This is a genomic window from Streptomyces sp. NPDC028314, from assembly GCF_055565795.1.
The window spans coordinates 285,333-343,003 of the sequence record NZ_JBVHTP010000005.1 but is presented as its reverse complement, the minus strand read 5'-3'; the positions used below and the strand labels follow the sequence as shown (position 1 = coordinate 343,003).

Below are 57,671 nucleotides of genomic sequence, written 5' to 3'. Positions count from 1 at the left end.
TGCCGGGGGCGGCGGAGCGGGACGTCACGGGGCCGCGCCCGTGGCCAGGGCGATGGCCAGCGGGGTGCGCTCGTAGAGGACCTGGTGGCCGTGGCGGGACGGGATCAGCAGGCCCGCCGCCCGGAGGGTCTTGAGGTGGGCCGACACCGTCGACGGGGCCAGGGACAGCCGGTGGGCCAGGGCCGTGGTGGAGGCGGGCTCCTCCAGGGCGCAGAGGACGTCGGCCCGGGCCCGGCCCAGCAGGCGGGCCAGGGCCTGCGGGGCCGGTCCCGGCGAGGCCGTCCACAGGGCGCCGATGCCCCGCGCCGGGTACACCAGCGTCGGCTGCCACGGCGGGTCGTAGCCCCCGACCACCTCCGGCCACACGAACGCGCTCGGCATCAGCAGCAGGCCCTGCCCGTCGAGGCGGCGGTCGTGGTGGTTGCGGCGGTCGATGGTCAAGGTGTTCCCGGACCACCGCAGCTCGGGGTGGAGGCCGTCGAACAGCGCCTCCAGCCCGCCCGCCGCCAGCCGCCGGGAGTGGAAGAGGATGTCCGCCTCCAGCAGGGCCCGCAGCCGGGGCCAGTGCGGGGCGACCAGGGCCGTCCAGGCCCGCTCCATCAGGTCCGCCAGCTCCCGCACCGCCCGCTCCGGATCGGCCAGCATCCGCCGGCCGGTCTCGCTCTCCAGCGCCCCCGGGGTGCAGGCCAGGGAGCGGCGCAGATCCTCGCGCGCGGCCTGCGGGTCGGCGGCCCGCACCCGGGCCAGCTCCTCCTCGAAGGTGACCGACGGGCCGGACGGCGGCGGGCTGAGGAAGTCCGGATTGTGCCCGGCGCGCGGCATCAGCAGCCACAGCGGCCGCAGGTCCAGCCCGTCCGCCGCCGCGCGGATCCGGCGCAGCCACGGCAGGTGGTACGCCTGCCGGTTCGTGTACAGCAGGACCCGTACCGCCTCCTGGGTCTCCCAGCGCGGCGAGATCGAGAACCGGCAGCGCAGCAGGTCCGCCGGGCCGAAGCGGTAGTGGAACGGCACCGGCGCCCCCTCGGTCGATTCGGCCGGGAACGAATCCCTGCCCCCGCAGCCCAGGCTCGGCCAGGGTGGCCGACATGGCAACCGTCCACCACCCCGACGCCCCGGCCGGCGCCGGCTACCGCGCCGTCTTCCGGGTCCGGGAGTTCCGCAGCGTCTTCGCCGCCCACCTGATGTCGGTGCTCGGCGTCGTCGTCGCCGAGATCTCCCTGACCGTCCTCGTCTACCGCCTCACCGGCTCCCCGCTGATGAGCGCGCTCACCTTCGCCCTCGGCTTCCTCCCGTACGCCCTCGGCGGCACCCTGCTCGCCGGGACCGCCGACCGGTACCCCGCCCGGCGGGTCCTCGTCACGTGCGACCTCGTCTGCGCCGCCTGCGCGGCGGCCATGGTCCTGCCCTGGACCCCGGTCGCGGCACTGCTCGTACTGCGCTGCGCCATGTCCTTCGTCGCGCCGCTGTTCCAGGGCGCCCGCAGCGCCTCGCTCGCGGACATCCTCGGACCCGGCGACACCTTCGTCCTCGGGAGGTCGCTGCTGCGGATGGTCGCGCAGAGCGCGCAGCTCATCGGGTTCGGCCTCGGCGGCCTGCTGCTCACCGTCCTCGCCCCGCGCGGGGCCATCGCCCTCACCGCGGCCGGCTTCCTGGGCTCCGCGCTCCTGCTGCGCCTCGGCACCGCCTCCCGGCCGGCCCGCGCGGGCACCCGTACCGCCCCGCTCGCGGGCCTGCGGGCCGTCTTCGGGGACCGCCGGACGCGGGCGCTGACGCTGCTGTTCTGGCTGCCGCCGGTCTTCGTCGTCGTCCCCGAGGCGCTGCTCGCCCCGTACGCGGACGGCATCGGCGCCGGTACCGCCGCCCTCGGGCTGCTGATGTGCGCGCTGCCCGTCGGCACCATCGCGGGGGAGCTCTGGGCGGGCTCCGTCCTCACCGCCCGAACGCGTTCGCGGATCGTGGCCCCGCTCGCGTCCGTCGGCCTGCTGCCGCTCCTCGTCTACGCGTTCCGGCCGGGCGTGCCCCTCGCCCTGGGGGCGCTGCTGCTCGCGGGGCTGGCGCACGCCTACACGCTCGGCCTCGACCGGATGTACGTCGACGCCGTCCCCGGGGAACTGCGCGGCCGGGCGATGACCCTGCTCAGCACGGGGCTGATGACCCTCCAGGGCGTCGGCATGGCGCTGGCCGGGCTGGCCGCCGAGTTCCTGCCGGTGCACGCCGTCGTCACCTGGTCGGGTGTGCTCGGAACCGCCGTCGTCCTCGTCCTGCTGGCCGAAACGCGCGCCTGCGGGATCCTGGCCGAGGGGCCGAGGAATGAGACGGGGCTGACCGCCAAATGACCGCCCGGTAGGGTCTGGTGGATGCCCAAGCCGCTCAGCCTTCCCTTCGACCCCATCGCCCGCGCCGACGAACTCTGGCAGCAGCGCTGGGGTCCGGTGCCCTCGATGGCAGCCATCACCTCGATCATGCGGGCGCACCAGATCCTCCTCGGTGAGGTCGACGCCGTGGTGAAGCCGTACGGGCTGACCTTCGCGCGGTACGAGGCGCTCGTGCTGCTCACCTTCTCGCAGGCCGGTGAGCTGACGATGTCGAAGATCGGCGAGCGGCTGATGGTCCACCCGACCTCGGTGACGAACACGGTCGACCGGCTGGTCAGGTCGGGCCTGGTGGCCAAGCGGCCCAACCCGAACGACGGGCGCGGCACGCTCGCGTCGATCACCGAGAAGGGGCGCGAGGTCGTCGAGGCGGCGACGGAGGCCCTGATGGGGATCGACTTCGGTCTCGGCGCCTACGACGCGGAGGAGTGCGGGGAGATCTTCGCCCTGCTGAGGCCCCTGCGGGTGTCCGCCGGGGACTTCGAGGAGAAGTAGCCGCCGTCACAGGGCCCCCGTCAAGGTCGAGCAAAACGGACGGTTAGGCTCGGGGCATGAAGAAGAGCGTGCTGACCCGGTACCGGGTGATGGCCTTTGCCACTGCCGTGATGCTGCTGGTGCTGTGCACCTGCATGGTGTTCAAGTACGGCTTCGACAAGGGCGCGGACCTGACCTTCGTGGTCTCCCAGGCCCACGGCGTGCTCTTCATGATCTACCTGGTCTTCGCCTTCGACCTGAGCTCCAAGGCCAGGTGGTCCTTCGGCAAGATGCTCTGGGTCATGATCAGCGGAACCATCCCGCTGGCCGCCTTCTTCGTCGAGCGCAAGGTCCGCGCCGAGATCGAGCCGCTGGTCGACGGCGCTCTCGCCACCGCGAAGGCCTAGCCTCTCGCCGGTGCGCGGCTCGCGTCGCCCCTGAGCGGGACCACCCCCGGGAGACTTCCCGGGGGTTTGCCATCGACATTTACTAGGACGTCCTAGTAAATTCATGGGTATGGACGCTGACGCCATCGAGGAGGGCCGCCGTCGCTGGCAGGCCCGGTACGACAAGGCCCGCAAGCGCGAGGCCGATTTCACGACGCTCTCCGGAGATGACGTCGACCCCGTCTACGGGCCCCGGCCCGGCGACTCGTACGAGGGATTCGAGCGCATCGGCTGGCCGGGGGAGTACCCCTACACCCGCGGTCTGCACGCCACCGGCTACCGCGGCCGGACCTGGACGATCCGGCAGTTCGCCGGCTTCGGCAACGCCGAGCAGACCAACGAGCGCTACAAGATGATCCTGGCCGCCGGCGGCGGCGGGCTCTCCGTGGCCTTCGACATGCCGACCCTGATGGGACGGGACTCCGACGACCCCCGCGCCCTCGGCGAGGTCGGGCACTGCGGGGTCGCCATCGACTCCGCCGCCGACATGGAGGTCCTGTTCAAGGACATCCCCCTCGGCGACGTGACCACCTCGATGACCATCTCCGGGCCCGCCGTGCCCGCCTTCTGCATGTACCTGGTCGCCGCCGAGCGGCAGGGAGTGGACCCCGCCGTGCTCAACGGCACGCTCCAGACCGACATCTTCAAGGAGTACATCGCCCAGAAGGAGTGGCTCTTCGAACCCGAGCCGCACCTTCGCCTCATCGGCGACCTCATGGAGTACTGCGCGAACGGCATCCCGGCGTACAAGCCGCTGTCCGTCTCCGGCTACCACATCCGCGAGGCCGGAGCCACGGCCGCGCAGGAGCTCGCGTACACCCTGGCGGACGGTTTCGGCTACGTGGAGCTGGGCCTCTCCCGGGGCCTGGACGTGGACCACTTCGCGTCCGGGCTGTCCTTCTTCTTCGACGCGCACCTCGACTTCTTCGAGGAGATCGCGAAGTTCCGCGCCGCCCGCCGGATCTGGGCCCGCTGGATGAAGGAGGTGTACGGGGCGAAGACCGACAAGGCGATGTGGCTGCGCTTCCACACCCAGACCGCCGGCGTCTCCCTCACCGCCCAGCAGCCGTACAACAACGTCGTACGGACCGCCGTGGAAGCCCTCGCGGCCGTCCTCGGCGGCACCAACTCCCTGCACACCAACGCCCTCGACGAGACCCTCGCCCTGCCGAGCGAGCAGGCGGCCGAGATCGCCCTGCGCACCCAGCAGGTGCTGATGGAGGAGACCGGCGTCGCCAACGTGGCCGACCCGCTGGGCGGTTCCTGGTACGTCGAGCAGCTCACCGACCGCATCGAGGCCGACGCCGAGAAGATCTTCGACCAGATCAAGGAGCGGGGGCTGCGCGCCCACCCGGACGGGCAGCACCCGATCGGGCCGATCACCTCGGGCATCCTGCGCGGCATCGAGGACGGCTGGTTCACCGGGGAGATCGCCGAGTCGGCCTTCCAGTACCAGCGGTCCCTGGAGAAGGGCGACAAGCGCGTCGTCGGCGTCAACGTCCACCACGGATCGGTCACGGGCGACCTGGAGATCCTCCGGGTCAGCCACGAGGTCGAGCGCGTACAGGTCCAGGAACTGGCCGCACGCAAGGAGCGGCGCGACGACGCCAAGGTGAAGGCCTCGCTGGACGCCATGCTCGCGGCCGCCCGGGACGGGGTGAACATGATCCCCGCGATGCTGGACGCGGTGCGCGCCGAGGCCACGATGGGCGAGATCTGCAACGTCCTGCGCGACGAGTGGGGCACGTACACGGAGCCGCCCGGCTTCTGATCCACCGGATGACGGCCGGTCACGGCGCCCCCGCGGGCGCCGTGACCGGCCTTTCCCGTCCGTGCGTCAGGAACCGGAGGCGGCCTGGGCGGGCGCCGATCCCTGGAGACCGTGCATCAGCAGGGCCGTGAAGGTGGCCACCCAGAGCTCGTCCACCGGCTCGGAGCTCACCAGCGCCCGGTGCACCACCGTGCCCGCGATCACGTCGAAGATCAGGTCCGTGGTGTGGCCGGCGAGGGACTCGTCCTCCTCGTACGGCAGTTCGCCGCGCGCCTGGGCGCGTTCGCGGCCCAGTACGACGAGACGTTTCTGCCGGTCGACGATCGCCGACCGGATCCGGTCCCGCAGCGCCTCGTCCCGGGTGGACTCGGCGACCACCGCCATCAGGGCCGTACGGGCCTCCGGCCGCCGCAGGAGTTCCGCGAACTGCAGGACCACGTACTCGATGTCGGCTTCCAGCGAGCCCCGGTCGGGAAGTTCGAGGGAGTCGAAGAGCTCCGCGACCGCGTCGACGACCAGCTCGTTCTTGCCCGCCCAGCGCCGGTACAGGGTGGTCTTCGCGACGCCCGCCCGGGCCGAGACGTCCCCCATCGTCAGCTTCGACCAGCCCAGCTCGACCAGCGCGTCCCGCGTCGCGGCGAGGATCGCCGTGTCCGCCGCCGCGCTGCGGGGGCGGCCGGTGCGGCCGTGGGGGGAGGTGGTGCCGGAGCCGGGGTTGCGCATGGCGGTGACCATACCCGCCGGTAGGGGAACCGCCGGGGCCCCGATCGCTGTGGTTCAGATCACGGGGCGCCGAAGGCCGCGGGGAGTTACGCTACGGCTCGTAGCGTAAGAGCGACAACCACGCGAAGGCTACTGGCGCCAGGTGGGGACCCGGCGCCGACCAGCACCACAGGCACCAGCCGACCAGCACCACGGGGAACACACGCACCACAGGCCACACGGACCGGGCCGGTGCGAGAATTCATCACGCGATCTTGTCCGATCTTTTTCGTCGGCGCGCGCACACGGGGGAGGATGTACGCATGCAGCCCAGAAACATGTCCATGAGCGGCGTCGTCGACCTCGCCGCTGTGAAGGCGGCCGGCGACGCCAAGGCGAAGGCGGAGCAGGCGCGTGCCGAGGCGGCCCGCCAGGGGGGCGGCGCGGGTCCCGCGTCCGCCGCCGCCGTATCGCCGTCCGAGCTCGTCATCGACGTAGACGAGGCCGGATTCGACCGTGATGTCATCCAGCTCTCCGACCAGGTTCCGGTCGTCCTCGACTTCTGGGCCGAGTGGTGCGAGCCGTGCAAGCAGCTCAGCCCGCTCCTGGAGCGGCTGACCGTCGAGGCGAACGGCCGCCTCGTCCTGGCGAAGATCGACGTCGACGCCAACCAGATGCTGATGCAGCAGTTCGGCATCCAGGGCATCCCGGCCGTCTTCGCCGTGGTCGCCGGCCAGGTGCTGCCGCTGTTCCAGGGCGTGGTGCCCGAGCAGCAGATCCGCGAGACCCTGGCCCAGCTGGTCCAGGTCGCCGAGGAGCGCTTCGGCCTCATCGGCATCCAGGTCGACCCGGACGCCGAGCGGGCCCCGGCCGAGGCCGCCGAGCCCGTCGGCCCGCACGACGCGCTGCTGGAGGCGGCCGTCGTCGCGCTGGACGCCGGGGACCTGGGCGGCGCGGTGCAGGCGTACAAGAACGTACTGGCCGACGACCCGGGCAACACCGAGGCGAAGCTGGGCCTGGCCCAGGCGGAGCTCCTGGTCCGGGTGAGCGACATGAACCCGCAGGCGGTGCGTACCGCGGCCGCCGAGAACCCGAAGGACCCGGCGGCGCAGATCGCGGCGGCCGACCTCGACCTGGTGGGCGGGCACGTGGAGGACGCCTTCGGGCGCCTGGTGGATACCGTGCGGGTGACGTTCGGTGACGACCGGGACACGGTTCGGCTGAGGCTGCTGGAGCTGTTCGAGGTCATCGGCGCGGACGACCCGCGGGTGTCGGCGGCCCGTACGGCGCTCGCGCGGGTGCTCTTCTAGGCCCGGGTCCGGGGGCGTCCCCGGAAGCCGGTGGACCGCCGGCGATTTGTTGACACGTAGATAAACAGCAGCCGCGCTTTACCAAAACTTGGCAATCGCGGCTGCTGTTACTCGCAGTAAGCCGAGCCCCGTGAACTGTCCGGTTGGTTCGGCCTTCTCCTCCTTTGTCGTGGCCCTCGGTTACACCCTGTGTGGCCGCCCGACAACAGTGGGCCTCACCCCGGTTATCCAGCCGTTACCCGCCAGTAACGAACCCCCTTGTGCCCCGGCCGTGAATGGACCACGATCGGCCACGCTCGGTCCTTCCCGCAGAGCCGCTCATCCGGAGCCGCGGTGGAGGGTCCCCACCGAGCCGGCCGGTGGCAGTGGCACCGGCCGTGGGACAGGGGGGTCTCTGCCGCACCGGCAGGGCCTGTCCTCCAGGTTGCGCGAACGCGTGGCCCAGTGGTTGTCGCTCGGGGGTGAACGCCTGTGTACGGACGCGGCCTCGCCGCGGCTCGGCCACTCGCGCTCCTTCCCGAGGACGTAGCACTTCTCCCATCCCAGGACGGGTACGGCCCGGACCGGAGATGTACGTCCGAGAAGGAGGAACAAAATGAGTTCTCAGGTTCGTGGCGGGACCAGATGGAAGCGCTTCGCGCTCGTCATGGTGCCGAGCATCGCGGCCACGGCCGCGGTCGGTGTGGGTCTGGCGCAGGGTGCCCTCGCGGCGTCCTTCAGCGTCTCCGGCCAGGACTTCAAGGTCTCGGCCGACAAGCTCGACGGTGACAACCTCATCCAGTACGGCGGTCTCGCCGAGGGTCACGACCTCAAGGGCAACGCTGCCAAGCACCCGGTCACCATCTCCGGGTTCAGCCACGCCGAGATCACCAACATGTGCCAGTCGCTGGTGACGCCGACGCCGCTGGGCAACGTCACCCTGCAGCTGCGGACGGGCCACAAGGGCCGTCCGGCCGTCGCCGACAACATCTACCTCGATGTTGCCGAGCTCGACGCCGACGCCGAGTTCAAGAACCTCGACATCGGTGTCGCCGTGGGCGACGCGAGCCACAAGACCAAGCCGCAGGCCGGTACGGTCACCAGCCCGTACGCGTTCTCGCAGCGCGCCGACAAGGCGATCCTGTCGAACGTCCGGCAGAAGGCCTGGGCGACGACGGCGGGCACGTTCAAGCTGCCCGACCTCAAGCTGCGCCTGCTGGGCGGCGACCAGCCCTGCTACCAGGACGAGAAGTAATCGGTCCCGGTAGGTGACCGGAGGGGTGGGCGGCGCCGGCAGCGGCCGCCGTCGCCCGCCCGTCCGGGCTCCACATAGTTCTCCGTACCACCGTTTCCAGGGAGCTGTTGTCCATGAACCCCGAGGCCCCGGTTCGCGCCGCAGACGACGCTTGGCTCACCGTGGTGTACTACCGCTTCCATGCCTGGAGCGGCCGCCGACCCTTCTGGGCGGGACTGTTCACGCTCCTCGGTGGTGTCCCGATCGCCTACTTCCCGTACGCGGACCTCCGGCTGGGCAACATCACCCTCGCCATGGCGACCACCGCCGGCGCCGGCTCGCTGATCATCGGCATCCTGCTGATCACGCTGGGCCTCGCCCTCTGGTTCCAGCAGGGCATCCGCGTCTTCGCGGGAGTCGCCTCGATCCTGCTGGCCCTGGTGTCGCTGCCGGTGTCCAACCTCGGCGGCTTCTTCATGGGCTTCCTGCTCTCGATGCTCGGCGGCGCCCTCGCGCTGTCGTGGGTCCCGGGCAAGCCGGCGGAGGCCGGCGAAGCGGCGGCGACCCCTTCCGAAGCCGCGGCGGCGGCCAAGGCGGACGCGATGGCGGGCGGCCCCCTGGGCGTACCCGGCCCCCGCGAGGCGGAAACGGCACACGCGACCGAGACGACTGCCCACGCCGATGGCGGGAGGAACAGTGCGGGGTGACGAGACGCAGCGGGGCGTGGCCCCAGGCGCAGAGTCCCGTGAGAGGAAGGGCCCGCGACACGCGGCGCCCAGGAAGTCGCTGCTGACCAAGCTCCAGATACCCGTCGGCAAGACGATGGCGCTGGCGGCGATGCCCACTGCGGTGTTCGTCGGCATGGGCATGGCGCCGAAGCTGGCCCTGGCCGACGAGGAGATACCCTTCGCGCCCGGTCCGTGCGTGACGCGGTCCGACGAGCCCACGGAGTCGGCTTCCCCGTCGCCGTCGAAGACGCCCTCGCCGAGTACGAGCACCTCGCCCGGCGCGAGCCCTTCGCCGGGTGCGAGCACCGCCCCCAAGCCCGGTCCCACTCCCTCCGCGTCGAAGAAGGCCGAGGCCTCGAAGCAGGCCGAGCCTGCGAAGACGGGGAAGCAGGACACCCCGGCGGCCACCCCGTCGGCGAGCGCCTCTCCCTCGCCCGCGGCGTCCAAGGCCCCGAACCCGCTGGACCCGCTCGGCGTCGGTGACGCCCTCAAGGGTCTCGTCGACGGGCTCGGCAAGCCCCTCCAGGACGCGAAGAAGCCGGCCACCCCGGCGCCCTCCGCGTCCACGGCGCCCGCCAAGCCGGCCGCTCCCGCGCCCGACCCCTCCGCGGACGCGATCCGCGAGGCGGCGAAGAAGGCCGGAGTGCCGGTCGCGGACCTGCCCCAGGACGTCAAGGACTCGGCGAAGTCCCCCAAGGACGAGACGGGCAAGACGGCCGACAAGGACAAGGCCGACAAGGACAAGGACGCCGAGGACAAGGACGCCGAGGACGAGGACAAGGCCTCTCCCTCCCCGTCGGCCTCCGCGACGAAGGACGCGGACGGGAAGGAACCCTTCCCGTGCCCGACCTACGACGCCAAGGCCCTGGCCGACGCCAAGCTGGAGCAGGGCGTCCCGCTCCTGCCGGACGAGCCCTGGTACCTCGACAGCTCGCTGCTGACCCTCTACGGCCTGGACTACGCGGGCATCGTCGAGGTGAAGACCGCGGGCGGCAAGGTCAAGAAGGTCCTGAAGTTCACCGCGGACTCGCTGGACATCAAGGACCTCTACCAGACGGTCGGCAAGGACGGGAACGTCGCCCACCTGAAGTCCCGGCCCGGTTCCACGTCCACGATCCGCGGCGGCACGGTGACCATGTACACCGAGAGCCTCAAGGGGAACCTCTTCGGTCTGATCCCGATCGAGTTCACCCCGAACAGCCCGCCGCCCCTGAACGTCCCGTTCGCGTTCTTCACGAACGTCAAGGTCGTCCAGGCCGGCCAGTTCGGTGGCAACCTCACCGTTCCGGGCCTCAGGAACTACATCGGCCCGGCCGAGTAGGAGTCCCGCCGCAGCACGCACGGCGAACGCCCGAGGGCGGCACCCCGGTGGTCCGGGGTGCCGCCCTCGGTCTCTGTGCGGCAGAGTCGACCGTGGCCGAGCGGGCCGGTCAGGCCTGGGAGGCGTCGCCGCCCAGGTGGTGGACGCGGACCATGTTGGTCGTGCCGGGGACGCCGGGGGGCGAGCCGGCCGTGATGATCATGATGTCGCCCTGGTTGTAGCGCTTGAGCTTGAGCAGCTCGATGTCGACCAGGTCCACCATGGCGTCGGTGCTGTCCACGTGCGGGACGATGGCCGACTCGACGCCCCAGCTCAGCGTGAGCTGGTTGCGGGTGTTGACGTCGGTGGTGAAGGCCAGGATCGGCTGCGTCGCGCGGTAGCGCGACAGCCGGCGGGCCGTGTCACCGGACTGCGTGAAGGCGACGAGCGACTTCGCGTCCAGGAAGTCCGCGATCTCGCAGGCCGCGCGGGCGACGGAGCCGCCCTGGGTACGGGGCTTCTTGCCCGGGACCAGCGGCTGGAGGCCCTTGGAGAGCAGCTCCTCCTCGGCCGCCGTGACGATCTTCGACATCGTCTTGACGGTCTCGATCGGGTAGGCGCCCACCGAGGACTCGGCGGAGAGCATGACCGCGTCGGCGCCGTCGAGGATGGCGTTGGCCACGTCGGAGGCCTCGGCGCGGGTCGGGCGCGAGTTCGTGATCATCGACTCCATCATCTGGGTCGCGACGATCACCGGCTTGGCGTTGCGGCGGCACATCTCGATGAGCCGCTTCTGGACCATCGGCACCTTTTCGAGCGGGTACTCGACGGCCAGGTCGCCGCGGGCCACCATGACCGCGTCGAAGGCGTCCACCACGGCCGCCATGTTCTCGACGGCCTGGGGCTTCTCCACCTTGGCGATGACGGGGACCCGGCGGCCGACCTCGTCCATGACCTTGTGGACGTCCTTGACGTCGTTGGCGTCGCGGACGAAGGACAGGGCGACCATGTCGCAGCCCATCGCCAGCGCGAAGCGCAGGTCGTCGACGTCCTTCTCCGACAGGGCGGGGACGTTGACGGCGGCACCCGGCAGGTTGATGCCCTTGTGGTCCGAGATGACACCGCCCTCGATGACGATGGTCTTGACCTTGGAGCCCTCGACCGCGGTCACGCGGAGCTCGACGTTGCCGTCGTTGATCAGGATCGGGTCGCCCTTGGAGACGTCGCCGGGCAGGCCCTTGTAGGTGGTTCCGCAGATGGACTTGTCGCCCGGGACGTCCTCGGTGGTGATGGTGAACTCGTCACCGCGCACCAGCTCGACGGGACCCTCGGCGAAGGTCTCCAGACGGATCTTCGGGCCCTGGAGGTCGGCGAGGACGCCGACGGCACGCCCGGTGTCCTCGGAGACCTTCCGGACGCGGTCGTACCGCTCCTGGTGTTCTGCCTGGGATCCGTGGCTGAAGTTGAATCGGGCCACGTTCATACCTGCCTCGATGAGCGCTTTCAGCTGCTCATACGAGTCGACGGCGGGGCCCAGCGTGCAGACGATTTTGGAACGGCGCATGAAGCGGATCCTATCCGGTTTGTTTCGTAGCGGAATATTCCGTCTGGTGGAAAGTCCAAGTGACTACTCGGTAACCAGCGCGTACGCCTGGGTGGCGATCTCCAGTTCCTCATCGGTCGGGACCACGGCCACGGCCACCCGGGCGTACTCCGCCGAGACCAGCCGCGGCTCCGGGGAGCGCGCCGCGTTGGCTTCCAGGTCGAGCGCCAGCCCCAGCTCGGCCAGGCCGTCGACGGCAGCTTCGCGGACCTGCGAGGCGTTCTCGCCGACCCCGGCCGTGAACGCCACCGCGTCCACCCGCCCGAGTACCGCCGAGTACGCACCGATGTACTTCTTCAGACGGTGGACATAGGCGGCGAAGGCGGTCGCCGCCGCCTCGTCCCCCTCGCCCGCGCGCCGCAGTACCTCGCGCATGTCGTTGTCGCCGCACATGCCCAGCAGACCGCTCTTCTTGTTCAGGAGCGAATCGATCTCATCCACCGAGAGGCCGCCCACCCGCGCCAGGTGGAAGACGACGGCCGGATCGAGGTCGCCCGAGCGGGTTCCCATGACCAGTCCCTCCAGCGGGGTCAGCCCCATGGAGGTCTCCACGCACACCCCGCCGCGCACGGCCGAGGCCGAGGCGCCGTTGCCCAGGTGCAGCACGATCACGTTCACGTCCTCCACCGGCCTGCCGAGCAGCCCGGCCGTGGCCCGGGAGACGTACGCGTGGGAGGTGCCGTGGAAGCCGTACCGCCGGATGGAGTACTTCTGCGCCGTCGCCGCGTCGATCGCGTACCGGGCCGCGTACTCCGGCATCGTCGAGTGGAAGGCCGTGTCGAAGACGGCCACCTGCGGGAGGTCCGGGCGCAGCGAGCGGGCCACCTCGATGCCGGTCACGTTCGCCGGGTTGTGCAGCGGGGCCAGCGGGATCAGGCTGCGGATCTCGGCCAGCACCTCGTCGTCGACCACCGTCGGCCGGGTGAACCGCGTCCCGCCGTGCACCACCCGGTGCCCCACGGCGGCCAGTTCGGGGGAGTCCAGGCCCATGCCGTCGGCCCTCAGCTCCGCCCCGACCGCCTCCAGCGCCGCCTGGTGGTCGGCGATCGGCTCCAGCCGCTCGCGCTTGCCGCCCTCGACGCCCGGGCGGGCCGGCACCTCGTGGACGAGCCGTGAGGTCTCCTCCCCGATCCGCTCCACCAGGCCGACGGCGAGGCGGGAGGAGTCCGCCATGTCGAGGAGCTGGTACTTCACCGACGAGGAGCCGGAGTTGAGGACGAGTACGCGCGATGCGGTCACAGGTGCGGTGCCTTCTCGTGTGTGCGGGGGTGGGTGGTGCCGTACGGGGATCAGCCGGCCGACGGCTTGGACTGGGCCTGGATCGCGGTGATCGCCACGGTGGTGACGATGTCCTGGACCAGGGCGCCGCGCGAGAGGTCGTTGACCGGCTTGCGCAGCCCCTGCAGGACCGGGCCGACCGCGACGGCGCCCGCCGAGCGCTGCACGGCCTTGTACGTGTTGTTGCCGGTGTTGAGGTCGGGGAAGATCAGTACGCTCGCGCGGCCGGCCACCTCCGACTCGGGGAGCTTGGTCGCGGCGACCGAGGGCTCCACGGCGGCGTCGTACTGGATCGGGCCCTCGACGGCGAAGCCGGGGCGCTGCGCGCGGACGATCTCGGTGGCCTTGCGGACCTTGTCTACGTCCGCGCCGGAGCCGGAGGTGCCGGTGGAGTACGAGAGCATCGCGATCCGCGGCTCGACGCCGAAGGCGGCGGCGGTGGCGGCGGACTGGACGGCGATGTCGGCGAGCTGCTCGGCGTCGGGGTCCGGGTTGACCGCGCAGTCGCCGTAGACGAGGACCTTGTCGGCCAGGCACATGAAGAAGACCGAGGAGACGATGGACGCCTCGGGCTTGGTCTTGATGATCTCGAACGCCGGCCGGATGGTCGCGGCGGTGGAGTGGACCGATCCGGAGACCATGCCGTCGGCCAGCCCCTCCTGCACCATCAGGGTGCCGAAGTAGTTGACGTCGGTGACCACGTCGTTGGCCAGCTCGACGGTCATGCCCTTGTGGGCCCGGGCCTTGGCGTAGTACTCGGCGAAACGTTCCCGCAGAGGGGAGGTCGCCGGGTCGATCAGCTGGGCGCCCGAGATGTCGAGGCCCAGGTCGCCCGCCTTCTTCAGGATCGCCTGCTCCTCGCCGAGCAGGGTCAGGTCGCAGACCCCGCGGCGCAGCACCACGTCCGCGGCGCGCAGGACGCGCTCCTCGGTGCCCTCGGGCAGCACCACGCGCCGGCGCTCGGAGCGGGCCCGCTCCAGCAGCTCGTGCTCGAACATCATCGGGGTGACCCGCTCGGAACGGGCCACCGACAGCAGGCCGCGCAGCTCGGCGGTGTCCACGTGGCGCTCGAACAGGCCCAGCGCGGTCTCCAGCTTGCGCGGGGTCGCGGAGTTCAACCGGCTCTGCAGCGAGAAGAGTTCGGCGGCCGTCGGGAAGCTGTTGCCGGCCACCGAGACCACCGGGGTGCCGGGTGCCAGCTTCGAGGCCAGCGTCAGGATGTCCTCGGTCGGCCGCTCGTTCAGGGTGAGCAGCACGCCGGCGATCGGCGGGGTGCCGGAGGTGTGCGCGGCCAGCGCGCCGATGACCAGGTCGGAGCGGTCCCCGGGGGTGACGACCAGGCAGCCGGGGGTCAGGGCGTTCAGGAAGTTCGGCAGCATCGCGCCGCCGAAGACGAAGTCCAGCGCGTCCCGCGCCAGCCCGGCCTCGTCCCCGAGGAGCACCTCGCCGCCGAGCGCCCGGGTGATCTGGGCGACCGTCGGGGCGGAGAGCGACTTGTCGTCGGGCAGGACGTAGCAGGGCACCGGCAGCCGGGCGGCCAGGCGCTCGGCTATGAGGTCCCGGTCCTCGGCGGCCACCCGGTTGACCACCATCGCCACGACGTGGCAGCCCAGGCTCTCGTAGGCCCGGTAGGCGTTGCGGGTCTCGGCGCGCACGGCCTCGGCGGGGTGCTTGGTGCCGCCCACCACGGGCACGACCACGGCCCCCAGCTCGTTCGCGAGACGGGCGTTCAGCGCGAGCTCGTCCGGCAGGTTGGTGTCGGCGTAGTCGGTGCCGAGGACCAGCATGACCTCGTAGTCGCGGGCCACCCGGTGGTAGCGGTCGACCAGCTGGGACACCAGCTCGTCGGTGCCCTTCTCGGCCAGGATCGCCGAGGCCTCGTAGTACTCCATGCCGTAGGCGGTCGCCGCGTCCTGCTCGATCCGGTAGCGGGCCTTGAGCAGGTCGAAGAGCCGGTCCGGTCCGTCGTGCAGCAGCGGACGGTAGACGCCGACCCGCCCCGTCTGGCGGGTCAGCAGCTCCATGATCCCCAGCTCGACGACCTGGCGGCCGTCCCCCCGCTCGATACCGGTCACGTACACGCTGCGCGTCACGCGTGCTCTCCGTCCATGTTTCGCTCCGGCGCGGTTCTGGGCGCCGCGAGCGGTCTGCGAGTCGGTTGTCCCATTAGTGTGGGCTTGACCTCTTGACAATACCTCTGCGGATGGATAAGCCGCCCGCCGGGAAAAAGGCCTGTCCAGGGGGCCGAAAGGCCCATCGGGGAGAGCGGTGCGCAGCGCGCCCCGCCCCCGGCCCGTGGAACAATCGGACAGGCTTCATCAATACGCCCTTCATATGTACGGCTGTCCGCCCGCACGCGTTCGGCCCGGTACGACCAGGAGCAGGAGACACAGCACGATGCGTATCGGAGTTCTCACCGCAGGCGGCGACTGCCCGGGCCTGAACGCTGTCATCCGGTCGGTCGTCCACCGTGCTGTCGTCGGGCACGGAGACGAGGTCATCGGTTTCGAGGACGGTTTCAAGGGCCTCCTCGACGGCAACTTCCGCCCCCTCGACATCAATGCCGTCAGCGGCATTCTCGCCCGCGGCGGCACGATTCTCGGTTCAGCGCGCATGGAGCGCGCCCGCCTCCACGAAGCCGCCGAGAACGCGCAGGAATTGGCCACGCGCTACGGTATCGACGCCCTCATCCCGATCGGCGGCGAGGGCACCCTGACCGCGGCCCGGATGCTGTCGGACGCCGGGATGCCGGTCGTGGGCGTGCCGAAGACCATCGACAACGACATCTCCTCCACCGACCGCACCTTCGGCTTCGACACCGCCGTCATGGTCGCCACCGAGGCCATCGACCGCCTCAAGACCACCGCCGAATCGCACCAGCGCGTGATGGTCGTCGAGGTGATGGGCCGGCACGCGGGCTGGATCGCCCTGGAGTCCGGCATGGCCGGCGGCGCCCACGGGATCTGCCTGCCCGAGCGCCCCTTCGAGGTGGACGCCCTGGTGAAGATGGTGGAGGAGCGGTTCTCCCGCGGTAAGAAGTTCGCCGTCATCTGCGTCGCCGAGGGCGCGCACCCGGCCGAGGGCTCCATGCCGTACGAGAAGGGCGCGATCGACGCGTACGGCCACGAGCGCTTCGCCGGCATCGGCAACCGCCTCGCCGTCGAGCTGGAGCGCCGCCTGGGCAAGGAGGCCCGCCCGGTCATCCTCGGCCACGTCCAGCGCGGCGGCGTGCCCACCGCGTACGACCGCGTCCTCGCGACCCGCTTCGGCTGGCACGCGGTCGAGGGCGTCCACCGCGGCGAGTTCGGCAACATGACCGCCCTGCGCGGCACCGACATCGTGATGGCCCCGCTGGCCCACGCCGTCACCGAGCTCAAGACCGTGCCGGACGACCGCATGTACGAGGCCGAGTCCGTCTTCTGACCGGCCCGCGCGGCGGGACCGACGTCCCGGATTCCACCGCCGAACGGCCCCGCCGCGTTCCCCTCGGGGACGCCGCGGGGCCGTCGTGCGTGGCGGCGGGTGTGTCCTATCCCGCACCGCCGGCGACCGCCCAGAAGCGCTCCACGATCTCCGCGAGGTACTCCCGGCCGGAGTCGCCCGTGCCGGCCGAGCCCTCGCCGCCGCCCCAGCTCAAGGTCGCCACCATCCGCGACTGGTACTCGCCGTGCAGCTGCTCCAGCACCCGCTCCAGGTGCGGCCTGGGCACCGGCAGCAGCTTGGACAGCGGCTTCCCGTACGCCTGCCAGCGCGTGGTGACGGCGCTGCGCAGCAGGTCCGCCAGCTCCTCGTGCTTGCCGGTCGCCGTCACGAACTGGGACAGGGTCAGCCCCAGCGTCGCGGCGAGGGTGGCGGACTGCCGCTCGTTGCCCTTCCAGCGGCCGGTGTCCTCCATCTTCTGGTAGGCGTTCGCCTCCAGCCCGATGCGCCGGGCCAGGTCCTCGGGGGCAAGCCCCCGGGCGATCCGGTGCTCCCGCAGGGTGACCGGCTCGGCGAGCAGTTCCGCGGGGGAACACCAGAGCACGCCGGCGAGTGCCGTGAGCTCGACCGAAGTGGGTGAGACCTCGCCACGCTCCCAGGCCATCACGGTTTCGGGCGCGACATTCAGTCCGTACTGGGCGCGCAGGCCATAAGCGACGTGGCCGGGCGCCATGCCCAGGGCCGCGCGCAAGCGCCGCGCGGCGGGGGCATTGAAAGGAGGGCTGGAGTGCACAAGCACACCGTAGGAGTGGCCAAGGCGTGGCGACTACATACCTTTCAAACAAGCCCATAACTCGTAGGAAAGTCCTATCGAGTTCGGCGTTTTAAGCCGGTTTCTCGGCGACTGTCCGGTAATCGGATCCGTTCGATGATCCATTTCAAGGGTACGGATCAAGCCAATCCATTTCCGGGTCACCGAAAGACCCGTCCAGTGATCCGCGTCACACACCGTGAACCGGCCATCCTTCCCGTACGTGATCCATACCGGGGCCCTCGCATACGGGGGTAGCGAGGGCCCCCGAATCCTCCCTCCCGCCCGCCCGCCTTGCCTTGACGTCGGCGTCAAGGCCTACGGTCGGGACATGCGCATCGGCGAACTGGCGGAGCGGGCCGGGACCAGCACGCGGACCCTGAGGTACTACGAGTCGCGCGGGCTGCTGCCCGCCCGGCGGACCGGCAACGGCCACCGCACCTACGACGAGGACGACCTGCGCCTGCTGCGCCAGATCCGGACGCTGCAGGACTTCGGCTTCGAGCTGGAGGAGACCCGGCCGTTCGTGGAGTGCCTGCGCGCCGGGCACCCGGCCGGGGACTCCTGCCCGGCCTCGCTCGCCGTCTACCGGCGCAAGCTCGCGGAGCTCGACGGACTCATCGGGCGGCTGGCCGACGTGCGGGACACCGTCGCGCGCCAGCTGGCCGACGCCGAGGAGGCCGCCGGAGAGGCCGCCGTACCCCGCTGCGAACTGACCTGACGAGAAGGCCGACGAGAGGGATGGGGACAACGATGAAGGCTCAAGGCGTCGCCGAAGTGACCGACGCGGACTTCGACGCCGAGGTGCTCGGCGAACGGGGCCGGCCCGTACTGGTGGAGTTCACCGCCGACTGGTGCGGCCCCTGCCGCCAGCTGGCGCCCGTGCTCTCCGCGATCGCGGCCGAAGAGGCCGGCCGGCTCAAGGTCGTACAGATCGACGCGGACAGCAACCCCGCCACCGTCACCCGGTACGGGGTGCTGTCCATGCCGACCCTGCTCGTCTTCCGCGACGGCGAACCCGTCCGGCAGATGGTCGGGGCCCGCGCCAAGCGCAAGCTGCTCCAGGAACTGGAACCCGAGCTCGCTACGGCCTGAACCAGACCGTCGCCATCGGCGGCAGCGTCATCCGCAGGCTCGCCGCGCGCCCCTGGGCCGGAACCGGCTCGGGGCGCAGCGGCTGCAGGTGGCGCACGCCGCTGCCGCCGTACTGCTCGTCGTCCGTGTTGAGGACCTCCCGCCACAGCGGAACCTCCTCCGGCACCCCGAGCCGGTACCCGTGCCGGACCACCGGCGAGAAGTTCGACACCGCCAGCAGCTGCGAGCCGTCCTGCGCGTACCGCAGGAACGCGAAGACGTTGTCCTCCGCCGCATCGGCCTCCACCCACGCGAAGCCCTCCGGCACCGAGTCCCGCTCCCACAGCGCGGGCGCCGCCGTGTACGCGCGGTTCAGGTCCCGCACCAGGGTCCGCACGCCCCGGTGGTCACCGGCCGCCGCGTAGGAGTCGTCGAGCACCCACCAGTCGGGCCCGTACCTCTCCGACCACTCCGAGCCCTGGGCGAACTCCTGCCCCATGAAGAGCAGTTGCTTGCCCGGGTGGGCCCACATGAAGCCCAGGTACGCCCGGTGCGCGGCCCGCTGCTGCCACCAGTCGCCGGGCATCTTCGACACCAGCGAGCGCTTGCCGTGCACCACCTCGTCGTGCGAGATCGGCAGCACGTAGTTCTCGCTGTACGCGTAGACCATCCCGAAGGTCATGTCGTGGTGGTGGTACTTGCGGTGCACCGGCTCCTTCGACAGGTAGCGCAGGGTGTCGTGCATCCAGCCCATGTTCCACTTCAGCCCGAAGCCGAGCCCGCCCGAGTCCGTCGGCCGGGTCACGCCCTCCCAGGCCGTGGACTCCTCGGCGATCGTCACCACGCCCGGGCAGCGCCGGTACACCGTCGCGTTCATCTCCTGGAGCAGCGCCACCGCGTCCAGGTTCTCCCGGCCGCCGTGCTCGTTCGGCGTCCACTGCCCCTCTTCGCGCGAGTAGTCGAGGTAGAGCATCGAGGCCACCGCGTCCACCCGCAGCCCGTCGATGTGGAACTCCTGGCACCAGTAGACGGCGTTCGCGACGAGGAAGTTGCGGACCTCCTTGCGCCCGTAGTCGAACTCCAGGGTGCCCCAGTCCGGATGCGCCGCCCGCTGCGGGTCGTGGTGCTCGTACAGCGGGCGCCCGTCGAACTCCGCCAGCGCCCAGTCGTCGCGCGGGAAGTGCGCCGGCACCCAGTCGACGATCACCCCGATCCCGGCCCGGTGCAGCGAGTCCACCAGGAACCGGAAGTCGTCCGGGGTCCCCATCCGGGACGTGGGCGCGTAGAAGCCGGTGACCTGGTACCCCCAGGAACCGCCGAAGGGGTGCTCCGCGACCGGCATCAGCTCCACGTGCGTGAAGCCGAGCTCCTTCACGTACACCGGGAGCTGCTCCGCGAGCTGCCGGTACGACAGCCCCGGCCGCCAGGACGCCAGGTGCAGCTCGTACACCGACAGCGGCGCCTGGTGCGGCGGGCGGACGCCGCGCGCGGCCATCCACCGGTCGTCCTGCCACGCGTACCGGGAGGTCGTCACCACCGAGGCGTTCGCCGGGGGGACCTCCGCGTGCCGCGCCATCGGGTCGGCGCGCAGGGTGTGGCTGCCGTCGGGGCGCGTGATGTCGTACTTGTACAGGGTGCCCTCGCCCACCCCCGGCAGGAACAGCTCCCACACCCCCGACGAGCCCAGCGAACGCATCGGGTACGCGACGGAGTCCCAGTACGAGAAGTCCCCGGTGACCCGCACCCCCTGGGCGTTCGGCGCCCACACCGTGAACCGGGTGCCGGCCACGCCCTGGTGCTCCATCGGCTCGGAGCCCAGCGCCGTCCACAGCTCCTCGTGCCGGCCCTCCCCGATCAGGTGCAGATCGAGCTCCCCGAGCGCCGGCAGGAACCGGTACGGGTCGTGGACCTCGATCTCGTCGCCGTCGTACGCCACCAGCAGCCGGTAGTCGGGCACGCCGGTCAGCGGCAGCAGCCCGGAGAACAGCCCGTCGCCGTCGTCGAAGAGCTCGGCCCGCAGCCCCTTGGCGACGATCGTCACCGCCTTCGCGTACGGGCGCAGCACCCGGAAGGCCACCCCGCCGCGCTGGGTCCGCGCGCCGAGCACCGCGTGCGGATCGTGGTGGCGGCCCTCCAGGAGCCGGGCCCGTTCCTCGCCGCCCAGCGGGGGCGCCGGCCGGACCCCGTGGGGCGGTGCGGTCCGGCGGGCCCGGGGGGTGCGGGCCCCCCGTACGGGTTCGGGTGCGACCCCGGCTTCGTCGCGGACGGTCGGTGACGGCTGTCGTGCGGCGCTCACGCGAGCGGCCTCCTCGGGGGCTTCGGGTGGGGGGTGGCGGAGCCCGGTGCGGGCTGGGCCGGCTGGTGGCCCGGCCGGTGGGCGGGGCGCTGGGGTTCGGACAGCCGCCGGATCGCCGCCATCGGGACGTGCAGCCAGTCGGGGCGGTGCCGGGACTCGTAACGGGCCTCGTACACCGCCTTGTCGGTCTCGTACGCCCGCAGCAGCACGGGGTCCTCCCGGGGGTCGCGGCCGGTGGTGCGGGCGTAGCCCTCGCAGAACGCGGCCCGGCAGGCGTCCGCCCAGGCGGGGGCGAACGGCCGGTGCGAGCGCGCCGCGTAGTCGAAGGAGCGCAGTATCCCGGCGATGTCCCGCACCGCCGGTTCGGGTCGGCGCCGGTCCGCCAGCGGCCGGGCGGGCTCGCCCTCGAAGTCGATCAGCGCCCAACTGCCCTCGGCGGTGCGCAGGGTCTGCCCCAGGTGCAGGTCCCCGTGGATGCGCTGGGCGTGCACCCCGCCCCCGCGCGAGGCGGCCAGCGCGTCGAACGCCCCGCGCAGCCCCGCCTCGTACGGTCGCAGCGCGGGCACCTCGCGGGCGGTGGCGGCCAGCCGGGCCGTCATCCCGGCGGCGAGCCGGGCGGTCTGCTCGGGGCCGAGCGCCAGGGTGGGCAGCGCGTCGGCCAGGGCGTTGTGCACCTCGGCGGTGGCCCGGCCCAGGGCGTGGGCCTCGGCGGTGAAGTCGGCGCCGGTGCCGAGCCGGCGCAGCGCGAGCTGCCAGCCGTCGTCGGAGCCGCGCAGGTACGGCTGGAGCACGCCCAGGGTCAGCGGTTCGGCGCCGGGCAGCTCGGCCTCGTACCAGGCGACCGGAGCGGGCACCCGGGCGCAGCCGGCGGCGGCGAGCGCTCTGGGCAGCTCCAGGTCCGGGTTGACGCCGGGGCCGACCCGCCGGAACACCTTCAGGATGTACGAATCCCCGTAGATCAGCGAGGAGTTGGTCTGTTCCCCGGACAACGGCCGGGGTGCCGGAGCCGCGGGGATCAGCGCGTCCGGGTCCCGCTCGAAGCGCAGCGGGCCGAGGGCGCCGGGCGCGCGCAATCGTTCCAGCAGCAGGGCGGCCAGCCGCGGATCGCCGAGTCCCTCGTACACGGCCTGCCCGGCGTACGGGCCCTGCTCGGCGTACCCGATCAGGGCGGGCGCGAGCGCAGGGGGCAGGTTCGGGCGCACCCCCAGCAGCAGCTGGTAGCAGTCCGAACTCCCGTCGGCGTCCACGCCGACGAGCAGGTGCAGCAGCCCGGGCGAGGCCTCGGGCGGCAGGAGTTCGACGGCCGAGACCAGCCGCAGGCGCGTGATGGCGCGCCCCTTGCCGGCGAACCAGCGCTGCCTCGGCAGCCAGGCGCGCAGCATGGGCTCGAGCGGTCCGAGCGGGACCGCGGCCAGGCTGCCCTGGCGACTCCGGGCGGATGCAGCCTCCGACATGGCGTCGCGTCCTTTCCCCGGGCCGTCACAGAATGCGCAGAGTGTCCCGGATGGCGATGGTTGCTGTCCGGCGATGGGCGAGTGTCGGGTCAGGGATGATCCGTACAGGGGCGGGCGATTGACCCATTCGCGCGCCCGCCCCCTGTTCTTCAGCGGAGGTCCGGTTCGCCTCCGGAGCGTCCGGGCCGCGGCTCGCGGGTCCCGGGTGCGCCCCTCGGGCTCACTCGCCCTTGCTGTCCCGCGGGCCCAACTCGGCCCGCAGGCGGAACCAGTAGAAGCCGTGGCCCGCCAGGGTCAGCAGGTACGGCCACTCGCCGATCGGCGGGAAGCGCACGTCTCCCGTGAGCTCCACCGGGACCCGCCCGTTGAACGACCGCAGATCCAGTTCGGTGGGCTGCGCGAAGCGCGAGAAGTTGTGCACGCAGAGCACCAGGTCGTCCCCGTACTCGCGCAGGAACGCGAGCACCGCCGGGTTCGACGACGGCAGTTCGGTGTACGAGCCGAGTCCGAAGGCGGGGTTCGCCTTGCGGATCTCGATCAGCCTGCGGGTCCAGTGCAGCAGTGAGGAGGGCGACGCCATGGCCGCCTCGACATTGGTGACCTGGTACCCGTAGACCGGGTCCATGATGACCGGCAGGTTCAGCCTGCCCGGATCGCACGAGGAGAAACCGGCGTTGCGGTCCGGCGTCCACTGCATGGGCGTGCGTACGCCGTCCCGGTCGCCCAGCCAGATGTTGTCGCCCATGCCGATCTCGTCGCCGTAGTAGAGCACCGGCGAGCCCGGCAGCGAGAGCAGCAGGGCGGTGAACAGCTCCATCTGGTTGCGGTCGTTGTCCAGCAGCGGGGCGAGCCGGCGCCGGATGCCGATGTTGGCCCGCATCCGCGGGTCCTTGGCGTACTCGGCGTACATGTAGTCGCGCTCTTCGTCCGTGACCATTTCGAGGGTGAGCTCGTCGTGGTTGCGCAGGAAGATGCCCCACTGGCAGCGGTCCGGGATCGCCGGGGTCTTGGCCAGGATTTCGGAGACGGGGTAGCGGGACTCTCTTCGCACGGCCATGAAGATGCGCGGCATGACGGGGAAGTGGAACGCCATGTGGCACTCGTCCCCGCCCTTGGCGAAGTCCCCGAAGTAGTCGACGACGTCCTCCGGCCACTGGTTCGCCTCGGCGAGCAGCACGGTGTCGGGGTAGTGCGCGTCGATCTCGGCGCGGACCCGCTTGAGGAGGCTGTGGGTGCGCGGCAGGTTCTCGCAGTTCGTGCCCTCCTCGGCGTACAGGTAGGGCACGGCGTCGAGGCGGAAGCCGTCGATGCCGAGGTCCAGCCAGAAGCGCAGCGCCGAGATGATCTCCTCGACCACGGCCGGGTTCTCGTAGTTGAGGTCCGGCTGGTGCGAGAAGAAGCGGTGCCAGTAGTACTGCTTGCGTACGGGGTCGTACGTCCAGTTCGAGGTCTCGGTGTCGACGAAGATGATGCGGGCGTCCTGGTACTGCTTGTCGTTGTCGGCCCACATGTAGTAGTCGCCGTACGGACCGTCCGGGTCCTTGCGGGACTGCTGGAACCACTCGTGCTGGTCGCTGGTGTGGTTCATGACGAAGTCGATGATCACCCGCATGCCGCGCTGGTGCGCGGCGTCCACGAACTCCACGAAGTCGGCGAGGTCGCCGAATTCGGGGAGCACCGAGGTGTAGTCGGAGACGTCGTAGCCCCCGTCGCGGAGTGGCGAGGCGAAGAACGGGGGCAGCCAGAGGCAGTCGACCCCGAGCCACTGGAGGTAGTCCAGCTTGGAGGTCAGCCCCTTGAGGTCCCCCACGCCGTCGCCGTTGGTGTCGTGGAAGGAGCGGACGAGCACCTCGTAGAAGACCGCCCGCTTGAACCAGTCGGGATCGCGGTCCTTGGCGGGGGTGTCCTCGAACGTGTCGTGGACGGGATCGTTGATCATCATGTGATGGGTGACCCTCCGGTGGGCGGGGACGGTCGCAGAGCGGCCAGCACGTGCGCGGGCGTTCGGCCCGGCTCTAGGCGCACGTAGTTCGCCCTGCCCCAGTGATAGGTATCGCCGGTGAGCTCGTCGCGCACCGCGAGGGACCCGTGCCAGTCGAGGCCGAGTACCGGCATGTCCAACGAGACCGTCGCCTCCTGGGTGTGGTGCGGATCGAGGTTGACGACCACCAGTACGGAATTGCCCCCGGCGTGCTTCGAATAGGCGATCACCTGTTCGTTGTCGGTCGGGTGGAAGTGAATGTCGCGCAGCTGCTGGAGCGCCGGGTTGCGGCGGCGCAGCCGGTTCAGGGCGGTGATCAGCGGGGCGATGGTCCGGCCCTCGCGGTCGGCGGCGGCCCAGTCGCGTGGCCGGAACTCGTACTTCTCCGAGTTCAGGTACTCCTCGCTGCCCTCCTTGACCGGGGTGTTCTCGCAGAGCTCGTATCCGGCGTAGACACCCCAGGCGGGGGACAGGGTGGCGGCCAGCACGGCCCGCACCTCGAAGGCCGGGCGGCCGCCGTGCTGAAGGTACGCGTGGAGGATGTCGGGGGTGTTGACGAAGAAATTCGGCCGCATGACGGAGGCCGAGCGGTCCCCGGAGAGCTCGGTCAGGTACTCGGTCAGCTCGGCCTTCGTGTTGCGCCAGGTGAAGTACGTGTACGACTGCTGGAAGCCGACGGCGGCCAGCGCGCGCATCATCGCGGGGCGGGTGAAGGCCTCGGCCAGGAAGATCACGTCGGGGTCGGACTTGTTGATGTCCGCGATCACCTTCTGCCAGAACACGACAGGCTTGGTGTGCGGGTTGTCGACCCGGAAGATCCGGACCCCGTGGTCCATCCAGTGCCGCAGGACGCGGACCGTTTCCTCCACGATCCCGGCCATGTCGGTGTCGAAGTGGATCGGGTAGATGTCCTGGTACTTCTTCGGCGGGTTCTCGGCGTACGCGATCGTCCCGTCGGCGCGGTGGCGGAACCACTCCGGGTGCTTCTCCACCCACGGGTGGTCCGGGGAGCACTGGAGGGCGAAGTCGAGGGCGATCTCCAGGTGGAGCTCGCGGGCCCGGGCGACGAAGGCGTCGAAGTCCTCGATGGTGCCGAGTTCGGGGTGGACCGCGTCGTGGCCGCCCTCGGTGGAGCCGATGGCCCAGGGCACGCCCGGGTCCCAACTCCCTGCCGACAGAGTGTTGTTCGGGCCCTTGCGGTAGGTGCTCCCGATGGGGTGGATCGGCGGCAGGTACACGACGTCGAAGCCCATCGCGGCGATGGCCGGCAGGCGTTCGGCGGCCGTCCGGAAGGTGCCGCTGACGGGAGCCGATCCCGGCTCCACCACCGCTCCCTCCGAGCGGGGGAACATCTCGTACCAGGAGCCGAAGAGGGCCCGTTTGCGTTCGACGAGCAGCGGCAGCGCCTTCGCGGAGGTGACCAGCTCCCGGTGCGGGCGCCGGGCGAGCGCGGCGTCCACCTCGGGCGCCAGGGCGGCGGCGTGGCGGACGGCGGGGTCCTGGTCCTCGTCGCGCATGACGCCGGCGGCGGCCAGCACGTGCGCGCGGCCGTCCCGCTTGGGGATCTTGGCGGCGGCCCGCTCGTAGAGCTCGGCCCCTTCGAGGAGGGTCAGCCCGCTGTCGATCCCGGCGGGGATCTTGATCGCGGCATGGGCCCGCCAGGTGGCGACCGGATCGCTCCACGCCTCGACGGTGTACGTCCACCTCCCCTCGACCTCGGCGGACACCCGGGCCCCCCACCGGTCGGTGCCGGGGGCGAGCTCGTGCAGGGGGACGGGGGGCCGCAGCCGCCCGCTCGGATCTCTGAGTACGACGTGGGCGGCGACAGCGTCGTGCCCTTCGCGGAACACGGTGGCCGAGATCTCGAAGACCTCGTCCACGACCGCCTTGGCGGGTCTGGCGCCGCAGTCGACGGCGGGGCGGACGTCCAGCACGGGAATGCGACCGATCATGATGGGCTCACCTGGGGGCAGTTCGCAGGGCTCGGTGACAAGGGTCCAGCCGTCAGGGCAGCTGGCAGTGCACGCTCTGTTCGCTCTGTTTCTAGCCGCTCGGAAGACGGCTGCGCTGCGGGCATGGCCGCTCCTGTCCGCGTTCACTCGGGTGGCGGGAGGTGGGCGGGGTTCCCCCGGACGGAGTCCGGGGGCGGGTGCGCCGTGCGTGTACCCGGGGAGCCCTTCCCACTCTCGCCCCGCCCAATCCGCGTGCTCGGTTAACTACTCGTACGTAGTGGCACGCCGATCACCAAGCCCCGGATCGACATCCGCCGAGGCTCCGTCAAGTCGAAAAGGACTAACGGATGTACACGGGCTCACCCCTTGTCCCACCTGCCACAGAGGCCTCGCCGACGCGCTCGTTCGGGCGCGTCGGCCCGTCGATTCCCGTGTGCCCGCTGCGGCGGGGCGCACGCGGCCGGGCGGTGGCGGGGCGGGCTTGGCCGGATCGTTTCGGCCGGACGGGACCACTACGGCACGGCCCGGGCGCCATGGCCGGGCGGCGGGCCCGGGGCTAGCCTTCCGGGGGTTGATGCGCGGGTGCACAGCGTGGTGCGGCCGCCCCTGTCCGCGATCCCCTGCGAAGGTGGAACACGTGAAGGCTATCCGTCGATTCACCGTGCGCCCCGTCCTCCCCGAACCACTGCTCCCGCTCGCCGACCTCGCGCGCAACCTGCGCTGGTCTTGGCATGTGGAAACCCGCGAACTCTTCCAATCCGTCGACCCGGAAGGCTGGCAGGCCGCCGGCGGCGATCCCGTCCGGCTGCTCGGCACCGTCTCCGCCGCCCGGCTGGAGGAGCTGGCCGGCGACCGGCGGTTCCTGCGCCGCCTGGCCGTCGCCGCCGCCGACCTCGATGACTACGTCCACGGCGGGAGGTGGTACCAGACCCACGAGAACGGCGGCGAGCTCCCCGCCGGGATCGCCTATTTCTCCCCCGAGTTCGGCATCACCGCAGCCCTGCCGCAGTACTCCGGCGGGCTCGGGATCCTCGCCGGGGACCACCTCAAGGCCGCCAGCGACCTCGGCGTCCCGCTGATCGGGGTGGGACTCCTCTACCGCCACGGGTACTTCCGCCAGTCCCTCTCCCGGGACGGCTGGCAGCAGGAGCACTACCCCGTCCTCGACCCCAACGAGCTGCCGGTCTCCCTCGTGCGCGAGGAGGACGGCACCCCCGCCCGGGTGGCACTGAGCCTGCCCGGCGGCCGAGCGTTGCACGCGCACATCTGGCAGGCCCGCGTCGGCCGGGTGCCGCTGCTGCTCCTCGACTCCGACGTCGAGGACAACGACAGCGCCGCCCGCGAGGTGACCGACCGGCTCTACGGCGGAGGCAGCGACCACCGGCTCCTCCAGGAGATGCTGCTCGGCATCGGAGGGGTGCGCGCGGTCCGCACGTACTGCCGGCTCACCGGTCATCCCGACCCCGAGGTGTTCCACACCAACGAGGGACACGCCGGCTTCCTCGGACTGGAACGCATAAGGGAACTGGAAGGGCAGGGGCTCGGCTTCGACGCCGCCGTCGAGGCCGTGCGCGCGGGGACCGTGTTCACCACGCACACCCCCGTCCCGGCCGGCATCGACCGCTTCGAGCGGGCGCTGGTCGCCCGGCACTTCGGGGACTCCGGCGAGCTGCCCGGCGTCCCCGTGGACCGGATCCTGGAACTGGGCGCCGAGACCTACCCCGGGGGCGACCCGGGGGTGTTCAACATGGCCGTCATGGGGCTGCGGCTGGCCCAGCGTGCCAACGGGGTCTCCACCCTGCACGGAGCGGTCAGCAGGGGCATGTTCGCCGGGCTGTGGCCGGGCTTCGACCCCGCCGACGTGCCCATCACCTCCGTCACCAACGGGGTGCACGCGCCGACCTGGGTGGCCCCCGAGGTGGTCCGGCTCGGTGCGCGCCAGATCGGCGCCGGCCGCACCGAGGACGCGCTGTCCGTCGGCGGCTCCCCGCGCTGGGACGCCGTCGCCGGGATCGGGGACCAGGAGGTCTGGGACCTGCGGCGGGTGCTGCGCGAGCAGCTGGTCCAGGAGGTCCGCGACCGGGTGCGGGCCTCGTGGAAGCAGCGCGGGGCCGCCGACGCCGAACTCGGCTGGGTGGACTCCGTCCTGGACCCGGACGTGCTGACCATCGGATTCGCCCGGCGCGTGCCCTCGTACAAGAGGCTCACGCTCATGCTGCGCGATCCCGAACGGCTGCGCAGGCTGCTGCTGGACCCGGACCGGCCCGTGCAGATCGTGGTCGCGGGCAAGGCGCATCCGGCCGACGACGGCGGGAAGCGGCTCGTGCAGGAACTGGTGCGCTTCTCCGACGACCCCCGGGTCCGGCACCGGATCGTCTTCCTGCCCGACTACGGCATGGCCATGGCGCAGAAGCTCTACCCGGGCTGCGACGTCTGGCTGAACAACCCGCTGCGCCCGCTGGAGGCCTGCGGCACCAGCGGGATGAAGGCCGCGCTCAACGGCTGTCTCAACCTGTCGGTGCTGGACGGCTGGTGGGACGAGTGGTTCGAGCCCGACTTCGGCTGGGCCATCCCCACCGCCGACGGGATCGGGACGGACGAGGACCGGCGCGACGACCTGGAGGCCAATGCCCTCTACGAGTTGATCGAGAGCCGGGTCGCGCCCCGCTTCTACGACCGGGCCGGGCGCACCGGCCTCCCGGCGCGGTGGATCGAGATGGTCCGGCGCACCCTGGTGTCCCTGGGGCCGAAGGTGCTCGCGGGGCGGATGGTACGGGAGTACGTGGAGCGGCTCTACGCTCCCGCCGCCCTCTCCCACCGGGCCCTCACCCTCGACGCCGCCCGGGACCTCGCCGGGTGGAAGGGCCGCGTCCGGACCGCCTGGCCGCGGGTCGCCGTCGAACACGTGGAGGCCGTGGCCGCCGCGCCCGTCGGGGGCACCGCCGAACTGGGAGCCACCCTCACCCTGCGGGTACGGGTGGCGCTCGACGCCCTCGCGCCCGAGGACGTCGAGGTACAGGCGGTCGCGGGCCGGGTCGACGCCCAGGACGTGATCCAGGGCGGCCGGGCCTTCCCGCTCAAGCCCGCCGCCGGACCGGACCTGGAGGGGCGCTGGGTCTACGAGGGCCCGCTCGCGCTGGACCGTACGGGGCCCTTCGGCTACACGGTACGGATCCTGCCGACGCACCCGCTGCTGGCGACCCCGGCCGAACTGGGGCTCGTCGCGGGGCCGGTGGACACCGACGCGGGGGGCGGCGTACTGCTGCGCTGACCGCGCCGGCTCAGGGGGCGGGCGGCGGATCCACCAGCCGCCCGCCCTCGACCAGCATCCCGGCCCGCTTGACGCTGCGCAGGGTCGGGATCACCTCCACCTGGCCCACCCCGTCCACCGAGCCGATCCGCTCGGTCAGGTAGGTGTAGAGCGCGTCGGTGTCCCGGCACACCACCACCGCCATCAAGGAGGCCGACCCGGTCACGGCCGCCACGAAGGCCACCTCGCGGTGGCTCGCCAGGGCGTTGCCCACCTCCGCCAGCCGGGCCGGCGGGACGCTCAGCACCAGCGTCGCCTCCGCCTCGTAGCCGAAGAGCGCGGGGACGAACTCCACGTCGAAGAAGACCGCCCCGAGATCGCGCAGCCGCTCCAGCCGGCGCCGGGCGGTGGACTCCGACAGGCCGGTGGCGCGCGCCAGTTCCGGATACCCGGCGCGGCCCTCCCGGCCCAGCACCCCGAGCAGCGCGAGCTCCGCCTCGTCCAGGACGTACCGCTCGGGCCCCGGCTCGACCGCGGGCCGTTCCAGGGCCGCGATCTGGTCGGGGCGCAGCACGTCCATGCCCGCCCACGCGTCGGGCCCGCCGAAGAACTTCCGCAGGATGGTGTGGGCGCTGATGCCGGTCACCCGGCGGGTGCGCGGCAGCTTCTCCAGCAGCAGGACGTCCCGGTCCTTGCGGGTACGGGCCCGGGTCATGCAGTGGATCTCCGTACCGCCGGAGTTCAGGGTCACCCACGCGATGTCCGGGCGGCGGGCGAGCGCCTCGGCCACCGGGAGCGCCGCGTCCGGGGCGCACTGGACCCGCAGCCAGGACTCGAACAGTCCGACGCGGCTGCCCAGCGGCAGTCCCACGACCCGGACCAGGCCGGAGGTCCGCAGCCGCCGGTAGCGGCGCACGACGGTCTGGTCGGAGACCTCCAGCACCTCGGCGATCCGGCTGAAGGCGGCCCGGCCGTCGATCACGAGGGCCTGGACCAGGGACCGGTCGAGTGCGTCCAGCTCCACGTCGCTCATGGTTTCCATCATCGCACCCGCCCTCATGACAGGAATCCGGCACGGGAGGGCTGCTGGGTGGGGGAAGGGCGCGGGGCGCTGAGACCTTGGGGTCACCGGGGCCGCGCCCGCCCCGCCCCCTTCCTGATCCGAGGAGTACTCCCATGCGCAAGTGGCTGCCTTTGACGGCGGTGAGCCTCGGGGCATTCATGCTCCTGGTCGACGTCACCATCGTGACCGTCGCCCTTCCGGACATGGCCACCGACATGGACACCGGCTTCGCCGGCCTCCAGTGGGTGATGGACATATACGCCCTGGCGCTCGCCGCCCTGCTGCTCGGCGCGGGCTCGCTGGCGGACCGGATCGGCCGCCGGCGGGTCTACCTCGGCGGGCTCGCGGTCTTCGCCGCGGCCTCGCTCGCCTGCGGGCTGGCCACCGGCCCCGGCATGCTGATCGCCTTCCGCGCCGTGCAGGGCATCGGCGGCGCCGCCATGTTCGCCACCACCATGGCCCTGCTCAGCGGGGCCTACCAGGGCCGCGACCGCGGGATCGCCTTCGGCGTCTGGGGCGCCGTCAACGGCGCGGCCGCCGCGGCCGGACCGATCATCGGCGGGCTGCTCACCGAGCACTTCGGCTGGCGCTGGATCTTCTTCATCAACCTGCCCGTCTGCGCCCTCGCCGTCCGGGTCACCCTCAAGGCCGTCACCGAATCCCGCGACCCGCACGCCAAGGGCCTCGACCTGCCGGGCATGGCCACCTTCACGGCCGGCGCCGGAATCGTCACCTACGCCCTGATCCGCGTCGCCGAGAACGGCTGGACCTCCGCCGCCACCCTCGGCATGCTCGGCCTCGGCGCCGCCTTCTTCGCCGCCTTCGTCCTCGTCGAACTGCGCACCGCCCGGCCGATGCTGGACCTCTCGCTCTTCCGCAGCCCCACCTTCGTGGCCGTGATGGCCGGCGGACTGCTGCTGTCCGGCGCCGCGTTCTCCTACCTCATGTACGTCTCGCTGTGGCTCCAGTCCGTCGAGGGGATGAGCCCGGTCCAGGCCGGCCTGGTCCTGGTGCCGCTGAGCCTCGCCGGGTTCCTCGTCTCCGCGCTGGCCGGGCGGCTGCTGCACGGCGCCCCGGCCCGGCTGTCCATCGGCGGCGGGCTGCTGCTGATCGGTGCGGGCGCCCTGCTCCAGGCCTGGATGCTGGACGCGGGCGACAGCTGGACGGCCCTGGTACCCGGTCTGGTGCTCACCGGGGTGGGCGTCGGCATGGCCACCCCGCCGCTGGCCGCCACCGTGATGGGGACCGTGGCCCCGGCCCGCGCGGGGATGGCCGGCGGCGCCCTGAACACCGCCCGGCAGCTGGGCAACGCCCTCGGCATCGCGGTGCTCGGCGCCCTCTTCCAGTCCGGTCTGGCCGACGGGCTCGGCGGCTCCGGGCAGCCGCACGGCACCGCCGAGGAGCTGGCCTCCGGCGGGGCGGGGCGGCTGCTGGCGGCGGCTCCGCAGGCCCGGGCGTGGGTGGAGACGGCCTTCGCGAGCGGGCTGCGGGAGACCTTCGTGGCCTCCGGGGTGATGGGCCTGGTCGGCGCGCTGGTGGTCGTCGCACTGATCCGCCCGGCCGGGCGGACCGGGGCGCCGGTGCCGGCACAGGGACCGGCCCGGGCCTCGGCCGGGGAACCGACCTCCGTCTGAGCGGCGTCGTACGGGGACCCGCGCATCCGGACACCGGGTGCGCGGGTCCCCGTACGACCGTGTCGGGGCGCGCCGTGCGGGCTGCCGTATGGCCCCGGCCGTCCGATCCGGGAGGGTGAACCTTCGAACGCGCTGCGTATGCAGAAACGTTTTGGCAGATCCGTCCGCTCCTACGCTGCCCGCTGGACGCCACCGGACCCGGCGTCCAGCGACCAGCGACCAGAGAAACGGACTCTTCATGCGTGTTCGCACCACTGCTGCGGCTTTCCTAGGCGCTCTCGCCCTCGTCCTCCCCGCGTCCGGCCAGGCCCTGGCCAACGACCACGACGACTGGGACGGCCACACGCTCGGCCGGCTGAACTACATCGTCGAGGACGAGGACGGCGACGATGAGCGCCGCCAGATCAGGCCGTCGGACAACGACACCTGCTACGAGCTGAACGGCACCTCGTGGAGCCGCCCGGCCACCCAGGTGCGCAACGAGACCGAGTCGCTGGCGGTGCTCTACGAGGGCCAGGGCTGCAACGGCCGCGCGGTGCGCACCCTGCACCCGGACGAGCGCGCGCGCAACGTCGAGGTCCGGTCGGTGTACTTCCGGCCGACCAATGACGAGCACCACGGCCGCCACGACAGCGACTGGGACGACGACGACAACGACTACGACTACGACGAGGACCGCGCCCGCCAGGGCGGCCAGGGCGGCCGCCACGAGCAGGGCGGCCGGCCGGCCATGGCGAAGCCCGCCGTGGCCTCGGCCGCCAAGGCGGCGGCAGCGGCCATGGCCAAGCCGGCCGCCAAGCCCGTGGCCAAGCCCGCGGTAGCGCCGGCCGTGATCCCCGCCGTCGCGCCCGCTCCGCGTCCGGGCGATGACGAGCCCGCCGCCGACGAGCAGCGCGGCGAGGAGCAGCAGCCGGGCCAGGACGAGCAGCGCGGCGAGGAGCAGCAGCCGGGCCAGGACGAGCAGCGCGGCGAGGAGCAGCAGCCGGGCCAGGACGAGCAGCGCGGTGAGGACGAGCAGCGGGGCGAGGACGAGCAGCGGGGCGAAGAGGACCAGCGCGGCGAGGACGAGCAGCGCGGCGAAGAGCAGCAGCCGGGCCAGGACGAGCAGCGCGGCGAAGAGGACCAGCGCGGCGAGGACGAGCAGCGTGGCGAGGAGCAGCAGCGCGCCGAGGACGAGGAGCCTGACCTCTTCGACGGCATCTTCCGCTCCATCGGCTGACCGGCCGGCCTCCTGACCCGTGAGGGCCCGGCACCACCGCGGTGGTGCCGGGCCCTCACGCCGTCCGCGGCGTCACGGACCGGGCCGCACCCGCGCCGTGGGCGCCGCCGCGGCCTCCCGGACACCGCCGGCGAGCCAGGCCACCACGTCGGCCGCCGTATAAGGGGAGGCGTCCGGGGAGAGCCGCGGCAGGAACGACAGGTCCTTGCCGATCGTCACCAGCGGGGGCTCCACCCGGCCGCCGGGCCGGCGCTGGGCCAGGCCGATGGTGGCGAGCAGCCCGTTGCACAGGCACTGCTTGCCCTCCGCCGCGGCGGCGTCCCCGCCCTTGCGGACGTACGCCGCCACCGGCTCGGCCGCGCACCGGTAGACCAGACCGCGCTCGCCCCGTACGGGAGTCCGCAGGAAACCCAGGTCGCAGACCCGGCGCCGGGCCCGCGCGACCTCCGGCTCGGAGACCGTGCCCGGCAGCTCCGCCACCTTGAAGGGGAACGCCGTCGGCGAGGCCTGCGGGTCGTTGCGGACCGTGAGGGTCCCGGAGTGGGCCCGGCCCAGCAGCTCCTCGCGCAGGTGCCGGGCCATCCCGGACTCCTCGCACAGGGCGAAGGCGCTGCCGACCTGTACCCCGGCCGCGCCCGCCGCGCGGGCGGCCGCCAGCGCCTGCGGGCTCGCCTGGCCGCCCGCGAGCCAGAACGGCAGCCCGAGCGCCGCCATTTTGGCGAGATCCGGATGGTCGCGCGGGCCGTAGACCGGCTCGCCCGCCTCGTCCAGGGTCATCGGCCCGCGCGGCGGGGCGCTGTGGCCGCCCGCCCGGCTGGTCTCGATGACGAACCCGTCGGGGCGGGTGGCCGGGTCCCGGGCCAGGTAGGCGGCCAGCACCGGCAGGGACACGATGGCCAGCACCTCGGGGCGGCGCAGCGGGCCGGGCAGATGCCCGGCCAGCAGGGCGGCCGGGTCGAAGAGGTGCTCCAGCGGCTCCTCGTCGCCCTCGACGGCGATCCGGCTCACGCAGCGTTCGTAGCGCGCCAGCCGTGAGGCGAGGGCAGGGATCTGACCGGGTACTCCCGCGCCCACGAGCACGTGGTCGACGCCTGCCAGGATCGCGCCGAACATCGCGGGGGCGGTGGCCAGCTGGATCTTCTCCAGGTAGTTGACGCCGACGAGACCATCGTGTCCCTCCTTGGCCAGCCAGACCTCGACGAAGTTGCCGAGCACGGTGAGGACTTCCGCGGGGGCCCCGCCCGTCGCGCGCAGCCGCGGGGTGGTCCGCATCGGGGAGGCCGGGTCCGGCAGGCCCTCCGCGCGGAAGTAGCAGTCGAGGGCGGTCCGGGCGAGCTCGGGGAGCGGGAAGGCCGCCAGTGCCCGGCGGGCGTGTCCGCCCGGGTCGCCGGTCTGCAGGACGCGGGCCAGTACGACGTCCAGCGCGGTGCCGGAGACCACGCCCAGCTGGCCCGTCACGGACACGGCCCGGGCGAGGCGCCAGCCGGAGACGCCGACGCCCATGCCGCCCTGGATCAGCCAGGGGAGCCCGTCACGCGCGGGGGCGGGGGCGGGGGCGGGGGAGGCGGCGGGGCCGGGGGCGGCGGTGGGCTGGTGTGCTGTCGCGGGCATGAGCGTGCGTCCGTCCCTGTGCGGTGACCCGAACCTACGGTCGCGTAGGTTCGCCGGGTTCCACTATCTCCCCGTGCCGCCCGCCGGGAGGGCGCCGAAGGTCCCCCTCGGGCGGGGCCCTGGTCCCGGGACCGGGGGCCCAATGGAACAGGGCCGCCCGGGGAGGTCTCCTCCCGGGCGGCCCCGTGGTCTAACGGTTCAGCCGTGGTTCACGCACCCCTGGCGGGGGTCAGAACGTGAGCTTCCAGCTGTCGATCTTGCCGACGTCCGCGCTCGCGAGGTCGGCGACCCGCAGCTTCCAGACCCCGTTGGCGACCTCGGAGGAGGCGTTCACGGTGAAGGACTGGAGGATGTTGTCCGCGCTGCCGCCGGTGCGGTTGCGCAGGTTGTAGACGGTGCCGTCGGGGGCGACGAGGTCGACCTTCAGGTCACCGACGTACGTGTGCTTGATGTCGACGTCCACCTTGAGGGTGCTCGGGGCGTTGCCCGAACGGGTCACGGTGACCGGCGACTCGACCGTCGCGTTGTCGTTGATCGCGTAGTCCGCGGTGTTCTCGAAGACGTTCTGCTGGGCGGTGCCGACCGTCCAGGTGAAGGACGCCGTACCGGTCTTGCTCGCGGAGTCGGTCACGGTGACGGTCACGTTGGACGTGCCCGCCGTGGTGGCCGTGCCCGAGATCAGGCCGGTCGAGGAGTTGATCGACAGGCCGGCCGGCAGGCCGGTCGCCGCGTAGCTCAGCGCACCCGGGTTGGTGCTGGTCGCCTGGACCTGAAGGCTCACAGCGGTGTTGATCTGGGTGGTCTGGTTGGCGATCGGGGTGACCGAGACGCCTGCGGGCGCGGGCCGGGTGCCGACGTTGATGCCCGCCCAGGCGTGGGCCACGTTGGTGTAGGTGGCCGAGTTCGCGCCGTAGAGGTCGGCGGCGGCCTGGAGGGTCGCCGTACGGGCTGCCGCGTAGTTGGTGTTGGACTTGAAGTAGCCCACCGTCAGCGCGCGGAACCAGATCTTCGCGGCGGCGTCCCGGCCGATCGCGGTGACCGGGAGGTTGTCCGAGGTCGGCGAGTTGTAGCTGACGCCGTTGACGACCTTGGCGCCGGAGCCCTCGGACATCAGGTAGAAGACGTGGTTCGCCGGGCCCGAGGAGTAGTGGACGTCGATGCCGCCGATGCCCGAGTACCACGCGTCCTTGGAGCCGCCGTCCTTGCTCGGCTTGTCCATGTAGCGCAGCGGGGTGCCGTCGCCGTTGATGTCGATCTTCTCGCCGACGAGGTAGTCGCCCACGTCCTGCGGGTTGTTGGCGTTGAACTCGACGGCCGCCGCCATGATGTCGGAGGTCGCCTCGTTGAGGCCGCCGGGCTCACCGGAGTAGGTCATGTTGCCGGTGACCGAGGTCAGACCGTGGGTCATCTCGTGCGCGGCCACGTCGATCGAGGTCAGCGGGTGGGTGTTCCCGGTGCCGTCGCCGTAGGTCATGCAGAAGCAGGAGTCGTCCCAGAACGCGTTGACGTAGGCGTTGCCGTAGTGGACCCGGCTGTACGGGGCCACGCCGTCGTTGCGCAGGCCGTTGCGGCCGTGCACGTTCTTGTAGTAGTCCCAGGTGAGCTGGGCGCCGTAGGCGGCGTCCGCGCCGGCGGTCTCCCGGTTGGAGGCCGCGCCGTTGCCCCAGACGTCGTCCGGTCCGGAGAACAGCGTGCCGGTGCCGGAGCTGCCCCCCTTCAGGTCGTACGTCTTGTGGCTGCCGCGTCCGGCGTCGGTCAGCGTGTAGGTGCTGCCCGACTGGGTGCTGCCGACGGTGACCTGGCCGCTGTACATGGTGTTGCCGGTGCCGGTCTCGATGGCCTGCCACTCGGTGATCTTCGCGCCGGTCCTGGCGTCGGTGATCACGTGCAGCTGGCTCGGCGTGCCGTCGTGCTGGAGGCCGCCGACGACGGTCTCGTACGCGAGGACCGGAACACCCTCGGCCGCCCAGATCACCTTGCGGGCGTTCTTGGCGGGCTTGGCGTCCTTGGCACCCGCGGAGTTCGCGGACGAAACGGCCGCGCCCTCGGCCGAGGCCGGGGTGACGGTGGCGGTGGTGTCCGCGACCTTGATCTCGTGGTTGGTGGCCTTGGTCACGCTCTTGGTGACGCCGCCCTTGGCGTGGACGGTCAGGTCACCGCCGAGCACCGGCAGGCCCTCGTAGGTGCGTTCGTAGGTGGTGTGCGTGGTGCCGTCCGCATCCTGGACGACATCGCGGACGATGAGCTTCTCCGTGCCACCGAGACCGAGTGCCTTCGCCGCCTGCACGGTGGTCGAGTTGGCGTCGGCGAGGAGCGTCGCACGCTCCGATGCGCTGAGCGCGCGGTTGGCCGAGCCCGGGTTGGGCTGGGCAGCCGCGCGGGCCTGTGACGCGGTGGCGTCGGCGGTGGCGGAACCGGCCTGTATACCTACGGCGAGCAGGGCTGCCGCGGCTACGAGTGCGCCGGCCGCGGTGGCGCGCCGCTGGGGGGTGGGACTCAACGCAGACTCCTTCTGCAAGGGGGGTTCCGGACGGCTGGGTGGGCCTCCGGGCAGATCAGGGCTGGTGCGATGAACGGTCGAAGAGTGCCACCTGTGGGCGCTGATGTCAGGGCCGCGTCAAAAGGTTGGCTGGAAACGGTTCGTTGTCCGAAGATACGTATCCGGTATTCGAACCATTCACCTTTGTGTGGGAAGGCGGGGTCCGAGTTCCGGAACAGGAGATACCGGTTGCTAACACTTGCGCAACGAGGGACTCCGTTAACGCAAACGGCATTTACCGTACGGGTGTTTGTCGTACTGTTTCCCGGTGCGACAGTTGCCCGTTGCCAGGGGAAGCCGCGGGCACGCGCCACAGTCATAGACCACGTGCCAGGGGGGCCCATGAGGCATGTCCATTTTCCTGCGCAAAGAGTGGCCAGAACCGCAGCCGATACGGTCGGGAAGGCCATCGCGCCCGCCCGGCGGCTCGGGGACAAGGCCCGTTGGTACCTGCCCGCCGCCGTCACCGCCGACTTCGTCGGTGCCGCCCTTCCCGTAGGACTCGTCTTCGAGGCGGCGCAGCAGGTCCGGCCCGTGTACTGCGCCGTCGGCGCCGCCCTGGCGTGGACCGGGGTCCAGGCACTGCGCCGGCGCTACGCGTCCCGGGTGCTCGGAGAATCCCGGGGCGTACTGCCCGTCGTGCACGACTGGCTGATTCTCATCGGTGTCCTCGCCGTCGCCCGGGTGGTGACCGGGGAGAGCACCCCCCGACTGGCGGCCCTCGGGGCGCTGCTGCCCGCTCTGCTCATCACCGTCGCCTGCCACAAGCTCACCTACCGCCACCTCTCCGCTGCCCGCCGCGAGGCCCAGGCGGTCAGCCGGGTGCTGGTGGTCGGTGAGCCCGGGGCCGCCGAGGAGGTGATCGCGCACCTCGCCGCGCGCACCGACCACCCGTACGTGGTGGTCGGGGTGCTCCCGGTCGGCGAGGGGCCGGTCTCCAACGGGGTGCCCGTCGCGGGCCGCCTCGAAGCGGAGATGCCGCAGACGCCGAACGGCGACTCGGCCACCGTGCTGGGTGCCGCCGCGAGCCACCACGCCGACCTGGTGCTGGTCGCCCCGGGCGTACGGATCACGGGTGAGCGGCTGCGCCGGGTCGCATGGACCCTGCACGACGCCGGGCTGGAACTGGCCGTCTTCCCCGGACTGGTGGAGATCTCCGTCAAACGGCTGGAAACCCTCACCGCCGGCGGGCTCGCCGTGCTGCGGATCGCCCCGCCGGTGCGGCGCGGGATCCAGACCCTGCTCAAGTCGGTCCTGGACCGCGCCGGCGCCGCGGTGGGACTGCTCCTGCTGTCGCCGCTGTTCCTCGCCGTCGTTCTGGCGATACGTTTCGGCTCGCGCGGCCCCGCCTTCTACAGCCAGCGCCGGATCGGCCGCGACGGAGAACCCTTCGTCATGTGGAAGTTCCGCACGATGGTGGTGGACGCCGACCAGCTCAAGGACGAGCTGTCGGGGGCCAACGAGAACGACGGCCTGATGTTCAAGATGCGCCGCGACCCCCGGGTGACCCGGGTGGGCCGGCTGCTGCGCCGCACCTCGATGGACGAACTGCCCCAGCTGGTCAACGTACTGACCGGCAGCATGTCGCTGGTCGGCCCCCGGCCGCCGCTCCCGGAGGAGGTGGCGCAGTACGACGAGGTCGAGCTGCGCCGGCTCACCGTGCGGCCCGGTATGACCGGCCTGTGGCAGATCAGCGGGCGGTCGGACCTGTCCTGGGACGAAACGATTCAGCTCGATCTGCAGTACGTGGACAACTGGTCCTTCACCAGTGACGTCGACGTCATGGGCCGCACCCTCCGCGCCGTCGTCGACGGTCGCGGAGCGTACTGAGGGGCCGCGGGCCCGTGCGATCAGTTCTGTTCGAGCCACCACGCGTACGTGGCGGCGATGCCGTCCCGCAGCGGGATGCCCGGCTTCCAGCCCAGCGAGGTCAGACGGGTCACGTCCAGCAGCTTGCGCGGGGTCCCGTCGGGCTTGGAGGTGTCCCAGGCGAGCCGGCCCTCGAAGCCGGTCACCTCGGCCACCGTCTCGGCGAGGGCCTTGATGGTCAGGTCCTCGCCGCAGCCGATGTTGACCGGCTCGTCGCCGTCGTAGGTGTTCAGCAGCACCGCGCAGGCGGCGGCCAGGTCGTCCACGTGCAGGAACTCCCGGCGGGGGGTGCCCGAGCCCCACAGGGTGACCTCGTCGCGCCCTTCGGCCGCGGCCTCGTGGAAGCGGCGGATCAGGGCGGGCAGCACGTGCGAGGACTGCAGGTCGAAGTTGTCGCCCGGGCCGTAGAGGTTCGTCGGCATGGCCGAGATGTACGAGGCCCCGTACTGCTTGCGGTACGACTGGACCTGGACGATGCCGGCGATCTTCGCCAGCGCGTAGGCCTCGTTCGTCGGCTCCAGCGGGCCGGTCAGCAGGGCGTCCTCGCTGATGGGCTGCGGCGCCAGCTTGGGATAGATGCAGGAGGAGCCCAGGAACAGCAGGCGGTCCACCCCGGCGGCGTGCGAGCCGGCGATGACGCTGAGCTGGATCCTGAGGTTGTCCTCCAGGAACTGCACCGGGTAGGTGCTGTTGGCCATGATCCCGCCGACCTTGGCGGCGGCCAGCACGACCGCGTCCGGGCGGACGTCCCGCAGGTAGGCCTCGGTCGCGGCGGCGTCGCGCAGGTCGAGGTCGGCGCGGCTGCGGGTGAGCACCTCGTGGCCGTCGGCGGTGAGCCGCCGGACGACCGCGGACCCCACGAGGCCGCGGTGGCCGGCGACGAAGACGCGGGCGTGCGGGGGCAGGAGCGGCAGCGAACTTGTCATACCGCCGATGATGCCAGCCCGCCGCCACGGATTTCCGCGGAGGTGGCCGCCTCCCGCCCCTCCGGTCCCTCCGGCCGGAATCCGGCGGGAGAGGTTCCGGTTGGGCCGTGTACGGTACCCATCCAGCCCCCGCACCGCCGGCCGTACCCGCGCCCGCGCGGACGGCCCGCCCCCCTGCCGGGACCCGCGCCCGGCACTGCACCACCAGGGCCGCCGGGCCCGCCACCAACCCCGAGGCGCAGCCTCGAAACGCCGGGGCGCCGCCCCGGCGGCCCGGAGCGGCACCCCGGAGTTCCCGGGCACCGCTCCGGCAGGGCGGGGCGAGCCCCGCTCACCACCACAGACCGCAACGATTCCCAGGGGGACCCCACATGGGCAAGACCGCACTGATCACCGGCGTCACCGGACAGGACGGCTCGTACCTCGCAGAGCTCCTGCTCTCCAAGGGCTACACGGTGCACGGGCTCGTGCGGCGGTCCTCCAGCTTCAACACGGAGCGGATCGACCACATCTACCAGGACCCGCAGACGCAGAACCGTTCCCTCGTCCTGCACCACGCGGACCTGTCCGACGGCGTCGCCCTGGTGAACCTGCTCCGCGACATACGCCCCGACGAGGTCTACAACCTGGGTGCGCAGTCGCACGTGCGGGTCTCCTTCGACGCCCCGCTCTACACCGGCGACGTCACCGGCCTCGGGGCCCTGCGCCTGCTGGAGGCCATCCGGGCCAGCGGCGTCGACACCCGCATCTACCAGGCCTCGTCCTCCGAGATGTTCGGCGCCACCCCGCCGCCGCAGAACGAGCACACCCCGTTCCACCCGCGCAGCCCGTACGGCGCCGCGAAGGTCTTCGCGTACTGGACCACGGTGAACTACCGCGAGGCGTACGACATGTTCGCCGTCAACGGGATCCTCTTCAACCACGAGTCCCCGCGCCGCGGCGAGACCTTCGTGACCCGGAAGATCACCCGCGCCGTCGCCCGGATCAAGGCCGGGCTCCAGGACCACCTCTACCTCGGCAACCTCGACGCCGTCCGCGACTGGGGCTACGCCCCGGAGTACGTCGACGCCATGTGGCGGATGCTCCAGCAGGACGAGCCGACCGACTACGTGGTGGCCACGGGCGTGGCCGCGACCGTGCGCGAGTTCGTGGAGTCCTCCTTCACCCACGCGGGCCTCGACTGGAACGACCACGTGCGCTACGACCCCAAGTACGAGCGCCCCAGCGAGGTCGACGCCCTCATCGGGGACGCCTCGAAGGCCAATGACCTGCTTGGCTGGAAGCCGTCGGTCCTGGTGGCGGAACTGGCGCGGATCATGGTCGATGCCGATATCCGCCAGGTCGAGGACCAACTGGCGGGCGTGACGGTACGCATCGACCGCTGAGGCCTTATATTGCGCCTACGCTTTGCCGTGTCCCGGTCGTGCACCGCAGGTCTCTGCGGGTATGGCCGGGGCAAACCTGCCGTATGTCCGTCGTGCACCCTCCATGCTGAACCCTGTTGATTCCAAGTTGGTATGCAATGGGTCAAGTGAGGTGACCGGGCCCTCACGCGAGCCCTAGTCTGCGCCAGTACATATGGCTGATCTGATACTTGTCGAACCAGCCATCAAACCGGGCGATTGCCCTGGGGGGCTCATGCGTAGATCCAGAGGGCTGACTGCTGCCCTCGTCCTGTCACTGGCCGGTGCCGGCACCGGCATAGGCCTGGTGCTGATGCCCGAGGCGTCCGCCATCACGCAGCCTGTGGCATTCACCGCCGACGAGCTGCCGACCTGGCAGCCGAACGGCATCGTCTGGGCCATGGACCAGGCGAACGGCACCGTCTTCGCGGGCGGTACCTTCTCGGCGGTCCGTCCGCCCGACGGCGCCGGCAGCGGCACCGAGCAGGAAGCCGTCAACTTCGTCGCGCTCGACGCCGCGACCGGCAACCCGACCTCCTGCAAGCTCGCCTTCACCACCGGTGACGGCACCGCGACCGTGCGCGCCCTGGTCGTCTCGAAGGACAAGAAGACCCTGTACGCGGCCGGGTACTTCGGCGCCGTCAACGGCACCCCGGTCTCCAGCGTCGCCGCGATCGACATCGAGAGCTGCACCCCCAAGGCCTCGTTCCACCCGGGCTTCCCCGCCACCGTGCGGGCGCTCGCCGTCACCGACGACACGCTGTACGCGGCCGGCGACTTCGGCACCGTCGAGGGCCAGACCCGCGAGCGGTTCGCCGCGGTCGACGCCACCTCCGGTGCCCTCAAGCCCTTCGTCGCCAACGCCGACGAGCCGGGCCGGGCCATCGAGATCAGCAACGACGGCAAGAACGTCCTGCTGGGCGGCGACTTCTTCTCGGTCAACGGCTCCAACACCCACGCGCTGGCCGTCGTGAACGCCACCACGGGCGCCGTCACCAAGACGTACAGCAACATCCCGTCGAACTCGGTCGTCAAGCACATCGCCGCCGACTCGACCGGCTACTACACGGGCAACGAGGGCTCGGGAGGCGGTGTCTTCGACGGCCGCATCGGCCTCGGCACCAACTTCGACGAGAAGTGGCGCGACCGCTGCCTCGGCGCGACCCAGTTCGTCCTGCCGTACGACGGAGTGCTCTACAGCTCCTCCCACGCGCACGACTGCTCGCTCGAGGGCCAGTTCCCCGACGGCAAGCGCAACTTCCTGCTGGCGCAGCTGACCGACCACGAAGGCGCCGCCCCCGCGCCCGTGGACGGGTTCGTGCGCAGCCCGCGCAAGCTCGGCTGGCACCCCACCGCCAACGACGGCCTCGGCGAGGGCATCGGCCCGCGCGTGATGGCCATCGCGGAGAAGAGCGACACCAAGTACATGTGGGTCGGCGGTGAGTTCACCCTCATCAACGGCAAGCCGCAGCAGGCGCTCACCCGCTTCGCCTCCACCGGCGACCTCGGCGCCCCGACCACCCCGGTCGCCAGCGCGAGCAGCGTCAAGCCCGGCGAGGCCCAGGTCCGCTGGCGCACGAGCTACGACCCGGACGACAGCAAGCTGACGTACCGCATCTACCGCAACGGCTCCGGCACCCCGATCGCCACCGTCGCGGCGGAGTCCCTGGAGTGGGAGCGCCGGCAGGCGTCCTGGACCGACACCACGGTCAAGGCCGGCCAGTCGTACACCTACCGCGTGACCGCCACCGACGCCGCCGGCAACACCAGCGCGCTCTCGGCCAACAGCTCCGTGACGATCCCGGCCTCGGTCCAGTCGTACCCGGACAAGGTCCGCTCGGACGGCGCCAACCTGTACTGGCGCTACGACGACACCGTCAGCCCGTACGTCGCCGACTCCTCGGTGGGCGGCAACACCGGCGGCATCCAGCTCAACGCCCCGGCGCTGCGCCAGACGCCCGGCGCCATCAGCGGAGCCAGCACGGCCATGGGCTTCAACGGCACCAGCCAGCAGGTGTACAGCGACCACCGCCAGACGGTCGGCACCAGTTACACCGTCGAGACCTGGTTCAAGACGAACACCACGCGCGGCGGCAAGCTGATCGGTTTCGGCAACAACACCGACCGCAGCAGCGGCTCGTACGACAAGCAGCTGTACATGACCAACACCGGCCGTCTGGTCTTCGGGGTCTACAACGGCTCCGCCAGGACCATCTCGACCGGCCTGTTCGACTCGTACAACGACAACAAGTGGCACCACGTCGTCGGCACGCAGGGCCCCGCCGGCATGGTGCTGTACGTCGACGGCCAGAACAAGGGCACGCTCGGCGTCACCAACTTCTCGCCGTACGAGGGCTTCTGGCACGTCGGCGGCGACAACCTCGCCAGCTGGCCCACCAAGCCGACCAGCAACTTCTTCGCCGGTCAGATCGACGAGACGGCCGTCTACCCGACGGCGCTGACCCAGGCCCAGGTCAAGTCCCACTACGACCTGGCCAAGGCCCCCTCCGACACGGTCTCCAAGGTCTCCACGACCGAGGACACCTACGTCAACCAGGGCGCCCCCAGCGCCGCCAACGGCGCGGCCACCTCGCTCGCGGTCCGCGGCACCGCGGCCTACGAGACGTACCTGCGCTTCAACCTCCCGGCCGCCCCGGCCGGGCAGGTGCTGAAGGCGGCCTCGCTCCAGGTCAAGACCACGACGCAGGCCGGTGCCGGTACCGCCGACACCGTGTCCGTGGTCCCGGTCACCGGCAGCTGGAGCGGTGCGGCCACGACGTTCAACACCAAGCCCGCCCTCGGCACCCCGGCGCTCGGCACCATCGCCGGCGTGCCGGACGGCTCGGCCATCCAGAACGTCGAGCTGAACACCGCCGCGGTCACCGCCCTGCTGGGCAGCAGCTCCAGCCTGGCGCTGACCAGCACGGGCACCGACCCGCTGTGGATCTGGTCCTCGGAGTCGACGGCGGCGGACGCGGTTCCGCAGCTGATCCTCACCTTCGGCCCGAAGTAACAACCGCCTGACGGAGTACGGGGCCTGCCTCAGCCGGCAGGCCCCGTACCCCTGTCTCACCACCGGCAAGTACGGGAGCCCCCTGATGTACCGACGCTCCGCAGCGGCTGCTGTTCTGCTGGCCGCCGCCCTGACGCTGACCGCCTGCAGTTCCGACGGCGACGACAGGTCCGACGAGGCGGCAGCCAAGCCGAAGCCGCCCGCCTCGTCGGCCGCCCCCGACCCGGCGGACGCCCCGCCCGCCTCCACGGCGCCCGCGCCCGAGGCGAAGCCGACGGGCCCGGTCCTGCCGGACGCGAAGCTCACCCCGAAGACCGGCAGCTTCAAGCCCAACGAGAAGCAGTACCTGAGCGGTCGGGTGCCGGAGAAGATGGACCCGGCGGCCGTCCTGCAGACCGGCCAGGAGTCCTGCCAGCGCGTGTCGCGCACCGCGAAGCACGACAAGGACGCGGCGACCGGCGCCGTCATCACCGGGGAGATCGCGGGCGCCAAGGACGCGATCAACATCCTGTGCCCGGAGCAGAAGCCGATCCTCGCCGCGGCGGAGAAGGGCTTCGCCGAGGGTCCCAAGCAGTCCCCGGCCGCGGGCAACTACCGGGCGCTGACCCAGAGCACCACCTGCACCTGGGAGGCCAAGAGCAAGGACGGCGCCGTCCTGGCTTCGGGCCCGGAGGCCCCCGTCAAGGCGGGCGACAAGATCGTCGCCGCGGTCCCGGCCGGCACCGCCGTGTTCAACTCGACCGGCTGCTACGCCTGGGTCCCCGCGTAACGGACCGCCCGCGCACGACGCCGCCGCCGCCCGGACTGCCGGGCGGCGGCGGCGTTTTCGCATCCCTTCGGGGGGTACCCGCGTGTGACACGACCAGGAATGTGGAGGCGATAGGTATGCGCGGCATCGGCGGTTGCATCGCCCTGATCGTGGTGGGGGCCATCCTCACCTTCGCGAGCGACTGGAAGATGGAGAGCGTCAACCTCGACCTGGTGGGCCTGATCATGATGGCCGCGGGCGCCGTCGGCCTGGCGGTCTACGCCAGCGTCCTCAAGCGCCGCCGCACCGCCGGGGTCCTCCCGGTGGTGGAGGAACGCGGCCGCGACGGCATCTAGCGGGCGGGCTCTTTCACCGGCTGCCCAGGGCAGCCCCGTACACCGGCAGGAGGGTGTCCAGGACCGCGTCCATGGAGAAGGACTCCGAGGCCAGCTTGCGCGCCGCCCGCGAGGCCGACTCGTTGGCGGCCCGGTCCAGCAGCGCGAGGACCGCCTGCGCCACCCCCGACGGACCCGGGTCCACCGCCAGTCCGGCCCCCGCGGCGGCGATGTCGCGGGCCAGGCCGTTGGAGTGGGTCACCACCGGGGGGACGCCCACCGACAGGGCCTCCAGCACCGACATCGGGAACGGCTCCTCCACCGACGGCAGTACGTACACGTGCGCCCGGCGCAGCTCCGTCAGCACCTCGGCGCTGGACAGGGCCCCGGGTACGGTGAACCGGTCGCCCAGGCCCAGCGCCGTGATCCGGGCGCGGACCGCGGCCAGCTCGCCCTCGTCCGGGCCGGCCACCACGAACTCCGCGTCCGGGTGCACCGCCAGCACTGCGGGGGCCGCGTCCACGAAGTCCACCGGCCGCTTGCGGGCCTGCAGCCGCGCGGAGTACAGCACGCGCGGCGGTCCGCTCGGCGCGGGCCGCTCCTCCTGGGCCGGGGTCCCGTTCACCAGGCGGACCGCGGAAGCCAGCGCGGGCGGGCCCACCACCGCGTCCAGGCCCTCCCGTTCGTGCGGGGTGAGGTACAGCACCGCGTCCGCGCCGCGCAGCAGGCGGCGTACCGCCATCGCGTCCAGCACCTTCGCCAGCAGCTTCCCGCTCGGGTCCACCATCCCGTGGGTCTGGAGCACCAGCGGTTTGCGGGCCCGCAGCGCCGCCAGCGCCACCGGCAGCGTGACGAGGTCCCGCGCCAGGTGCACGTGGACGACGTCGGCATCGCGGACCAGCCGGCCCGCCGAGGCCAGCAGGGCCGGCGAGGTCATCCCGCTGAAGCCCAGGGGGAGCAGCCGCCGCGCCGGGAACAGCTTCGCGGGGACGCCCTCCACCGAGGTGGGCCACGGGTCGGGGAAACCCTCGCCGAGCGCCAGCAGCCGGGCCTCGTGGCCGCGCGCCCGCAGCCCCTTGGCCAGGTTCAGCGCCACGCGGACCGGGCCGCCGAAGGCGTGCGAGGGGGAGTGCAGGGTAACGGCGTGCAGGACTCTCACTTGGGCTCCTCCACCGGGCGGCGCCGCCCGTCCTGGGTCTGCAAGGTCAAGGCGGGCAGGTCCTTGTGGACCACCGCTCCCGCGCCCGCCACCGCGCACCGGCCGACGGTCACGCCGGCCAGCACGGTCGCCCGTACGGCCACCCACGCACCGTCCTCCACCACGATGGGGGCGTTGCGGTAGCGGAAGTCGGCGGCCCGGTGGTCGTGCGAGCCGGTGCACAGCATCGCCTCCTGCGAGACGCACACGTTCGCCCCGATGGTCACCGGCTCCAGATTCAGCAGCCAGGCGCCCTCACCGATCCAGGTGTGGTCCCCGACCGTCAGCTTCCACGGCCACAGCACCCGCACCTTGTGCCGGATCAGCACGCCCTCGCCGATCTTCGCCCCGAACGCCCGCAGCAGCGCGACGCGCAGCCCCGCCGGGCAGAACCAGGCCATGAACACCGTGTTCATCACGGCGAACCAGAGCGCCTGCGTCAGCAGCCCCCGCCCCTTGTCGTATCCGGCCAGCGTGAAGGCAGGAAGGTCACGCAACTGTCGCCCCTCGTCGTCCTCCCCCAGCCACGCTGGAGGCGCCCCCGGCCGCGCCTCCCCGGGCGCCGCCGCCTCAGACTAGACTGCGCGCGGACCAGGCACATGGGGTGGGGGCAGCAGTGGCAACGGACATACGCAAGGCCCCCGTCACGCGCCCGGCGCCCGACGAAGCGGACGCGACCAGATGGGGCCGGGTCACCACCCCGCGCACCCTGCTCTCCCGGGCGCTGTCCGTCCCCCTCATCCTCGGCTTCACCGTCTTCCTGCCGCTCTTCGTCGCCGTCCAGTCCGGCGACGGCCAGCACGACGCGGCCTTCTGGCTCCAGCTCCTGCTCACCATGTACGCGGGCGCCCGGCTCTCCGCCATGGTGCTGACCAGCCGCCGCAAACTGCTCCAGGGCTCCTTCTGGCTCTTCGTCTACATGGCGATGGGCGTCGCCCCGCTCGCGCAGGCCGTACTCGGCCGGGTCCCCACGCCCGTGGTCGGCCCCCGCTCCGACCTGACCATCGCCATCGGCCTGGTCCTGCTCGGCTGCCTCGCGTTCGACGTCGGCGTCCTGCTGGCCCGGCACCGGCCGACGGGCCGCGCGGGCGGCTCCCGCAAGGAGGAGAAGCCGGTCATGGCGCACCGGCGGCGCCTCCAGCTCCTGACCGGCCTGGCCTTCCTGTGCAGCGCGGCCTTCATCATGAAGCTCGGCGGTCCCGCCGTCTTCTTCTCCAGCCGCCAGGAGATCATCGCGGGCATCGAGGAGGCGGGCGTCTCCAACGGCGACGGCCAGGCCGGCCAGGCGCTGCTGCGCGGCTTCGGCACCGTCCCCGCGCTGCTGGCCCTGCTGCTGTACACGCGCTGGCTGATCACCTCGAAGTTCGCCCGCCGCAAGGTGTCGATCATCGTCACCTGGGCGGCGCTGGCCGCGCTGAACCTCGTGGTCAACAACCCGATCTCCAACCCGCGCTACTGGTTCCTCACCGTCATGTTCGCGCTGCTCTTCACCGTCTTCCCGGTGAGCGCCGCGATGTACCGGGTGGCCCTGTCGATGGCCGTGGTGATCGCCCTGCTCGTCTTCCCCTTCGCGGACCGCTTCCGCTACGACGAGAAGAACTACAAGCCCGTCGAGACGACCTCGTTCCTGGAGCCCATGGCGCTCAAGGACTACGACCAGATCGGCATGTTCGCCAACACCATCACCTACTCCGACTCGGGCCCCGGCCACCTCTACGGGCGCCAGCTGGCCGGCTCGGTCTTCTTCGCCGTGCCCCGCTCGGTATGGCCGGGCAAGCCCCGCGACACGGGCGTGATGGTCGGCCAGTGGATGGGCACGGTCAACACCAACCTCTCCTCCCCGATCTGGGCCGAGCTGTGGATCGACTTCGGCTCGCTGGGCATGGGCGCCGGGCTGCTGGGCCTGGGGTACGCGTCCGCCCGCGTGGACCGCCGCTACGCGAAGCGCGCCACGCGCCGGTCCCCGCCCGGCAGCCTGATCTCGGTGGTCGTCCCGCTGGTGGCGGGCTACTCCTTCATCCTGCTGCGCGGCCCGCTGCTCCAGGCCTCGGGCCGCGTCGCCATCGCCGCGCTCTGCCTGGCGCTGGTGGCGACCCACCGCACCGACAAGGCCACCACCCTGCGCTAGCTGGTGAGGATGACGAGCTGCCGGGTCGCGCGGGTCATCGCGACATAGCGGTCGACCGCTCCTTCGACGCCCTCGCCGAACTCCTGCGGATCGACGAGGACGACCAGGTCGAACTCCAGCCCCTTCGACAGCCCAGGGGTCAGCGACCGGACGCGTGAGGTCGCCCGGAACGCGGGGGCGCCGATGACGCAGGCGATCCCCTCCGCATGCGCGGCGAGCCAGGTCTCGAGGACCGAGTCCAGGTCCGCGACGGATCCGTGCACGACGGGGATGCCGCTGCTGCGGACGGAGGCCGGCACGTTGGCGTCCGGGAGCGCGGCCCGGATGGCCGGCTCGGCTTCCGCCATGACCTCCTCCGGCGTGCGGTAGTTGATGCTCAGCGAGGCGACGTCGATCCGGTCGAGCCCGACCCGTTCGAGCCTCTCCCGCCACGACTCCGTGAATCCGTCCCGGGCCTGGGCGCGGTCCCCGACGATGGTGAAGCTCCGGGACGGGCAGCGCAGCAGCAGCATCTGCCATTGCGCGTCGGTCAGTTCCTGGGCCTCGTCCACGATGACGTGCGCGAACGGACCGGCGAGCAGATCCGGTTCGGCACCGGCCAGGGCGCTCTCGTCGATCAGGGTGTCCTGCAGGTCCCGTCCGTGCAGCATCCCCACCGCGCCTTCGCTCTCGTCGATCACCACGTTCTGCAGCATGCTGTCGATGGCGTCGGACCTGCGCGCACGTTCGGCGGCGACGGCGGCCTCGTTGCGGCGCTTGCGCCGGGCCGCCTCCGCGTCGCCGAGCCGCTGCCGGGCCGCGTCCAGGAGCGGCAGGTCGGACACCGTCCAGGCCTGGGCGGCGTCCCCCCGCTGGAGCTTGCGGACCTCGTCGGGGCCGAGCCAGGGAGCGCACCGGCGCAGGTAGGCGGGCACCGACCACAGGTCCCCGACGAGGTCGGCGGCCTCGACCATCGGCCACGCCCGGTGGAGGGCCCTGAGCAGCTCCCCGTTCTGCAGCAGCGACCTCCTGAGCAGGTGGGGCGGGGCGTCGCTGTCGTCCTTGTCCAGCAGGGTCGTGGCCAGTTCCTCCAGGATCTGCTCGTGCGCCTCGTTGTGCGGGGTGCCCGCCTCCACCGCGTCGAAGGCCGCCGCCCAGTCGTCGGCGCTCAGCCAGAGGTCGGACCAGGGGGTCTCCACCTCCATCCCCTCGGAGGGCGGCTCCTCGTAGAGGCGCACGGCCGGCTCGATCGCCTTGACCAGGTCCGCGGACGCCTTCAGCAGGGCCACGTCCGGGTCGTTCTCGACCCCGGCGCCGGCTCCCTCGGCGACGAGGTCCCGCAGGGTGCAGGTCTGCACGCCCTCCTCGCCCAGGCTGGGCAGCACATCGGCGACGTAGGCCAGGTAGGGCTGGTGCGGGCCGACGAAGAGCACGCCGCCCCGGCGGTGCCCGAGGCGGGGGTCGGAGTAGAGGAGGTGGGCGGCACGGTGCAGGGCGACGACGGTCTTGCCCGTGCCCGGACCGCCGTCGACGACGAGGGCGCCGCGGGATCCCGCCCGGATGATGGCGTCCTGGTCGGCCTGGATCGTGGCGAGCACGTCGCGCATCCGGGCCGACCGGTTGCCGCCCAGGCTGGCGATGAAGGCGGACTGGTCGTCGAGCGCGGCGTGCCCTTCGAGCCCGTCCGCGGTGAACACCTCGTCCCAGTAGTCGCTGATCCGCCCGCCGGTCCAGCGGTACCTGCGGCGGCTCGCCAGGCCCATCGGGTCGGCGTGGGTCGCCGCGAAGAACGGCTCGGCCGCGGGGGAGCGCCAGTCGAGCAGCAGCCGGCGCCCGGTGCTGTCGGTGAGGCCGAGGCGCCCGATGTAGACGGGCTCGGGGTCGTCCTGGGCGACGACGTGTCCCAGGCACAGGTCCAGGCCGAAGCGGCGCAGGGTGCGCAGACGGCCGGTCAGCCGGTGGATCTCGATGTCCCGGTCCATCGCCTCCCGGCCGGCACCGCCGGGAGCCCTGCGCGTGGCGTCGAGGCGGTCGGACAGTTCGGCGATGGCCTGCGCGAGGCTCTCGGCGATGGCGGCGAAGTGCTGCTCGTCGCGGCCGATCAGCTCGGGGTCGGCCTTGGGCGAGAGGTGGTCGGGCAGGGCGAACGCGCTGGTGGTCAGGGGGTCGGTCAAAAACGCATGCACTTCGTGGATCTCCCGTTTCCGCAGCTACCGGCCTTAGGCGAGTGATTCTGCGGGAGGAAGGGGGCCTTGCCGCAAGCCCCCCACTGCGCTATAAGTTGAGAGTGGCAAGGAGTGGGTACACCTCCTTCTGCCGCCATCTCCCCAACGCAGCGGCCCGGCCAGGGCGTCGTTCAGACTGCCCGGTGCTCCACGGCATCGGCCGCGGCCACCGGCCCCGGGACCGCCAGCCGCCCCACGCGGAGCCACCCGGCTCCCGCCTTCGCCGCGGAGCCCACCGCCAGGCCCCATGCGGCCCCGGCGACGCCCCACACCGCGTAGCCCCCCAGCAGCAGCCCCACCGACAGCAGCGAGAACACCACTTGCAGGGACAGCGTGGCCTTCGGGTTGAGCACCCGCAGGGTCAGCAGGGCGCAGGTGCCCAGCCCCATCACCGCGTACTGCGCCCCCGTCGCCGGCAGCAGCGCCGCGGCCGCCGCCCAGGTGTCGCCGAGCAGTTGGCGTCCGAGCCGGTCGGGCAGCGCGTACAGCACGGCCCCCCAGCCCGCTCCGAGCACGGCCAGCGCCCCGCCCATCAGCAGCGTCAGCCGGACGACGCCCCGCTTGCCGGACGCGCGCCCCACCACCGGCGGCCCGAAGGCGTTCGCCGAGTTGAACAGCACGTTCAGCGGCCCGAACAGCGTCGTCGCACCCCGCAGCGCGCCCACCGCCAGCGGCGTCGCGAACGCGCCGAGGCCCAGCACGGCGAGCTGGCTGGAGCCGTTGCCCACCGCGAACTCGACGACGAACCGCTGCCCGAGGTGCCCGCGCCGCACGTACGGCCGCAGGTCCACGGCCGCGCCCCGCACGTACGGCAGCAGCAGGAACAGCCCCAGTGCCAGCGCGGGCAGCGCCGAGACGCCCCACACCAGCACCAGCCGCCCCGCGGAGGCCCCTTCGGGCTGGAGCAGCAGCGCCCCGACGACGCACACCAGCCGCAGCGTGTCGGCGGCCAGCGCCCGCTCGGGCCTGCGCAGCGCGGAGAAGCAGTACCGCAGCCCGTCCTGCACCAGCACCAGCGGCAGGACGAACCCCAGCGCGAGGAAGGCCCGTCCGGTGGCCCCGGGCAGCAGCAGCCCCACGGCCACGAGCGCGGCGCCGACGACGGCGGACGCGGCGGCGGTGAAGGCGATGCCCGAGCGGCACACGGCGGCGAGCCCGTCGCCCTTCTCCAGCACCACCGTCTGGCCGACGTAGGCCATGCTCAGCCCGAGGAGCACGCTGAAGGTCACGTACACCATCGAGAAGTCGGCGAACCCGGCCGCAGAGGAGAGCCGGGCGGCCAGCACCAGCACCACGATGTTGGTGGCGCTGGAGGCGGCCTGGTCCAGGACCGAGGCGACTGCGGCGAGACCCCGCCGGCTCACCGCCGGCCCGTACGGACCGTGCGCAGTGCCACGGTGTCCGTGCCGTCACCGGGGATGTGCTGCTCCGGCTCGGCCACCTCGTACGGGATCGGCTGGGGCTCCTGCGGGGGCTTCGGCCCGCCCGTCCGTGCCGGGGCCGCGGCGCTGGACGCGGAGGAGCCCTTGTCCTTGCCGCGTCCGCGCTTCTCGCCCGGCAGCGGGGCGTGCAGCACCGCGCCGAGCACGGTCCCGCCCGCGCCGCTGATCAGTTCGCGGATCCGGGACAGGTCGGTGCGGTGCACGGCCCGCGGGTCGCAGACGACCAGCACCCCGTCGACGCGGTCGACGAGCGCGAGCGCGTCGGCGTAGGAGAGCACGGGCGGCGCGAGCACGACGACGGTGGAGTTGGGGGAGTCGGCCTCGGAGATCAGCCGGGTCGCGCGCGGGGACGTCAGGGCGCGGGCGACGTTGCGGACCCGCTCGCCCGGGATCAGGTCGAAGGCGCCGGACTCCCCGGCGTCCACGACGAGCTGGCGCCCGTCGGGCCAGTCGGAGTCGCCGCTCTGCCCGGCGGCGGGACCGCCCGGCATCTGGCTCCAGCGCGGCCGCCCGCCGGCGTCGGTCGGCAGCTGGCTCGCCAGTACCGGGGTGCGCAGGTCGGCCTCGATGAGCAGCACGTCCTTGCCGGTCTCCGCGAAGGAGGCGGCCAGGTTCACGGCCACCGCGGCGGCGGTCTCGCTGCTGCCGCGCGGGGCGACGACCAGCAGTCGGCGCCGGTCCGCGAAGCGGGAGTCGTAGGCGAGCCGGAACGCCACCGAGCGGAACTCCTCGGCGAGCCGGGGGTCCTCCTCGCCGGCGGCGAGCAGCGGCCCGCCACCGGTCTTGTCCCGGGGCAGGGAGCCGAGTACGGGAGCCCGCAGGGCCCGTGCGACATCGCCCTCGGAGCGCGGCGCCGGGTCGAAGACGAGCCGGACCCAGGCGGCGAGCAGGCCGAGCGCGAGGCCGACGGCGGCGCCCAGCGCGAGCGACATCGGGATGCCGGGCCCGTCGGCGCCGGCGGGCGGGGCCGCGGGGCTGGTGACGCGGCCCGGGGTCATGTCGAGGGCTTCGAGCTTGGTGATGTTGCTGTTGTAGCGGCCGACCTCGCTCTGCAGGTCGGTCTTGGAGGAGGTGGCGGCGTCGCGTGCGGCGCCGGCCGGCATCCGGGCGATCTCCTTGGAGAGTTCGTCGAGCTGCTTGGAGACCGGGTCGCGCTGGTCCTTGTACCCCTTGACCATCTTGTCGCGGGTGACGTCGAGGGCTTCCTGCCGCTTGAGCAGGTACGCCTCGGTCATCGCGTTGGCGCGCTTGGCGGCCTCCTTGGGGGAGGTCGAGGTGTAGGTGAACCGGAGCACCATCGACTGCGGCGGGTTGGTCACCTGCAGTCCGGAGCGCAGGGCGGCGAAGCCGGAGGCGGAGACGCCGAGCTTCTTCGCGGCCTCGTTGGCGATGGAGCTGGAGAGCGCGACCTGCCGCTCGGATCCGATGTTGATCGCCTTGTCGGGCGCCAGGCTCGGGTTGAACGGGTCGTCGGTGGGCGCGCGCAGCACGACGTCGGCGGTGGCGACGTAGGTGTCAGCGGTGGATATGCCGAGGTAGACGCCGCCCAGCAGGCCGATGCCGATGCCCGCCCCGAGGAGTCGGCGGTAGCGCAGGAGCTGCTTGAACTGGTCCCTGAGGAGGTCGGGTTCGTCCTCCGCGGGGGCCGCTGCCGGCCGGTTCGTCTCGATCACGGCTGGGGACCCCCAAGTGCTTCGTCTATCAGTGCGTCGATGCGGGCCAGGCCCGCTTCCCGGCTCAGGTGGGCCGCCACGTGGGCGGGCCCGGCGGCTCCCAGCGCGTCCGCGCCCTCGGGGTCCTCGGCCAGGGCCCGTACGGCCTTCAGCAGCGCGTCGGGATCCTCCGGCGGTACGAGCACCCCTGCGCCCGAACGTTCCACCTCCTGGGCGGTCCCGCCCTGCGCCGCGACGGACGCGACGACCGGCCGGCCCGCCTGGAAGTAGGAGGTGAGCTTCGACGGGACGCTCATGTCCATCACAGCCGCGTGCTGCGTGACCGCGAGCACGTCCGCCGCCGCGAGGATATCCGGGAAGTCGCCGTCAGCGGCAGGGGGGATGATGTCCAGATTCGGTACGTCGGCGGCGAGGTCGGCGAGCGCGGAGCGCTGGCTGCCGTCACCCATGAGGACGAAGCGGACGCCGGGATCCAGCCGGGCGGCTCCGACCAGGACCTCCAGGCCCTGCTTCAGGCCCATGTTCCCGGAGTGCAGGACCACCGTCTGGCCGGGCGCCCAGCCGAGGTGGCGCCGGGTCTCCCCGCGGGGCTTGGTGGGGACGGCCACATGGGACCAGTTGGGCACCAGGCGGATCTTCCCGGGGTCCACGCCCATCCCGACGACCCGGTCCACGAAGGTCTCGTGGATGACGCCGACCAGCGTGGCCCGCTTGAGGGCGTACGCCTCCGCGCGCCCGGCGATCGCGGCCGCCTTGTCCCCGCCGCTGATCCCGCTCTGCGCGGCGGCGGCGCCCATCAGGTCCTGGACGACGGGGACGTACGGCACCTTCCAGCGGGCCGCGAGCCGCGCGGCCAGCACCCCGCCGGCCAGGCTGGGCATCTGGGCCATGACCGCGTCCGGCTTCGGCATCCGGGGCGGGGCCACGGCGCCGTGCAGCAGAATCGATCCTTCGAAAAGGGCCCGCTTGACGGCGGTCTGACGGGGCGGAACGGTGTGCGCGCGCCGGTGCACGGTGACCCCCGCGCGCTGTTCCGTGCGCCGGAGCGCCCCCTTGTACTCCGGTTCGAGGGACCAGGCCGGATAGTGGGGCATGCCCGCCAGTACATGGGTCTCGTGGCCGAGATCCGCCCAGTGCTCCGCGATCTGGGTGGCGTACGGCCCGATCCCCGCGTGCTCAGGAGCGTAATTCGTGGAAACCAGCAGCAGGCGCCGGTGACCGGATCTGGACACTGAAGGTCCCCTTCTCCCCTGGATGATGCGCACGTCACCCTATTCGTTCACCCGTGTGGTGCGGAACGTGCACGCTATTGTCTGCTAATCCGCTACACCGGGGGGTGTGGCTTCTGGGGGGTAACTGATGACGGAGCCGGACATGTCCGACCTTGGCGCGCCCGTGCGGCGAGACATTCCCGGGACGTATCGAGTCGGATACGCGCCCGGTGCGTACGATCTGTTCCATATCGGGCATCTCAATATCCTTCGGCACGCCCGTAGTCAGTGCGACTACCTGGTGGCCGGCGTGGTCTCGGACGAGATGGCCGAACTGGCGAAGGGGCGGCGGCCGATGATCCCGCTCGTCGAGCGGCTGGAGATCGTCCGCAGCGTGAAGTACGTGGACGCCGCCTTCGTCGAGACGGTCCCGGACAAGGTGGAGACCTGGAAGCAGGTCCGCTTCGACGTCATCTTCAAGGGCGACGACTGGCGCGGCACCCCCAAGGGCGACCGGCTGGAGAAGGACTTCGCCGAGCACGGGGTCGACGTCGTCTACTTCCCCTACACCGTCCACACGTCCAGCACCCAGCTCCGCCGGGCCCTGGACGTGCTCGCCGAACCCCTCCCGGGCGCGGAGCAGCTCACCGCTGAACGGCGCTGAGCTCCCGGTACCACTTGGCGAGGAACGCGAGCAGGAACAGCGCGGCCACCGCGCCCAGCCCGGCGTAGGCCCACCGGAACAGCTCACCGCCGCCGAGCAGCAGGAACACCAGGCAGAACACCCCGTAGTCCACGGGCAGCAACGCCACCGCGCGCACGGTCGACGGCGCGGCGGCGGGGCTCCCCGGGGCCGGCCTGGGCTTGAGCTTCTCGGTCAGCAGCCCGCCGAAGAAGGTGACGATCGCGGCGAACTGGAACCCCAGCGGCACGAGCAGCCAGCCGTCGCCGCCCGCCGCGGCCCCGCCGATCCCGAACGCGTCGGGGAAGCGGTAGAAGGCGATCAGCACGCAGGTGTGCAGCGCGGTGAGCTTGGCGCAGTCCACGACGTGATCGAGCCACTCGCCGGAGGCGCTGCCGCCCCCGCGCAGCCGGGCCAGCTGCCCGTCGGCGGAGTCGAAGGCGAAGCCGACCGCGAGCGCGGCCCACACGGCGATGCCCAGCCCCCACGAGGGCGCGGCCAGTGCGACCGCCGCCACGGCGGCGAAGCTGAAGGCGGCGCTGACCAGCGTCACCTGGTTCGGGGTGAGCCCCAGAGCGTACGACCCGGCGGCCAGGTACCGCCCGGCGGGCCGGTTGACGAACCGGGAGTAGAGCGACACTCCCTTCGCCGACTTCTGAGCCCCGCGCAGCTCCCGCAGCGCGGTCCCGAATCTCGCCATCCGGCCGAGCCCCCTTGAACGTGTGTACGTATGAGGGGCACATCATCGCAGGACGAACGTAGCCCGCCGCTCCGGATGTGCTCTTACGTCCTGAAGTAGCGGTCTCAGCTCACCACCTTCAGCAGCAGCACCGCCCGCGCCGGGACCGTCAGGCTCTCCCCGCCCCGGTGGCGGGTGCCGGGCGGCGCGCCCTGCTCCTCCCGCGAGGTGTCCAGCACCAGTTCGTAACCCGCCGCCCACGGCGCCCCCGGCAGCGCCCACTCCACCGGCCGGTCCCCGGCGTGCAGCAGCGCCAGGAAGCTGTCGTCCGTCACCTGCCGGCCCCGCTCGTCGCGGCCGGGGATGTCCCGCCCCGACAGGTACAGGCCCAGCGCGGCGGCCGGCGCGTACCAGTCCCGCTCCGTCATCTCCGCCCCCGCCGGGGTGAACCAGGCCAGGTCCCGCAGCCCGTCCGCGCCCTGCGCCCGGCCGGAGAAGAACGCCCGCCGGCGCAGCACCGGATGCTCCCGGCGCAGCGCCAGCACCCGCGTGGTCAGCGCGAACAGCTCCCGCCAGGCCGGATCCTCCAGCAGCGACCAGTCCACCCAGCTCGTCGCGTTGTCCTGGCAGTACGCGTTGTTGTTGCCGCCCTGGGTCCG

General features: G+C 72.0%; 43 protein-coding genes (1 of these 43 only partly in view). 21 read left to right on the top strand and 22 right to left on the bottom strand.

Annotated elements, in window-relative coordinates:
- Positions 1-24: 24 nt before the first annotated feature.
- Positions 25-1,011: an ArsR/SmtB family transcription factor gene (locus ACZ4TG_RS14965; protein WP_468162520.1), complete on the bottom strand. Its 987-nt coding sequence runs from the start codon at positions 1,009-1,011 to the stop codon at positions 25-27.
- Positions 1,012-1,085: 74 nt separating this feature from the next.
- Between ACZ4TG_RS14965 and ACZ4TG_RS14960 the strand changes: the two genes are divergently transcribed.
- The 4 genes from ACZ4TG_RS14960 (at position 1,086) to ACZ4TG_RS14945 (ending at position 5,063) form a co-directional block, all read left to right on the top strand.
- On the top strand, positions 1,086-2,336 hold the full coding sequence (locus tag ACZ4TG_RS14960; protein WP_468162518.1) for an MFS transporter: 1,251 nt from the start codon (positions 1,086-1,088) through the stop codon (positions 2,334-2,336).
- A gap of 21 nt (positions 2,337-2,357) precedes the next feature.
- Positions 2,358-2,867: a MarR family winged helix-turn-helix transcriptional regulator gene (locus ACZ4TG_RS14955; protein WP_468162516.1), complete on the top strand. Its 510-nt coding sequence runs from the start codon at positions 2,358-2,360 to the stop codon at positions 2,865-2,867.
- Positions 2,868-2,923: 56 nt separating this feature from the next.
- On the top strand, positions 2,924-3,253 hold the full coding sequence (locus tag ACZ4TG_RS14950) for a DUF3817 domain-containing protein (RefSeq protein WP_468162514.1): 330 nt from the start codon (positions 2,924-2,926) through the stop codon (positions 3,251-3,253).
- A gap of 109 nt (positions 3,254-3,362) precedes the next feature.
- A complete protein-coding gene (locus ACZ4TG_RS14945) occupies positions 3,363-5,063 on the top strand; it encodes an acyl-CoA mutase large subunit family protein (RefSeq protein WP_468162512.1) in 1,701 nt (566 codons plus the stop codon).
- Between the two features lie 66 nt (positions 5,064-5,129).
- Here ACZ4TG_RS14945 and ACZ4TG_RS14940 read toward each other — a convergent pair whose 3' ends face one another.
- Positions 5,130-5,786, bottom strand: a complete 657-nt coding sequence (locus ACZ4TG_RS14940) for a TetR/AcrR family transcriptional regulator (RefSeq protein ID WP_468162510.1) — start codon at positions 5,784-5,786, stop codon at positions 5,130-5,132.
- A gap of 302 nt (positions 5,787-6,088) precedes the next feature.
- On the opposite strand from ACZ4TG_RS14940, the gene ACZ4TG_RS14935 reads away from it, so the two are divergent.
- The 4 genes from ACZ4TG_RS14935 (at position 6,089) to ACZ4TG_RS14920 (ending at position 10,337) form a co-directional block, all read left to right on the top strand.
- The gene (locus tag ACZ4TG_RS14935; RefSeq protein WP_468162508.1) at positions 6,089-7,075 is read left to right on the top strand and encodes a tetratricopeptide repeat protein; all 987 of its coding nucleotides are present in this window, start codon (positions 6,089-6,091) and stop codon (positions 7,073-7,075) included.
- Positions 7,076-7,670: 595 nt separating this feature from the next.
- On the top strand, positions 7,671-8,309 hold the full coding sequence (locus tag ACZ4TG_RS14930) for a DUF6230 family protein (protein WP_468162506.1): 639 nt from the start codon (positions 7,671-7,673) through the stop codon (positions 8,307-8,309).
- A 113-nt stretch (positions 8,310-8,422) separates the two neighbouring features.
- On the top strand, positions 8,423-8,995 hold the full coding sequence (locus tag ACZ4TG_RS14925; protein ID WP_468162504.1) for a DUF6114 domain-containing protein: 573 nt from the start codon (positions 8,423-8,425) through the stop codon (positions 8,993-8,995).
- The gene (locus ACZ4TG_RS14920) at positions 8,985-10,337 is read left to right on the top strand and encodes a hypothetical protein (protein WP_468162502.1); all 1,353 of its coding nucleotides are present in this window, start codon (positions 8,985-8,987) and stop codon (positions 10,335-10,337) included. The genes ACZ4TG_RS14925 and ACZ4TG_RS14920 overlap by 11 nt, the downstream gene beginning before the upstream one ends.
- Positions 10,338-10,446: 109 nt before the next feature.
- On the opposite strand, the gene pyk is transcribed toward ACZ4TG_RS14920, so the two are convergent.
- The 3 genes from pyk to pta all read right to left on the bottom strand — a co-directional run bounded on the left by pyk (position 10,447) and on the right by pta (position 15,290).
- A complete protein-coding gene (gene pyk, locus ACZ4TG_RS14915; protein WP_468162500.1) occupies positions 10,447-11,880 on the bottom strand; it encodes a pyruvate kinase in 1,434 nt (477 codons plus the stop codon).
- Positions 11,881-11,943: 63 nt separating this feature from the next.
- A complete protein-coding gene (locus tag ACZ4TG_RS14910) occupies positions 11,944-13,158 on the bottom strand; it encodes an acetate kinase (protein WP_468162498.1) in 1,215 nt (404 codons plus the stop codon).
- A gap of 50 nt (positions 13,159-13,208) precedes the next feature.
- Positions 13,209-15,290 carry a phosphate acetyltransferase gene (gene pta / locus ACZ4TG_RS14905; RefSeq protein WP_468162496.1) on the bottom strand — a complete coding sequence of 694 codons (2,082 nt, stop codon included), beginning with the start codon at positions 15,288-15,290 and terminating at the stop codon, positions 13,209-13,211.
- Between the two features lie 304 nt (positions 15,291-15,594).
- On the opposite strand from pta, the gene ACZ4TG_RS14900 reads away from it, so the two are divergent.
- A complete protein-coding gene (locus ACZ4TG_RS14900; RefSeq protein ID WP_468162494.1) occupies positions 15,595-16,620 on the top strand; it encodes an ATP-dependent 6-phosphofructokinase in 1,026 nt (341 codons plus the stop codon).
- Between the two features lie 106 nt (positions 16,621-16,726).
- Here the strand turns inward: ACZ4TG_RS14900 and ACZ4TG_RS14895 are convergent, their stop codons facing one another.
- Complete coding sequence (locus ACZ4TG_RS14895) at positions 16,727-17,410, bottom strand: helix-turn-helix domain-containing protein (RefSeq protein WP_468162492.1); 684 nt, start codon at positions 17,408-17,410, stop codon at positions 16,727-16,729.
- Between the two features lie 349 nt (positions 17,411-17,759).
- Between ACZ4TG_RS14895 and ACZ4TG_RS14890 the strand changes: the two genes are divergently transcribed.
- Positions 17,760-18,149: a MerR family transcriptional regulator gene (locus ACZ4TG_RS14890; protein WP_468162490.1), complete on the top strand. Its 390-nt coding sequence runs from the start codon at positions 17,760-17,762 to the stop codon at positions 18,147-18,149.
- A gap of 32 nt (positions 18,150-18,181) precedes the next feature.
- Positions 18,182-18,523 (top strand): thioredoxin family protein, encoded by a 342-nt coding sequence (locus ACZ4TG_RS14885; RefSeq protein WP_468162488.1) that lies wholly within the window; start codon positions 18,182-18,184, stop codon positions 18,521-18,523.
- On the opposite strand, the gene glgB is transcribed toward ACZ4TG_RS14885, so the two are convergent.
- From glgB to ACZ4TG_RS14865, 4 genes are all read right to left on the bottom strand, one after another.
- Positions 18,513-20,798, bottom strand: a complete 2,286-nt coding sequence (glgB, locus tag ACZ4TG_RS14880; protein ID WP_468162486.1) for a 1,4-alpha-glucan branching enzyme — start codon at positions 20,796-20,798, stop codon at positions 18,513-18,515. The two genes, ACZ4TG_RS14885 and glgB, sit on opposite strands and share 11 nt — an antisense overlap.
- Positions 20,795-22,252: a maltokinase N-terminal cap-like domain-containing protein gene (locus ACZ4TG_RS14875; protein WP_468162484.1), complete on the bottom strand. Its 1,458-nt coding sequence runs from the start codon at positions 22,250-22,252 to the stop codon at positions 20,795-20,797. The genes glgB and ACZ4TG_RS14875 overlap by 4 nt, the downstream gene beginning before the upstream one ends.
- Before the next feature lie 220 nt (positions 22,253-22,472).
- Complete coding sequence (gene treS, locus ACZ4TG_RS14870) at positions 22,473-24,194, bottom strand: maltose alpha-D-glucosyltransferase (RefSeq protein ID WP_468162482.1); 1,722 nt, start codon at positions 24,192-24,194, stop codon at positions 22,473-22,475.
- Positions 24,191-26,185: an alpha-1,4-glucan--maltose-1-phosphate maltosyltransferase gene (locus tag ACZ4TG_RS14865; RefSeq protein ID WP_468162480.1), complete on the bottom strand. Its 1,995-nt coding sequence runs from the start codon at positions 26,183-26,185 to the stop codon at positions 24,191-24,193. Before ACZ4TG_RS14865 ends, treS begins: the two co-directional genes overlap by 4 nt.
- A 637-nt stretch (positions 26,186-26,822) precedes the next feature.
- Here ACZ4TG_RS14865 and glgP point away from each other — a divergent pair.
- Positions 26,823-29,456, top strand: a complete 2,634-nt coding sequence (gene glgP, locus ACZ4TG_RS14860) for an alpha-glucan family phosphorylase (protein ID WP_468162479.1) — start codon at positions 26,823-26,825, stop codon at positions 29,454-29,456.
- 10 nt (positions 29,457-29,466) lie between these two features.
- On the opposite strand, the gene ACZ4TG_RS14855 is transcribed toward glgP, so the two are convergent.
- On the bottom strand, positions 29,467-30,468 hold the full coding sequence (locus tag ACZ4TG_RS14855) for an Lrp/AsnC family transcriptional regulator (RefSeq protein WP_468162477.1): 1,002 nt from the start codon (positions 30,466-30,468) through the stop codon (positions 29,467-29,469).
- A 143-nt stretch (positions 30,469-30,611) separates the two neighbouring features.
- On the opposite strand from ACZ4TG_RS14855, the gene ACZ4TG_RS14850 reads away from it, so the two are divergent.
- A complete protein-coding gene (locus tag ACZ4TG_RS14850; RefSeq protein WP_468162475.1) occupies positions 30,612-32,132 on the top strand; it encodes an MFS transporter in 1,521 nt (506 codons plus the stop codon).
- A 238-nt stretch (positions 32,133-32,370) separates the two neighbouring features.
- Positions 32,371-33,351, top strand: a complete 981-nt coding sequence (locus tag ACZ4TG_RS14845) for a hypothetical protein (protein WP_468162473.1) — start codon at positions 32,371-32,373, stop codon at positions 33,349-33,351.
- Positions 33,352-33,423: 72 nt separating this feature from the next.
- On the opposite strand, the gene ACZ4TG_RS14840 is transcribed toward ACZ4TG_RS14845, so the two are convergent.
- Positions 33,424-34,962 carry a nitronate monooxygenase gene (locus ACZ4TG_RS14840; protein WP_468162471.1) on the bottom strand — a complete coding sequence of 513 codons (1,539 nt, stop codon included), beginning with the start codon at positions 34,960-34,962 and terminating at the stop codon, positions 33,424-33,426.
- A gap of 229 nt (positions 34,963-35,191) precedes the next feature.
- Complete coding sequence (locus tag ACZ4TG_RS14835) at positions 35,192-37,462, bottom strand: M4 family metallopeptidase (protein WP_468162469.1); 2,271 nt, start codon at positions 37,460-37,462, stop codon at positions 35,192-35,194.
- A gap of 381 nt (positions 37,463-37,843) precedes the next feature.
- Between ACZ4TG_RS14835 and ACZ4TG_RS14830 the strand changes: the two genes are divergently transcribed.
- On the top strand, positions 37,844-39,331 hold the full coding sequence (locus tag ACZ4TG_RS14830; protein ID WP_468162467.1) for a sugar transferase: 1,488 nt from the start codon (positions 37,844-37,846) through the stop codon (positions 39,329-39,331).
- A gap of 20 nt (positions 39,332-39,351) precedes the next feature.
- Here ACZ4TG_RS14830 and ACZ4TG_RS14825 read toward each other — a convergent pair whose 3' ends face one another.
- Positions 39,352-40,296, bottom strand: a complete 945-nt coding sequence (locus ACZ4TG_RS14825) for a GDP-L-fucose synthase family protein (RefSeq protein ID WP_468162465.1) — start codon at positions 40,294-40,296, stop codon at positions 39,352-39,354.
- 371 nt (positions 40,297-40,667) lie between these two features.
- On the opposite strand from ACZ4TG_RS14825, the gene gmd reads away from it, so the two are divergent.
- The 4 genes from gmd (at position 40,668) to ACZ4TG_RS14805 (ending at position 45,816) form a co-directional block, all read left to right on the top strand.
- Complete coding sequence (gene gmd, locus ACZ4TG_RS14820; RefSeq protein WP_468162463.1) at positions 40,668-41,681, top strand: GDP-mannose 4,6-dehydratase; 1,014 nt, start codon at positions 40,668-40,670, stop codon at positions 41,679-41,681.
- Positions 41,682-41,934: 253 nt separating this feature from the next.
- Entirely contained in the window at positions 41,935-44,712 is a 2,778-nt protein-coding gene (locus tag ACZ4TG_RS14815; RefSeq protein WP_468162461.1) for a CBM96 family carbohydrate-binding protein, read from the top strand.
- An 85-nt stretch (positions 44,713-44,797) separates the two neighbouring features.
- Positions 44,798-45,481: a hypothetical protein gene (locus ACZ4TG_RS14810; RefSeq protein ID WP_468162459.1), complete on the top strand. Its 684-nt coding sequence runs from the start codon at positions 44,798-44,800 to the stop codon at positions 45,479-45,481.
- Between the two features lie 116 nt (positions 45,482-45,597).
- The gene (locus tag ACZ4TG_RS14805) at positions 45,598-45,816 is read left to right on the top strand and encodes a DUF6458 family protein (RefSeq protein ID WP_468162457.1); all 219 of its coding nucleotides are present in this window, start codon (positions 45,598-45,600) and stop codon (positions 45,814-45,816) included.
- Positions 45,817-45,829: 13 nt separating this feature from the next.
- On the opposite strand, the gene ACZ4TG_RS14800 is transcribed toward ACZ4TG_RS14805, so the two are convergent.
- Both ACZ4TG_RS14800 and ACZ4TG_RS14795 read right to left on the bottom strand, forming a co-directional pair.
- Entirely contained in the window at positions 45,830-46,954 is a 1,125-nt protein-coding gene (locus ACZ4TG_RS14800) for a glycosyltransferase (RefSeq protein ID WP_468162455.1), read from the bottom strand.
- Positions 46,951-47,490 carry a WcaF family extracellular polysaccharide biosynthesis acetyltransferase gene (locus ACZ4TG_RS14795; protein WP_468162453.1) on the bottom strand — a complete coding sequence of 180 codons (540 nt, stop codon included), beginning with the start codon at positions 47,488-47,490 and terminating at the stop codon, positions 46,951-46,953. The genes ACZ4TG_RS14800 and ACZ4TG_RS14795 overlap by 4 nt, the downstream gene beginning before the upstream one ends.
- Positions 47,491-47,609: 119 nt before the next feature.
- Here ACZ4TG_RS14795 and ACZ4TG_RS14790 point away from each other — a divergent pair, with 119 nt between their 5' ends.
- The gene (locus ACZ4TG_RS14790) at positions 47,610-49,121 is read left to right on the top strand and encodes a hypothetical protein (protein ID WP_468162451.1); all 1,512 of its coding nucleotides are present in this window, start codon (positions 47,610-47,612) and stop codon (positions 49,119-49,121) included.
- Here the strand turns inward: ACZ4TG_RS14790 and helR are convergent.
- The 4 genes from helR to ACZ4TG_RS14770 form a co-directional block, all read right to left on the bottom strand.
- A complete protein-coding gene (helR, locus tag ACZ4TG_RS14785; protein WP_468162449.1) occupies positions 49,118-51,274 on the bottom strand; it encodes an RNA polymerase recycling motor ATPase HelR in 2,157 nt (718 codons plus the stop codon). The two genes, ACZ4TG_RS14790 and helR, sit on opposite strands and share 4 nt — an antisense overlap.
- A gap of 182 nt (positions 51,275-51,456) precedes the next feature.
- Positions 51,457-52,689, bottom strand: coding sequence for an MATE family efflux transporter (locus ACZ4TG_RS14780; RefSeq protein WP_468162447.1), 1,233 nt, complete (start codon positions 52,687-52,689; stop codon positions 51,457-51,459).
- Positions 52,686-54,440, bottom strand: coding sequence for a lipopolysaccharide biosynthesis protein (locus ACZ4TG_RS14775; RefSeq protein ID WP_468162445.1), 1,755 nt, complete (start codon positions 54,438-54,440; stop codon positions 52,686-52,688). The genes ACZ4TG_RS14780 and ACZ4TG_RS14775 overlap by 4 nt, the downstream gene beginning before the upstream one ends.
- On the bottom strand, positions 54,437-55,642 hold the full coding sequence (locus ACZ4TG_RS14770; protein WP_468162720.1) for a glycosyltransferase family 4 protein: 1,206 nt from the start codon (positions 55,640-55,642) through the stop codon (positions 54,437-54,439). The genes ACZ4TG_RS14775 and ACZ4TG_RS14770 overlap by 4 nt, the downstream gene beginning before the upstream one ends.
- Before the next feature lie 172 nt (positions 55,643-55,814).
- On the opposite strand from ACZ4TG_RS14770, the gene ACZ4TG_RS14765 reads away from it, so the two are divergent.
- Complete coding sequence (locus ACZ4TG_RS14765) at positions 55,815-56,315, top strand: FAD synthase family protein (protein ID WP_468162443.1); 501 nt, start codon at positions 55,815-55,817, stop codon at positions 56,313-56,315.
- On the opposite strand, the gene ACZ4TG_RS14760 is transcribed toward ACZ4TG_RS14765, so the two are convergent.
- Together ACZ4TG_RS14760 and glgX are read right to left on the bottom strand one after the other, a co-directional pair.
- Positions 56,296-57,033, bottom strand: a complete 738-nt coding sequence (locus ACZ4TG_RS14760) for a CDP-alcohol phosphatidyltransferase family protein (RefSeq protein ID WP_468162441.1) — start codon at positions 57,031-57,033, stop codon at positions 56,296-56,298. The two genes, ACZ4TG_RS14765 and ACZ4TG_RS14760, sit on opposite strands and share 20 nt — an antisense overlap.
- A gap of 104 nt (positions 57,034-57,137) precedes the next feature.
- Positions 57,138-57,671: the 3' portion of a glycogen debranching protein GlgX gene (glgX, locus tag ACZ4TG_RS14755; protein WP_468162439.1), read on the bottom strand. The gene runs 1,797 nt beyond the window's last position; 534 of the gene's 2,331 nt are visible here — the last part of the coding sequence; the start codon falls outside the window, past its right edge — the gene reads right to left on this strand; it ends in the stop codon at positions 57,138-57,140.

Coding starts and splice junctions, on each gene's coding strand:
- ACZ4TG_RS14925 (WP_468162504.1), top strand. CDS start 8,423: ATGAACCCCGAGGCCCCGGTTCGCGCCGCAGACGACGCTTGGCTCACC.
- ACZ4TG_RS14840 (WP_468162471.1), bottom strand. CDS start 34,962: ATGCCCGCGACAGCACACCAGCCCACCGCCGCCCCCGGCCCCGCCGCC.
- ACZ4TG_RS14765 (WP_468162443.1), top strand. CDS start 55,815: ATGTCCGACCTTGGCGCGCCCGTGCGGCGAGACATTCCCGGGACGTAT.
- ACZ4TG_RS14760 (WP_468162441.1), bottom strand. CDS start 57,033: ATGGCGAGATTCGGGACCGCGCTGCGGGAGCTGCGCGGGGCTCAGAAG.
- gmd (WP_468162463.1), top strand. CDS start 40,668: ATGGGCAAGACCGCACTGATCACCGGCGTCACCGGACAGGACGGCTCG.
- ACZ4TG_RS14810 (WP_468162459.1), top strand. CDS start 44,798: ATGTACCGACGCTCCGCAGCGGCTGCTGTTCTGCTGGCCGCCGCCCTG.
- ACZ4TG_RS14825 (WP_468162465.1), bottom strand. CDS start 40,296: ATGACAAGTTCGCTGCCGCTCCTGCCCCCGCACGCCCGCGTCTTCGTC.
- ACZ4TG_RS14850 (WP_468162475.1), top strand. CDS start 30,612: ATGCGCAAGTGGCTGCCTTTGACGGCGGTGAGCCTCGGGGCATTCATG.
- ACZ4TG_RS14890 (WP_468162490.1), top strand. CDS start 17,760: ATGCGCATCGGCGAACTGGCGGAGCGGGCCGGGACCAGCACGCGGACC.
- ACZ4TG_RS14940 (WP_468162510.1), bottom strand. CDS start 5,786: ATGCGCAACCCCGGCTCCGGCACCACCTCCCCCCACGGCCGCACCGGC.
- ACZ4TG_RS14955 (WP_468162516.1), top strand. CDS start 2,358: ATGCCCAAGCCGCTCAGCCTTCCCTTCGACCCCATCGCCCGCGCCGAC.
- ACZ4TG_RS14830 (WP_468162467.1), top strand. CDS start 37,844: ATGAGGCATGTCCATTTTCCTGCGCAAAGAGTGGCCAGAACCGCAGCC.
- ACZ4TG_RS14875 (WP_468162484.1), bottom strand. CDS start 22,252: ATGTCGGAGGCTGCATCCGCCCGGAGTCGCCAGGGCAGCCTGGCCGCG.
- ACZ4TG_RS14930 (WP_468162506.1), top strand. CDS start 7,671: ATGAGTTCTCAGGTTCGTGGCGGGACCAGATGGAAGCGCTTCGCGCTC.
- ACZ4TG_RS14855 (WP_468162477.1), bottom strand. CDS start 30,468: ATGAGCGACGTGGAGCTGGACGCACTCGACCGGTCCCTGGTCCAGGCC.
- ACZ4TG_RS14815 (WP_468162461.1), top strand. CDS start 41,935: ATGCGTAGATCCAGAGGGCTGACTGCTGCCCTCGTCCTGTCACTGGCC.
- ACZ4TG_RS14805 (WP_468162457.1), top strand. CDS start 45,598: ATGCGCGGCATCGGCGGTTGCATCGCCCTGATCGTGGTGGGGGCCATC.
- ACZ4TG_RS14935 (WP_468162508.1), top strand. CDS start 6,089: ATGCAGCCCAGAAACATGTCCATGAGCGGCGTCGTCGACCTCGCCGCT.
- ACZ4TG_RS14900 (WP_468162494.1), top strand. CDS start 15,595: ATGCGTATCGGAGTTCTCACCGCAGGCGGCGACTGCCCGGGCCTGAAC.
- ACZ4TG_RS14960 (WP_468162518.1), top strand. CDS start 1,086: ATGGCAACCGTCCACCACCCCGACGCCCCGGCCGGCGCCGGCTACCGC.
- treS (WP_468162482.1), bottom strand. CDS start 24,194: ATGATGATCAACGATCCCGTCCACGACACGTTCGAGGACACCCCCGCC.
- ACZ4TG_RS14865 (WP_468162480.1), bottom strand. CDS start 26,185: ATGATCGGTCGCATTCCCGTGCTGGACGTCCGCCCCGCCGTCGACTGC.
- pyk (WP_468162500.1), bottom strand. CDS start 11,880: ATGCGCCGTTCCAAAATCGTCTGCACGCTGGGCCCCGCCGTCGACTCG.
- ACZ4TG_RS14845 (WP_468162473.1), top strand. CDS start 32,371: ATGCGTGTTCGCACCACTGCTGCGGCTTTCCTAGGCGCTCTCGCCCTC.
- ACZ4TG_RS14945 (WP_468162512.1), top strand. CDS start 3,363: ATGGACGCTGACGCCATCGAGGAGGGCCGCCGTCGCTGGCAGGCCCGG.
- ACZ4TG_RS14950 (WP_468162514.1), top strand. CDS start 2,924: ATGAAGAAGAGCGTGCTGACCCGGTACCGGGTGATGGCCTTTGCCACT.
- ACZ4TG_RS14885 (WP_468162488.1), top strand. CDS start 18,182: ATGAAGGCTCAAGGCGTCGCCGAAGTGACCGACGCGGACTTCGACGCC.